Genomic DNA, 57,671 nt, shown 5'->3' with positions numbered 1-57,671 from the left:
TAAGCATGGTGTTACGACTTGTAAATCTTTTTCAGGGTTGTCATCTAACAAATCACAAGTTACGAAAGATACTGTTGTCACTGAGCTTCTCCATTATCGAGTTTGTTGTATCATTAAATTATCAAACAGTTTAAATGCGGCAGTTTGTGTTTGGGCTGCAACCAGCATAGTATGCGCCAATTGCTCTGCGGTTACAGGCTTATATTTAAACGGCTTAGTCCATGCTTGCTCTACAAGCTTAAATGCAGTTTGTGCCATATCTTCCAGAAAACGCACATCACTTCGCTTACCAATCAATAATGATGGTTGAAAGATTGACAATTTATATAAAGATAAACTTCTGAGGTAATTTTCTAATTCACCTTTAACTTTATTATAGAAAATTGGTGAATTTGCACTCGCTCCCAAAGCACTAACGACCAATAAGTGAACATCTTTATCTTGAAGTAAATCAGCAAAATGAGCATTCATTTCATAGTCAATTGCATAGAATGCTTCTTTTGAACCTGCTTGTTTAATTGTGCTACCTAAACAGCTAAAAGCATGCGTATATGCATTCACGTCTTCATCATTTAATAACAAAAAATCTTCTAAGACAAATTGAGTAACTTTATTATAAGTATCTAATGCATCAGACTTTTTACGTACCACAGCAGTTATCGCACTGAATTCCTCAGACTGTTGCAATTGTTCTATTAAAGCTTGTCCAACCAACCCTGTAGCACCTATTACAATCGCTTTTTTATCACCTGTTTTCATTTTTATTTCATCCAAGTTATAACTAGGCTTAATGTAACGTTTTCTTGCAACATAATCACCTGTTAAATGCACTTATAAACATTACAAGGCTTGACTTCGATGCTTAGTTTCATCAAAATATGGCACTTGTTTACGGGCTGGTGAATGTTGCCAATATTTTTGGTTTTAACTTCAGCCCGCCCAGACCAACTTATTTTCAAGGAGTGCACGAGTGGCAAACTCTGCTCAAGCTAAAAAACGTGCTCGTCAAAACGTTAAAGCACGTAAACACAACGCAAGCTTGCGTTCTATGGTTCGTACTTACCTTAAACGTACAGTAAATGCGATCGCTGCTGGTGATTATGCTGCTGCTTCAGAAGCTTACAAAACAGCTGTACCTGTAATCGACCGTATGGCTGATAAAGGCATCATCCACAAAAATAAAGCTGCTCGTCATAAGAGCCGCTTAAATGCTCAAGTTAAAGCGTTAGCTAACTAATTTGAAGCAAATAAAAAAGCCCGATTTTCGGGCTTTTTTATTGTCTACAGTTTTTCGTATTACAAAAATTAGAAAGAGGTAAATTGTTTACCTCCTCCCTTTTGAGTTTTATGAATTAACTGTGAATACTTTAGAAGATAACGCCAAGTTCTTAGTCGCTAAACCTGAAAGTATTAAGCTATTATTCACAGATGGTATCGTCCATTTTTGGTTCGCGCCAGCAGTGCATCTATAACGAATCAAACGCGCTCTATTATTGGTAAGATAACCACCTTCTAAATCAAAACATTGATTCGATTGCTTAATCGCTTGAGCGCTTACATCAGTGACCCAAATTTGATTAACTTGATTATTATCACAAGGCATTAAATTAATTACATTACCGGAGGTTGTTGCCAAGCAATGATCAATGTATTGTTTACTGTGTATTTTCCCTAGAGCATCATAAACCCATTTTTCAGAGTCATCCCCCACACATCCAGTAGCACCGCTAATAAATGCATTCAACTGCCCACTTTCAAGCCTCTCAGCTTTCAAACAATTGGTTCGATTCATCAAACTCACTGCCGAGTCTAAATTAAAATCATTTTTTAATTCGAGTTTATCTAGGAATGTATGGAATGCATCCAAGGCATCAACATTCATATCCATCAGATCAGTTCGATATACATTCATCCAGCGGTTCAAACGATAAAGCTTCGTTTGCTGTTGCGTATAACGATTCATTTCAGTTTGCGCATCAGATGAAAGCTGGTTTTTAAATTTCTGGTAAGAATCAAATAACAACTTAGCATCTGTTGAAAGACTAACAACTGGTTTAGCTTTGTTCGCAACTAGCGCTTGTTCAAGCACTGGAAGCTCAATTTCTTTTAATGCAGAGTAACCAGCTTCCTCACCAATCTCAACAAATGGTGCAATCGGTGTATTATTCGCAGGAATGCTCATTGTAGAGAGTAATACTGCATTTTCATTGGCTTTTCGACAATACAAATTAACTTGTTGAGGTGCTTCACTTTGGGCAATATTGATATGGAACTTATTGGCATTACTATTGCTATTCATACGCTGAGGTGCAAGCGCAATATTTTGTGTAGTTGATGCGAACTGAACATTGAGCCAACAGTTTGCCGTAGTTGCATTAGTATTAACTTGAGGCAAATTAAATACATTCCCCCAATTCCCTTTCGCAGCAGGATAAATTAAACCAATCTGATTCACAGGATCATATCCACCGAGAATCGTATAAACAGGAACACCAAATAATCTTGGTTTTAAATAATTACCATCTGCACTGTTGTACCAAACATTTCCAGAGTTCGGTACTTTTGGCTGAGCAACCTCCATTACTCTTGTGGTCGCGTTCCACTTTTTATAACCAGTTGGCGAGTTTTTATCCCATACATAGCGATCAAAAGCTGGCTGTATTTTTAAATAGGTACTATAACCTGTGTAATGCGTATATTTAGAGATGGTACTTGCTGTTGCGCCACCAGACATTGCATCCCAACCATAAGCATATTTGTTTAAAAAGTTTGGAACACCATTACTGCCATCACCTAAATTTGTTGCCGTCCAGTTTAGATTGCCTCGCATTTTATTTCTAAATGCAATATATCCCCAGCCACTATCTGCATGATGTGCAGCCCAAAACATATTATTGCCCACAGAACCAGGATAGTGCCCTAATCCATAGTGATGACCAATCTCATGGCTAAATTCATTACCTATGGAATCAATCAACGTAAGCATTCCATTTCCACCACTTAACCCATGTGTCGCCTCTCCATTGCTATATTTACCACGAGCATGATGAGCAACAACACTTTGAGTTAGTTGTGGCTGCTCCTGACTTGCCATAGAAGCACTTGTAATCCCCCAATTGGCTAAGTTTATGCCGACGCCAAAAGTTGATTTAGCTGTATTTTCACGCATGTCTCCGCTGTAAACATCGCCAGTGGTTGCACTCACAGTGTCGTAAATGACACCACTTGCAACCATCACTTTTTCTAATTTTAAATCATCATATTTTGTGACAATCATTCGCGCAGCTGGAATCGTCTGAAAATAATCTGTTCCCGCTTTTGCTGGTTCTAACAGCATATAGTGACCATTTGATTTAGGCGGATCTGTCAATAAACCTAATCGAATGTTTTGCAGCACTAATTCGCCTGGAGCAGCAAAATCAATATCATTCTCAGTCAAATCGCCTGTACGATTATTTAATGGATCCAGAACTCGAATATGTAAACCCGCCTTAACCTCATCCCAATTCAAAGGTGCACTCCAAGCACGTTTTGAATAGCTTACAGGAGGTCGACCATCGCTATTTGATTGATCAGATGCAGCCAAACGCGATGGCTCCTCTAACTCAACGGTTCTCAGTAATTGATTACCCTGATAAATCTCAGCCATTAAGGTCTTTACATCCCCCATTTCAGTCAATGGTGTGACTAACAATAAAGCCTCTTTATCCGTTGTTAAACGTGGCATGTAATCTTTTTCATTATTCTTAGGATTAACTACATGACTTTGACCAAATTGAATCATCGCAGCAAAGCTACCATTCAAATCATTTCTTAATGAGCGTGGCTGTCCTAATTTATCGTAATCATAAAAGCCCAGAACATTATCATCGATTACATCCTTTGTTGGCTCTGGATATTTCTCAGCTACAGGCGGAGCAGGATTTTCTGTACTGCCTGTCCCTATCGTATTATCTCCTGAAGATTCCGAACCACCACTATTACCACCTCCACCACAAGCAGTAAGCATAATAGTGAAAATACATACAGATAAATGTTTGAGTTGCAATTGCATCACATTTCCCCAAAAAAATTACAATGAATTATCAGTAATGATAAATTATGATTATTAGTTAAAGTTAATAAAAATCATATATTTATAATAATATCACCTTTAATTTAAAGATGAAAAAATATATTCAGAATATAATAAAATATCTAAAATAAAATGAATGACTAAAATTAATTTAAACCCAATGGTTCTTTTAATTATCTTTAAAATCTTTAATTAATAGTTCTTGTTTTTGCCCACGCCAAATCCATTTCAATTTACTATTAGCAAAATCCTCACCTTCAAACCAAACAAATAATCCCTCCATCATATCTGGCCAATCCGCTTTATCAATTTGGTTTTTGCCAGAAATCACTGCAACTATCGCCGCCAAAATCGTATCGTGACTGACAGCTAAACTTAATCCTTTTTGTTGTGAAGGATGCGTGTGATATAGCAATTCGATCACATCAAAAACACCTGTAATCGGATGCTTCATTCCCGGTAAGGCATTATTCACAAAACTATTAATAAAACCCAATGCACCTTGTTTACGAAAATAAGGCGCAGCTTGTTGAATATCCAATACAAAGCTTCCCGGTTCAACCAACAAACGTTGCTCAACTATTTCAATCGTATGTGTATTTGAAGCTTTGTATGCATCATCAGCCCCTTCAATCATTAAAGCGGCTGTATCGACACAACGCTGAATTGGACTAGAAATACAATGATGGATGGCGCGATCCGTATTTTGTATTAAATACTGCCCCCATGCATAAGCAAGATCTCGACCTTGCTCTGTAAGCTGAAGATCATAACCAGCAAAACCCTGCCCATTCACCAATTCACGCAAAGAGTGGCGTGTAAATAAAGTGACTGGTGTTGAAGCATCAGGCAACAAGTCGACTGCTTCAAACATACTTTTGGGCAAGAGATGTAACGCCATAATATTTATAAATGATGAAAATTTATTTCACTATACCATGCGCGAAATAACTCTCAATCTAAAATACCCGAATGTGTTAAAGCATCATAAGCAAGATCTTTGCAATATTGATCTTTAAATGCGATAAAACCACCATTAAGTACGGTATCTCTTTGATTGTATAGAAATGGTTTACCCTCTAAAGTCAACAAACCACCACCAATACTTTCTAACAATGCTTGCCCTGAACTCGTATCCCACTCAGAAGTTGGATGAAAACGTGGATAAATATCAATTTCGCCTTCTAACATCATACAGAACTTATAAGCACTGCCCGCTTCACGGCGAGTAACATCTCTTGATTTTAAAATCGGATCAATGAAATTTTGATATTTAGGGTTTTTACTATTATGACTTAATCCAATTTGAATCGGTGTATTAACCGAATGCTCTTCAATCTGATATTGAAACCATTGTTGTTGACTAAAACTATATTTATAAGGGCGCTGTGAAGTGTAACCAATATACATCACTTGCTCACACGGCACTGCGATGATTGCAAATGTAGTCAAATGCCCATCAATTAAACTTAAATTAATTGTAAATTCATCACGCTCATGAATAAATTCTTTCGTCCCATCTAACGGATCAAGCATCCAACATTGTGGCCATGCCTTTCGAGCTGAATAATCACTTTCTTCAGAGAGCACGGGTAAGGTTGGTGTCACTTCAGCTAAATGCTTCAATAAAAAGCGATTCACTTTCAAATCTGCTTGCGTTACTGGTGAATCATCACTTTTTTCCTGAATATTAAATTCGCAACCTGCACAATAACTTTGGTATTCTTCCAACAATATTTGACTTGCCTGCGCCATAATCGGAACAAGTTGAGAAATTAACGGATCTTGTGGCGCAAGCGTTTTTAAAAACATAGACCAACCTTATGTCATATTCAGATTTACAGCAGCAGCCGATTGCCATGTTCGACATGGATGGCACATTACTCGATTTAGCCTTTGATGATTTTATTTGGAATCATTGTTTGCCCGAACGACATGCTCAAGTCCATCAATGCAGTCTTGAACAAAGCCAGCAGACACTATTTCAATTCTACCAACAGCATAAGCATACACTATCTTGGTATTCTTCGGCGTACTGGACTGCTAAAGTTGGGGTTGATGTACTGCAACTTCAATATGAACATCGCGAGAAAATTGCTGCACGCGCTGGCTGCCATCAACTGTTAGAACGACTCAAAGCGAAAGGTTATCGCTGCTGGTTATTAACCAATGCAGACCAAGCTGGACTGCAATTGAAACTTGAAAATGTCGAACTCAGCCCTTACTTTGAACTTATGATCAGTAGTGAAGAATTGGGACATGCCAAAGAAGATGTTGGATTTTGGCAAAAGCTTCAACAGCTTCACCCTTTTGATCCAACAAAAGCTGTATTTATTGATGATACCGTTGCTGTCTTAAAAGGTGCTGAAGCTTTTGGTATTTCTAAACTTGTAAGCATTCTACAGCCATCAAGTAGTAAACCAAGTAGAAACGTAAACGAACTCCCATATCCTGCACTCAATCATCTAACTGAATTATTTGACTATCTTGAGTCCAACAATCTCGAGACCAACCTACAGGTAACAGATGCCAAAACAGCATGAACCAGACAGCATGGAAAGCATGCGTATTGATAAGTGGCTTTGGGCGGCTCGTTTCTTTAAAACACGCTCCATTGCCAAAGCTGCGATCGAAGGCGGTAAAGTCCACCATCACAATGATCGAGTTAAAGTCTCTAAAGAAGTTCGTATAGGAATGGAACTGACCATCCAGCAAGGCTTCGAAAAAAAGACCGTAGTGATTAAAGCACTATCTGCCGTTCGTGGTGGCGCTCCTATTGCCCAACAACTCTATGAAGAAACACAAGAAAGTATTGCGCGTAGAGAGTTGCATGCATCACAGCGGAAAATGCATAATCTAGCTCGACCAGATCATCGACCAAGTAAAAAAGATCGTCGTGATATCAATCGTTTTAAACAGGAAAATGTACAATCATGGTCTTATCATGATGAGTGAATTTCCCTACTTTCAGGTGCGTCATTTTGTGTCGCAAAGACACAGATCAGATGTAGAATAAACAACTAGAATCTGCCACTATACCCGAGTCCCAACAAGTTGAGATTCAATACATCCACTTGGGTTAGTCGTTAAGAATATAAAGTTTTGAGGTTTTGAGATGGATGATAATAAAAGCAAAGCGTTACAAGCTGCGTTAAGCCAAATTGAGAAGCAATTTGGTAAAAATACAGTGATGCGCTTGGGTGATAACACTGTACAAGCAGTTGAAGCTGTTTCTACAGGTTCATTAACACTAGATATCGCATTAGGGATTGGCGGATTACCTAAAGGCCGTATCATCGAAATTTACGGTCCTGAATCATCAGGTAAAACGACCATGACATTACAAGCGATTGCTCAATGTCAGAAAAATGGCGGTACATGTGCATTTATTGATGCAGAACATGCATTAGACCCAGAATATGCACGTAAATTAGGTGTAGATATTGATAACCTCTTGGTTTCACAACCTGACCATGGTGAACAAGCGCTCGAAATCGCAGATATGCTGGTGCGTTCTGGCGCAATTGACCTCATCGTTGTCGACTCTGTTGCTGCATTAACCCCTAAAGCCGAAATTGAAGGCGAAATGGGTGATTCACACATGGGCTTACAAGCACGTTTAATGAGTCAGGCATTACGTAAAATTACAGGTAATGCAAAACGCTCTAACTGTATGGTGATCTTCATTAACCAAATCCGTATGAAGATTGGTGTGATGTTTGGTAGCCCAGAAACAACAACTGGTGGTAATGCTCTCAAATTCTATGCATCTGTACGTTTAGATATTCGTCGTATCGGTCAAGTAAAAGAAGGCGATGAAATTACAGGTAACGAAACACGCGTTAAAGTTGTAAAAAACAAAATGGCGCCTCCTTTCAAAGAAGCTGTATTCCAAATCATGTACGGTAGAGGGACTAATCAGTTAGGTGAATTGGTTGACCTCGCAGTTCAACAAGATATCGTCCAAAAAGCTGGCGCATGGTATTCATACCAAGGTAATAAGATTGGACAAGGTAAAAATAATGTAATTCGTCATTTTGAAGAAAACCCTCAAATGGCTCAAGAAATTGAGAAGCTGATTCGAGAACAACTTCTGACTAAAAACAAGCCAGCCGAAAATACAGATATTGAAGAAGAAGAACCAGACTTTTTAGAAAGCTAAGCTGAAACGCCCTTCGGGGCGTTTTTCTTTCATGAGGAAATAAAACGTGTTTAATACTGAAAAATCAGAAAAACCCAAAACGCTTACAGGTACAAGACTACGCTCTTACGCCTTTGCACTTCTGACACGCCGTGATTATTCCCAAGCCGAACTGAGCAATAAACTCAATCAATATGCAATCAATCCTGATGAGGTTGCAGAGTTAGTTGCAGAATTAGCACAGCAAAACTATCAAAGCGATCAAAGAGTCGCAGAACTTACCCTAGCAAGCCAATTGAGAAAAGGTAAAGGGCTACAGCGCATCAAACAGGCTTTAAAAGCGAAAGAATTAGATGAAGAACTGATTACAGAAGAATTAAAAGAAGTCGATTGGTCAGAGCAAGCGTATCAGCTTAAAATTAAAAAATTTGGTATAGATGTCGCAAAAGATCCAAAAATCAAAGCTAAGCAAATTCGCTTCTTGCAATATAGAGGATTTAGTATGGATGCGATAATGAAAGCGATTGCTCGAACGAGCGAAGAAGAATAGCTGGTGGCAGCCCTACCAGCAAGACTTCGGCACATCATAGTTCTACTACCGTTGCTACCTTCCGGTCCTGGCGGGGTTCATAGAGTACAATTGCGAAGCTACCAGCAGGGCTACCATTGCCTGACAAAGTATAGAGATTTTTAGACCACTTGCAAGTCTTGTAACTGTTTTTAATTAAGTTTTCAATTCAACTGTCTAATTCCTCATCAAAATCTAGATTTTTTTATTACAGCCGATTAAATATGAAGAAATTATAAACAACAAAAACTAAATCCCTTCAAAAGTGCTTGAAGATTGTAAATGCTTATTGCATTTAAATGAGTTACTGTTTTAATGACTAAAGTAAAATACATACCAACATGCCACAAGCTCAAAAGCTTGCTTGTATCGCTTATTTTTCAACATTACGGATGAGTTTTCATGCTAAAAAAGCATTCTGTACTTTTCATTGCTCTGCTTAGCAGTGCGCATTTGTATGCCAATGTTCCTATTGAGTCGAGAGCTTTAAGCCAACAAATTGCTGACAATACAAATGCTTCGCCTGTTGCGACGAATTTAAATTGGGATTTAATTCAAAAGAACCAAAAACTTGAAGAAGAAGTCCGAAAGTTGCGTGGTCAGCTTGAAGAGCATGAAAATGCAATTGACCAACTCAAAAAAGAGCTAGCAAATCGTTATACTGATTTAGATCAACGCTTAGAATTGCTATCACAAAAAATCGATCCACCAGAAGAAAATACTGATCCAGAAAATGCTTCTAGTGAACCAACAACAAATACCACAAATCAGGTCGCTCCAGTAGCAAATACACAGCAGACAGCGCCAATCACACCAACACCTGTACAAACACCAGTTGTTCAACCACAAGCAAACAATAGCGTAAATAACCAAATAGAGCTCGAAAAAGCTGCTTATACAGTTGCTTTAGATGCATACAAACAAGGCGGTGCTAAAAATGCGATCCAGCCTATGCAGAACTTCATCAAAAACCATCCAAATGGTATATATGTCGGGAATGCATATTTTTGGCTAGCAGAATTTTATTTAGCTGTAGAGCCTGTTGACTATAAAGCAGCTAAACAAAACTACAATATCGTTGCCACACGCTATCCAAACTCAGCCAAAGCACCACGGGCTGTTTATCAACTTTATAGTATCGCTAAAGAAGTCGATAAAAATGCAGCTTTAGCTGGTCAATATCGCACAAAGTTACTCACTCAATACCCACAATCTGAAGAAGCAAAGTTTATTCAGAAAAAATAAAAATAGATCAAAAAAAGCCAGTTCAAATTGAACTGGCTTTTTTTATACCTAGATTAAACTTATTTAATCTTTGCATGTGATTTTAAGTATTCAGTGTAATCTTCTAATATCTGCTGACCACGGAACTGTTGATATAGTTTTGTCAACTCAGTCAATTGTTCTTGTGGTAGCTCACTAGCAACATTCGCATTCACATTTGATACAGCTACGATAACCAATTCATTGGGTAATTTCGCAGTAGTTGCTGACCACATCCCTTCTTTCGTCGGAGCTGGAATACTGAAAGCCGCTCGTTCAATTGCACGTTTTAAACCTTGAGAACGAACAAATACGCCTGCATTTTCAAAAGTCACATTAGACTTAGCAATAACTTGCGCTGCTGGCTGTGTTTTAAAGTCTGCCAAAATTGTAGACATCTTCGCTTTCGCAGCTTTATACGCTTTATCTTCAATAACTTTAGCTTTAACTTCAGCTGTCGCTTGAGCTAACGGCTTAATACCTGCTGGATGATAATCACGAACTTTGATCCAGATCGTATCACCATTTGCTAACTGAATATTTGATGATGCATTACGATCACCATTCTTCACATCATCACTAAAGATTTTAGCTTTAACATTTAAATCACTTAAATAAGGATTTTGCGTTGTCAAAGTTACACCTTTTGCTGATTCAACACGTGCAGCTTTTACTTCTTGCACTACAGCATCAAGTGAGTCGCCACCGACAACCATTTCATTTAAGTTATTGACAGTATCGCTGAATAAATTAGCTGATTTTGTTTTTTCAACTTCAGCTGTCAAACGCGCTTTTTCAGCTTCAAATGAAGGAATAGTCACTGTCTGTGTATTTGCTTCGATAATGTGATAGCCATACTGAGTTTTCACAGGCTTTGAAACTTGACCATTTTTCAAAGCATTTACAGCATTATCAAAATCAGTAGAGAAAATACCAGGTGCATAAGCATCAACCAAACCGCCCTGATCTTTCGAACTCGGATCTTCAGAGAATTGAGCTGCTGCTTGAGCAAACGTCATGCCTGCTTGAATTTTCGCATAAACATCATTCGCAAGTTTTTGTGCAGCGGCAGCATCACGAGTATCAGTCGTAATTAAAATATGCTTCACTTCACGCTTAGCTTCTTTCTGCTGTTTTTCAACAAAAGCTTGATAAGCTTGTTTTAAATCAGCATCAGTTACAGCTAAGTTTGTTTGTGGCAACAATGAAGGTGTTAAAACAACATAATCAACATCAACAGCAGCAACTTGCTTAAACTCACCTTTATGCTTGTTGTAATAATCTGTGATTTCTTGATTAGACGCAGTTAAGCCCTTCTTATAGTCATCCAGTTTGATGCTTGCTAAGTGCAAAGTACGCTGTTCAGTTTGCAAGTTCGCCAATTGTTGTAAATCAGACTTACTTACTAATGCATAGTCCATCAACGTTGATGAAATCATTTTCAATGCATGGTCTTGACGTAAGCTTGCAAGCAAACTTTGATTGGTCATGCCTACTGAACGTAAATAGTTTCCATAAAGTTGCTCAGAGAACTTCCCATTTTCTTGGAAGCTTGGTTGTTGAGCCAACATTTGTTCAAGTTGAGCATCGCTTAATGAAATACCTAACTTTTCAGCTTGCTGTTGCAATAAAGCACGCGTCACAAGCGCATCTAAAGCTTTGTTTTGAATAACGGGTAGATTTAAAAGTGACTCGTCACCTTTAACCATAGATAAATACTGATCTTTATAATTCTTGGTTGCACTTTCTAATTCTTTATTAGAAATATCTTGACCGTTGACAGATTTCGCAACGTCTGCCTTATTGCTACCACTAAAATATCCCTCAATACCTACAAGCGCTAAAGGAGTCAAAAACAAAACTAAAAGGACTTTGCCAAGCCAACCCTTAATGAGTGTACGAAAAGATTCCATAAGAATTCCAATATTTTATTTCGGAGCAATTTTAACTGAAAAATAAAAGCGAATGAATGCAGATTAAGGATCAAACTCACTTTTTCATTCATTAAATAAAAAACGCACCCGAAATGGTGCGTTTATTGATTTAAAAAGATTACGCAACTGAATCTTTTAAACCCTTACCTGGTTTGAAACTAGGTACTTTGCTTGCTTTAATTTGAAGCTCTTCACCAGTTTTTGGATTACGACCAGTACGTGCAGCACGTTCTTTAACGCTAAAAGTACCAAAACCAACTAAAGTAACCGTATCACCCTTTTTAAGTGCTTCAGTGATTGACGCAATCGTTGCATCGAGTGCCTTACCAGCATCCGATTTAGATACTCCCCCTTTTTCAGCAATCGCATCAATTAATTCTGATTTATTCATGATAAAAAATATCCTCTTAATATCGTTTGTTAAGATCCAAGGCTATAGTTTAAAAGGCCATGACGCCTTTATAGCAATGCTTTAGGGGAGAACGCAATACTAGAAAGGCCTTTTAGCAAAAATAAATACTGAAATACGACATAAACGGACGAGTGCCAACGATTTTTTTTACTTTTTATTCAATTTGGCTTTTAACTGGTTATTTTCTTCAATTAAAGCGTCCACTTTAATGTGAAGTTGCACTAAAAGTTGCTCAATATGTTGAAGATCCTTTGGTGTCACTAAACCAATGCGATTTAAAGAGTGATTTACACCAGTATCTAAAATCTTTTCAACTTTATCTTTGGTATCTGTAACAGACTCTTTGGCTTTCTCAGTGACCTTACCCACTGTGTTATCCGCAAAATCAACTGTTTTTGATTCTAACTCTTCGCCGACCTTGACCAATGAGTCGAATAATTTATTTCCTTCCTCTTCAGCGCGAGAAAAAGCACCTAAACCAGCTAACCAAATTTGTTGTGTATACTTCTTGAAATCAAGCGCAGATTTTTTAGAACTCTTTGATTTTGTCTTAGTTTTTACCTCATTTTCTTCACTCGAATTTTCTATATTTGAGTTATCCATAGAACCATGCTCCTAAGCACTTTACAAACAGTATGTCGTATTTAACCATAAAAATGTTTTTATAATATCAAAGTTAAGACTTGATCGTTTTAAAAAACTGTTCTACAAAGCAACAAAGTCATGTAAATTATTTTTAATAATTGAGTAAGGATGCTCAAGTTTACAGATTTGTGGTTTTATTGTTTGATTGGTAAGGAAAAAGAGACTTATGAGTTATACGCAACAAAGAAACAAGCACCCTCATTTGTTGCTAAACATTGTCATCATTGTTTTAGAGACTTTTTTCTCATTCATCCTAACCCATGATGCCGCTTTACGTTTGCAAGCAAAAAAATTTATTGAGCAAAAAATTACAATTCGCATCAATAGCTATATCCCTTTCTTTGATTTTTATATCCAATTTACTGACAAAGGCTTGTTGTTTGATATGAAAGCTTTGGATAGAAAAATTGATTTAGAGGTGAATAGCACACTGATTGATTTAGTTAAAATATTTGTATTTAACAATCAACGCAGCATCACCAATATGCGTATTTTGGGTGATTCAACCTTATCTGAAGAGTTTTTAGACTTCATTCCTCATCTAACATTAACCAGTATCTTCGCAAATTGGAGACAATGGTTCAATGCTTTTAATGACGAAGCAGAAGCAGTTGCATCTCAACAACGTATCGCCCCGCTCTTGGATAAAATTGACCAACAACGTTCTGAAATCAATACTTTACTCGTTGAAGTAAAACAGTACCAAAATCGTATTCATCGCATGCAGAAACGTCAGCGTTTCATCAATATTTGCTTTGCTTTATTGAGCTTTATTTTTATTGGTTTTTTTGTTTATAATATGTGGATACAATAATTACAGTATATTTCACTTTTCACGTTGATATTCGCAATTAAAAAACTTGACTATTTTAGTCGGAATTCATAAAATTTAGACATCTAGTCTAACCATGTGTATCGAATCATGCGCCTTACAACTCGCGGTCGTTACGCAGTGACTGCTCTACTTGATTTAGCTTTGCAGCCAACTGAACAAACGATCACGCTTGCGGAAATAGCAGCACGCCAATCCATCTCAGTCGCTTATTTAGAACAGTTATTCGCGAAACTTAAGCGTCATGGGTTAGTTTCAAGCGTTCGTGGTGCTAACGGTGGATATCATCTTGCACGCAATGCCACTGAAATCACTGTGCTAGAAATTATTGAAGCTGTAAATGAAACTGTCGATGCGACGCGTTGTGACCATAAAGGCAACTGTCAAAATGGTGCAATGTGCTTGACGCATGACTTATGGCAAGAACTCTCCCACCATATTGCCGATTATCTCGCAAAAATCTCCCTTGCTGATCTGATTGCTCGTGACAACGTTCAAACAGTTGCACTACGCCAAAATTCAGTAAGTTTAGATTCAGCCCTTCTATCGGTTACAGGTATTTGACATGAAACGTCCAATTTATCTTGATTATGCAGCAACTACGCCAGTACTTCCTGAAGTTGCAGAGCGTATGATGGAATGCTTAACTTTCGAAGGTACATTTGGTAATCCAGCATCACGTTCACATGCGTATGGTTGGCAAGCTGAAGAGAAAGTTGAGTATGCTCGTGAACAAGTAGCAAACTTAATCAAAGCTGATCCGCGTGAAATCGTGTGGACTTCTGGCGCTACTGAATCTGACAACTTGGCGTTGAAAGGTATTGCTCAGTTCTATGGTTCAAAAGGCAAACACATCATTACAAGTAAAATCGAACACAAAGCTGTGTTGGATCCTTGCCGTGAACTTGAAGAACAAGGTTTTGAAATTACATATTTAGAGCCAGAACCACGTACTGGTTTAATTACTCCAGAAATGGTTCAAGCTGCTTTGCGTCCAGATACGATTCTTGTATCACTCATGATGGTGAACAATGAAATCGGTACAGTGACTGATGTTGCTGCAATTGGCGAACTCACTCGTGCAAATAAAACATTCTTGCATGTAGATGCTGCACAAGCGGCGGGTAAAGTTGAAATTGATCTTTCAACAATGAAAATTGATTTGATGAGTTTTTCAGGTCATAAAATTTATGGCCCTAAAGGGATTGGTGCACTTTACGTTCGCCGTAGCCCTCGTGTTCGTTTAAAAGCTCAAATGCACGGTGGTGGTCATGAACGTGGTATGCGTTCTGGCACTCTAGCGACACATCAAATCGTTGGCATGGGTGAAGCTTTTGAAATTGCTGGCAAAACTATGCAAGCAGAACAAGAACGTCTTCGCCTCTTACGCGACAAGCTTTGGAATGGTTTCCAAGATCTTGAGCAAGTGTTCTTGAATGGTCACCCTACTCAAAACGTTGCAAACTATCTCAATGTCAGCTTCAACTTCGTTGAAGGTGAATCATTGATGATGGCACTAAAAGACCTTGCCGTTTCAAGCGGTTCAGCATGTACTTCTGCAACTTTAGAACCATCATATGTGTTACGTGCTTTAGGTTTATCTGATGAGCTAGCACACAGCTCGATCCGTTTCAGTTTTGGTAAATATACGACTGAAGCAGATATTGACCATGTGTTAACACTTACCAAAGCTGCTGTTGAGAAACTTCGTGAACTTTCTCCGCTTTGGGATATGTATAAAGAAGGTATTGACCTTTCAACAGTTGAATGGGCTGAACACTAAATTCATTGTAGTTTTAATTAACTCTTCATTGAAAACAGTGTTTTAACCCTCATATTTAATATTAGGCTGACCCCGAGGTTTGGAGAAGCGACATGGCTTATAGCGAAAAGGTAATTGATCATTACGAAAACCCTCGTAATGTAGGTATTTTGGATAAAAATGCAGAAAACGTTGGTACAGGTATGGTCGGTGCACCAGCTTGTGGTGATGTGATGCGTTTACAAATTCAAGTCGATGACAATGGCGTAATTGAAGAAGCTCGCTTCAAAACTTATGGCTGTGGTTCTGCGATTGCATCAAGTTCTCTTGTAACTGAATGGTTAAAAGGTAAGACACTTGATGAAGCTCAAGCAATCAAAAACATTGATATTGCAACTGAGCTTGCGCTTCCTCCAGTAAAAGTACACTGCTCTGTATTGGCTGAAGATGCGATTAAAGCTGCGATCGAAGACTATCGTGGTAAAAAAGCAAAAGCTTAATTGATTACCGAACAAAATTGGAGTTTTCATGATCAATTTAACTGAAAATGCTGCGACTCACATCAGCAATTACCTACAAAACCGAGGTAAGGGTGAAGGCATTCGTGTTGGTGTGAAAACTTCGGGTTGTTCTGGATTGGCTTACGTACTTGAGTTCGTCGATGATGTCGACACACATGATCAAATGTTTGAACAATTCGGTGTTAAAGTTTTCGTTGATCCAAAAAGCCTAGTTTATCTCGATGGTTTAGAGATGGACTATGTTAAAAACGGTCTCAATGAAGGTTTTGAATTTAACAACCCAAATCAAAAAGGTGAATGTGGTTGTGGTGAATCATTTACTGTTTAATCCACTCCCACCCTCTTTCTTTTCGTCAAAACAGTGTGTTCCGCACTGTTTTAACGTATTTATCAATAGCGGAATTCATCTCCCATGAATCATTTTGAGTTGTTCCAATTACCCGAAGCACTCGATATAGATTTAGCAGCTTTAAAAAAACAATTTTTAAGTTTGCAACAGCAATATCACCCTGACAAAGCAACTGACAAAGATCAAGCACTGATTAAGTCAAGCGAAATCAACCAAGCCTTCAAAGTGCTTTCACAAGTTGACAGCCGTGCTGCATATTTACTTGGTTTAAAGAAACAAGACCACCATCTTGACCAATCCATTAGCGATTTTGAGTTCTTACAATCTGCACTTGAAATGCGTGAACAATTGGATGAAGCAACTTCTTCAGCACAATTGCACACATTAAAAGTTGAAGTGCAACAATGGATTGATGGTCTAGTACGTGAGTTTAAAATTGATTTTGCGGACGAAGATTGGGCTGAAGCACGTGATACTGTTCGTAAACTGCGTTTTTTCCAACGTGTTATGAATGATATTGATAAGGCTGAAGATCGCATACTAGATGAAGAAGAAAGCTTCGATCTAGATGATGATTTTTAATCCGCTATTACCAATTATTTTCAAGGGATACCTCACGCATGGCACTTTTGCAAATTGCTGAACCTGGTCAATCGACTGCCCCGCACGAACATCGTATTGCGATTGGCATTGACTTGGGAACAACCCACTCTTTAGTGGCGACAGTGCTATCGGGAAAACCGAAAGTTCTACAAGATGACAAAGATCGCGTTTTATTGCCATCTATTGTTCACTATGCAAAGGATTCAACAACGTTTGGCTATGAGGCCAAACCGTTTATGATGACTGACCCAAAAAATACTGTCGTTTCTGTAAAACGCTTTATGGGGCGTTCACAAGCAGATATTAAATTTCAACATCCGTATACACTTGTTGGCGCAGAAAATGAGATGCCAGCATTTGAAACTGCTGCTGGTCGTAAAACGCCTGTTGAAATTTCAGCTGAGATTTTAAAACAACTTAAAGATCGCGCTGAAGCAAGTTTAAACAATCCTGTAAATGGTGCCGTCATTACAGTTCCCGCTTACTTCGATGAAGCACAACGTCAAGCAACGCGCGATGCAGCTCAACTCGCTGGTTTAAACGTTTTACGCTTATTAAATGAACCTACAGCCGCTGCGGTTGCCTATGGTTTGGATCAAGAAACTAATCTAAGCACTGATCGCAACTATGTGATTTATGATTTAGGTGGCGGTACATTTGATGTATCTATCCTACGTTTTTCACAAGGTGTATTTGAGGTTTTAGCGACAGGTGGACACACTGCGTTAGGTGGCGATGACCTTGACCGTTTAATCGTAAAATGGGCAAAGAAACAGCTCAATATCGAGACATTAAGTGATGAAGAATATGCTGTCTTTGTTGTTGCTGCCCGCCAAGCCAAAGAATATTTAACGGATCATGAATCTGCCGAATTAAAACTATTGGATGACCGTCTTACTTTAGACCGTCCAACTTTTGAATCGATTATTCAGGTTGCTCTTGATAAGACAATAAGTGTTTGCAAACGCGTATTACGTGATGCAAAACTTGAACTTGATGAGATTGAGCATGTTGTTTTAGTCGGCGGTTCAACCCGTTCTTATGCCGTTCAAAAAGCTGTACGTGAGCTATTTGAACGTGAACCATTATGTACAATTAATCCAGATGAAGTTGTCGCGATCGGCGCTTCTATTACAGCAAATCAACTGATTGGAAACAGCCAAGACGGTTCATTATTGCTTGATGTTACTCCACTGTCACTTGGCTTAGAAACCATGGGTGGTTTAGTTGAACGCTTAATCTCACGTAACACAGCAATTCCGGTTGCTCGCCGCCAAGAATTCACCACTTATCAAGATGGTCAAACAGCAATGTTAATCCATGTGGTACAAGGTGAACGTGATTTAGTAGAACATTGTCGCTCATTGGGTCGCTTTGTATTACACGGTATTCCGCCAATGACTGCTGGTCAAGCGCGTATTGAAGTGACATTCCAAGTTGACGCTGATGGTTTATTGACAGTTTCAGCTAAAGAGACCACCTCTGGTGTTCAGGCGCAAATTGATATTAAACCATCTTACGGCCTATCTTCAGCAGATACTGAGCGCTTACTGGTTGAAGGTTTCCAATACGCAGAAGAAGATAAACATCTTCGTCACTTGCAAGAAACCAAAGTTGAAGCACAACGTGAGTTGGAGGCTTTAGAGCAAGCGTTAAAAGCAGATACTGATTTGCTCTCTCAGCAACAGGCTCGTGACTTAATTCTTGCTGCTGAAGCGTTAAAAGCCCGTCTTAAGACAGATGAGCTTGCAGCGATTGAACATGCTGTTCAGCAACTTAAAATTCATAGCGATGCCTTTGCTGCGCTTCGTATGAACCGACATATTGACCATGCCTTAAAAGGTACGAAACTTGAAGATTGGTCAAACTCAAACTAAAGGTATAGGTGATCAATATGCCACGTATTAAAGTTCTTCCTCATGCACAAATTTGCCCTGAAGGTGCAGAATTTGAAGTCGAACATAACGCCAATTTATGCCAAAGTTTATTAAAAAATGGCATTAAAATTGAACATGCTTGTGACATGTCTGCAGCCTGTACCACTTGTCACGTGGTTGTGCGTAAAGGTTTTGACAGCCTTGAAGAGATGAATGATGTAGAAGCTGACTTACTTGACCGCGCATGGGGCTTAGAACCAGATTCTCGCCTGTCTTGCCAAGTAGAGATTGTTGATGAAGATTTAGAAATCGAGATTCCTAAATACACCATCAACCATGCTTCGGAAAATCATTAACGATATCTAAATCGATTAATTTCCAAAGTTCAAATAAAAACTCTTCGTTCACGAGGAGTTTTTATTTATTAAGAAAAATAAATAAACACAGCAAAATCACGGCTAAAAAGAGCAAGAAAAACCGACTAAGTTTAGTTTTTGATGAACTTGTAACAGCAGATTCTCGCGGTATTTGTTCTTCAAAAATTTGAGGTAATTTAGGTTGAAGTAGAATTTCTTCTAAATATACTTTATTCGTAATCTTATTAAGAACCTCTTTCTCCACATCATATAAACCACCACCATTTTCTCGTGCAGCCAGTTCCAGCCACTTATCTTTAAAGAAGTTATTTGGCCAAAAATAAGATGGTAAAGGCATAATATAATTGGGGTTTTGCTCTGACACAATGATTGGAAAAACCTTCATTGCAAGAAGTCCACCTGGTAAATGTCGATACTCAAACCACATGGAAGACATCTTTAAGGGTAAAGTCGCTAAACTTTGTGGAAAAGGATAATTAAATACTCGTGTAAATTCATTGGTCAAATGCGCTGCATAATTCTGTTGATCCAAGACCTTTGGAGTAGTTCCCTTTAGGGAAAACAATTGCTCTGCCGCTTCCACAAGTTGAACAGGCTGCATTTTCCCCGATGGATCAAATACAACCTCTCCAGCACACGATATCCACTCAGGTTCAAATAAATTCCTATTCGCTTGTACCAATGATGCCCAGACAATTTTACCCGTCGTATATAACATACGCATTGCTTTGATTTGACCATAAAGCGGATCTTCATACATCCACATAGAAGGTGCTACCTGTAAATACGGTCTTAATGGTTTTGGCAAATTTAAGATTAAATCCTTAATATCCAAATTATCCAGCATCACCGTATTTAGGTTTTCTATCACTTGCTGCATTCTTTATTTATTCTCTTTATTAGCATTAAGATATCAACAAAACTTCGGTACGATTCTTTCCAAGAAACCATACAACGATTGTTCCACTAGAAATAACAGTTTGAATTAAAAAAATTATACTGAGGATTATCTGACTTCATCATCCAAAGTCAGTTTTGGGATACCCTGAGCATTAGTAATTTTTTGCTGAGTTTTAATACGCTGGATCATTTTCTCCAAAATTTCGACCAATTCTGGATATTCATAGTTCTGTACTTCTTCTAAGTTCAGCACTAAATGGAAGCCTTTATATTCAAAATCAAACCATTTTTGAGTGTCTGACTTCTTACCAGTGAACTTCTCCATAACCTGCCAAGTTTTAACAGGACCTTGAATCCCTTTTAAATAAATTGGCACTTTAGGAACACAAAGAAATTCATTTTTAATGAGCTGATGCGTATCGTCAGCAATCAGAATTTCATCAACTTCTGCTGCCGATTGTAAGCGTGCAGCAAGATTCACATCACGCCCAACAATGGTATAAGCCATACGATGTGAAGCACCATAGTTTCCAACGTGGCAATACCCTGTACTTACACCCATACGGATATGTAACGCAGGATAACCCATCTTCTTCCAACGTTCACGTAAGAGCTTCATTTGCTGACGCATCGCAATCGCCATTTCTACACAAGATTTTGCATCTTGCTCAACACCTTGCGAGTTTGGATCACCAAAAAAGATCAGAATCGCATCACCCATGAACTTATCGACAGTCGCTTCATACTGCTTCGCTATCTCTGTCATATGACTGAGATAATCATTGAGTAAGAAAGCTAAATCGTCTGGGATTAGTGTTTCTGAAAGCTCAGTAAAACCTTGAATATCTGAAAAGAAGATTGTTAATTTTTTACGCTTATATTCAATCTTTGCTTCGGCCTCACCACGCATAATCGACTGCCATAATTGCAGTGGTGCATATCGACTCAACTGATTCGCGAAAGCAATATAACGCGTCATTTGGTTATGATAATGCTGACGTTGCTGACCAAGAATATTGATACGACGATGCTGATAGTAGTTTCCAATCACAATAAACATCATCAAACCCAGTAAACTGACGACGGTCAGCTCTGGATTCGTTGGCTCAAAATATTCTTCTGCGCCAAAAATGAAGAATGTACAGAAATAGAAAGTTAAAACACCGATTAGCCCAATCAAACAAGCAACAGGTAATGTGATTTTATTATTGAGACCAACGTAAAGTAATGCAAATAAGATTGTAAATGTTGGAACTAAACTTAAATGCAACCCAGCTAAAACGATTGCAACAATGACTGCTTCACAAGCAAAGAGAACATTTTTTTCTGTGTTTTTATCAAATTTGTACTGTAACCACTTTTCTAACTTTGGACAAAACAGAAAAAAAACAAATAATAGAGGAAGGATGTAAAGTTGATGGTTAGCACTTGAAGAGGTAAATGTATAAATTACCAATATCAGCGACAGTATCGAATATCCCATCAACCGATGAAAATATGCGAACTGTCTAGGTTCTTTATCAATCAACCTATCTAGTGGCACCCTTAGCTCCTTCCTTATTATAGAAGACTGTTTTTATTCTGTTGTCTAAATCAGTCCATACGCCAATCAAATGGCATATCGCCTTGACCGCGTAGTGCAAGCATCAAAGTCTGGCGCATATGAGCGAGAACATCACTGCTATATGGTACAGCTGGAGTTCCCCAAACTGGCTTCGGCCAAGCAACATCATTTTGGTAACGCACAACATGATGAAAATGAAGTTGAGGTACAACATTACCTAAAGCGGCAACATTCATCTTATCTGCACGGAACACACGTGAAAGTTGGCTAGACAACCAGCTTGATTCACGCAAAAACTGCTCTTGATCTGCTTGGCTAAGTTCATATAACTCAGTGATTCCCGGTACACGCGGCACAAGAATCAACCAAGGAAATTGCATATCATTCATTAAACGACATGTTGAAAGCGGAAAGTCGCCTACAAAAAATGTATCTTGAGCAAGTTGTGGATGCAAACTAAACATATCTTTATAAATGATGCAGAATAATGATGATCAATACTATCACATCAGTTTTGATGTGAATATTATTAGTAACCTGTTTGATTACAAATAACAATGATTTTCCTCATTTATTACATATACATCAGACCAAAGGACTATTCATTGGCTAAAGACCACACACATTGATCATTTAAGCAGCAAAAATATACTTTTCCACTAACTATGCAATTCAGTAAGAAGCTTATTCAGCAAATCAACAATAAATTGGATGCGTTTATCATACTCAGCCAATTGCACCATGACTTTTAAGCGCTGACCACCTTCCATACGATAGTAGGTTGGATTCTTTTGCATGAGTTGAATAATGCTAATCGCTTGCACTGGGGTGTCTGGTGCAAACTCAATGTAGCCACCATTGCTATTGATATCAATTTTAGTGATGCCTAATTGCTCTGCTCGCAAACGAACTTGATGCACACTGAATAATTGCTTCACTGGTTGCGGAGGGATACCAAAGCGATCAATCAATTCCATACGGATATTATCGAGCTTCTCTTGTGTATCGGTATTACTAATGCGCTTATAAAAGAGTAAACGCTGATGTACATCACCCAAATAATCGTCAGGAATCAGTGCTGGCATATGCAGATTGATTTCAGCAGTAAGTGACAATGGCGCATCAAAATTGGGGGTTTTACCTTTTTGAATTGCTTTGGTCGCTTTTTCCAACATTTCCATATACAAGCTATAACCAATCGCCTGCATTGAACCACTTTGCTGTTCACCAAGTAGTTCACCTGCACCACGAATTTCCAAATCTTCGGTTGCCAGCATGAAACCTGCACCCAAAGTCGAAGCACGTTGAATTGCATCTAAACGTTTTTCAGCATCACCTTTGAGATGTTTAATGGATGGAACTAATAAATAGGCATAGGCTTGGTGATGTGAACGTCCAACACGACCACGTAGTTGATGTAACTGTGCCAAACCAAGTTTGTCAGCCCGTTCAATTAAAATGGTATTGGCATTTGGAACATCAATCCCAGTTTCAATAATCGTCGAGCAGACCAAGACATTGTATTCTTTATGGTAGAACTGTTGCATCACTTGCTCGAGTTCACGTTCACGCATCTGACCATGTGCAACAGCAACACGCGCTTCAGGCACAAGGTTGCGAATGTTTTCCGCTGCTCGTTCAATCGTATCGACTTCATTATGTAAGAAATACACCTGACCACCACGTAACAACTCACGCAGAATCGCCTCTTTCACAGAATCATCTGTATGCTCTTGTACAAATGTTTTTACTGCTAAGCGGCGTGCAGGTGGAGTCGCGATAATCGATAAATCTCGCATTCCTGAGAATGCCATATTTAGCGTACGCGGAATCGGTGTAGCAGTAAGTGTGAGCATATCGACATCTGCACGTAGTGCTTTGATGCGTTCTTTATCTCGAACACCAAAACGATGTTCTTCATCAACAATCATCAAACCCAAATTTTTAAACTGAATGCTTTCTTGCAAAATCTTATGTGTTCCAATCACTATATCGACTTTGCCTTCTGCCAAATCTTCGATCGTTTTCAAATGGGTTTTATTGCTACCAAAACGAGAAAGCACTTCAATACGAACAGCAGTATCGGCAAAACGATCTTTGAAAGACTCATAATGCTGCTGAGCTAAAAGTGTGGTTGGAACAAGTACAGCAACTTGTTTGCCATTTTGCACCGCCACAAAGGCAGCGCGCATTGCTACTTCAGTTTTACCAAAGCCAACATCACCACAGACCAAACGATCCATCGGTTTGGCAAGTTGCATGTCATGCAAAGTTGCTTCAATAGCATTGGCTTGATCCAGTGTTTCTTCATAGGCAAAACCACTGGAAAACTGCATATAACCAGTATGATCTAACTCAAATGCAAAACCAGGTTTCGATTGACGGCGAGCTTGAATATGCAACAGCTCCGCAGCAACATCATGAATTTGCTCAAGCGCTTTGCGTTTCGCTTTGCTCCACGTATCCGTGCCAAGTTTATGTAATGGTGCAAGGTCTGGATCACCACCACTATATCGACTGATCAGATGCAAATTGGTCACAGGCACATAAACTTTTGCACCATCGGCATAATCGAGCTGCAAAAACTCGTGATCTTGCTGATCAATTTCTAATGTAATCAGACCCGCATAACGTCCAACACCATGATCAATATGTACGACAGGCGCACCGATACTCAGCTCAGTTAAACTGCGAATTAAAAACTCTTCTGAAACTTCTTGTTGGCGTTTTCGGCGGCGTTGTACCACACGATGCTCATAAAGTTGGTTTTCAGAAATAACAGATAATTGACCTGTGAGCAGCAAACCACGATCTAAAGGTGCACTGGTAATTGCAACGTGTAATTGTTCTTTTTGGAATTGTGCAAAACTCTCTACATTCTGAATCTCCCCCAATACAGAACGTAGTGCATCTTTTAAGGTCTCACGACGACCAGCACTCTCGGCGACGAGTAAAACAGGATGTTTAGCTTGATCGATATAATGTTTGACTGCTTCAAAAGGTTGCTCTTTTTTGGGATCAACTGCTAATTTGGGTGGTTGTTCAGCAGCAATATTCAACACACCTGATTTGGCATCAAATGCATCTGCAGAGGCTAAAATACGAGGAAATTGGTTGAGTGCCTGCAATACGTGATTCGGCATTAAAAATAAATCTTCTGGCGGAAGAATCGGTTGATCAATATTATGACGACGATCTTCATATCGACGCACAACTTCTTTCCAGAAATTAATCAGCTCATCTTCAATTTCATTATTTGTAATGACAACGCAATTCTTTGGTAGGTACGTCATAAGCGTACTTTGTGATTCCATCAATTTCTTATCGAAAAATAATGGTAGATAGAACTCTAAACCAGGGGTTGCAATCCCCTCTAGCACATCCTGATAAATTGGATTTTTCTTTGGATTGGCAGTTGGGAAGCTTTCAGCATAGCGATCTCGAAATGTAGAGCGTCTTTCTTTAAGTGGAAATTCTTTTGCAGGTAAAACAGCGAAGTTTTTTAGAGATTCCGTAGTACGTTGCGTTTCTGGATCAAAGAATTTTAAGCTCTCAATTTCATCATCAAACAAGTCGATACGAATCGGCTGGTCTTGTCCAGATGCGTAGATGTCCATAATACTGCCACGAACTGCAAACTCACCATGATCATAAACCGTATCAACCAAGCGATAACCCGCTTGTACCAGTTGCTTTTTCTGTGTTTCTAAATCAAGCTTTTGACCGACTTTAATATCAAAGTGTTCGCCCACAACCCACGAATATGGTGCTACACGTTGCGCTAAAGTACTTGCAGCAATCAGCAAAATGCCCTTTTGTGGCATATTGGAAAGAAGTGCCAAACGCTCAGACACAATATCCTGATGTGGAGACAAACGGTCATAAGGCAAAATTTCCCAATCAGGAAAAATCGTTGGCTTGATGTCATAGAACTCAAGTTCACTTTCAAGTTGAGCAAGGTGCTGATTATTTCTTGCGACAATCACATATAAATTAGAATTCTGCGTAGCAATTTCTTTAAATAATAGTGCTGCTGATGATCCGAGTAGTGAACCAATCCAGCGTTTTTCGCCCGCTTTGAATTGTTGTAAGTTTAATTGAGAGATTTCTTGTTGAAACATAGAGAAAATCATGCAATCTAAAAAGATAAGTACCCTATTTTAGCATGATGTTTTTTAGTTGAAGTAGAAATTCGCAGTTGAATTAAATGCATTCTAATTTACTTAGGCCATTTTATTTGATATTTTATTCACGTAATTTAAGTTTAATAAAGCTAACTGCCAAAAAAGATAAATTTAATTTTATATTTAAAAACAAATATTTAAAAAAGTGAGAGATTCTAACAAACTTATGTTAACTAACATTCCTACATATCAAATTCGCGCCGTTTATAACCATAAAACGATACGTGTATATCAAGCTTATTCTGAAGTTATTGCTAACTCCGCTCTAAAAAATCAAACCTTTGTTTCGCCGCCATTCAAGATGGAAAGAATGACGTGGATTAAACCCTCATTCCTTTGGATGATGTATCGCTCTGGCTGGGGATTTAAAGATAATGGACAAAGCCGAATCTTAGCTGTTGATATAACGCGTGAAGGTTTCGAATGGGCATTGGCACATAGTTGCCTAAGTCACCGTAATCCATCAATGAATGAGGAACAGTGGCAACAACTCAAAGCGAGCTCTCCAGTCCGAATCCAATGGGATCCTGAACGAGACTTAAAATTAAGTCCTCTTGACCATAGAGCAATACAAATAGGCCTAAGTCATGAAGCGGTTCAGTTATATGTGAATGAATGGATCACATCAATTACAGATGTTACCCCTCTAGCTCATCAGATTCATGCATTAATAGAAGAAAATAAATTGGATGAAGCTACTCAACTATTACCTCTGGAAACAATTTATATCCCATAAATAAACCATGGCATATTTTTAAATCTCATGCCATGGCTAAATTCTTAACGGCTTAAAAATGTATGTTGGTTCTTAAAAGCAATTTCCTAGCAAAAATTTAATCTAAACATCAATTTTAAAACCTAAATTAACATCACAAGCCGCTTGTCCACCACGAACACCAAAATTTTCTGAAGGCAACTCTCGAAGCATAATTTTCACATGATCTTTAGGAATGCCTATCGGTTCAAGATTATGCACAATCAATTTATACAACTGACGCTTGGCATCTAAAGAGCGTCCAAGAAATGCATCAATACTAATCAATGTATAACATTCTGGTTTTGCCTTTTCAGGCGGGCATTGAAAGCGATGTGCTTCATGCACAATTAAACGCACATTCCGATCACTGGCCATGATTTTAAAAGCATCTCTCAGTGCCGTATGCACTGCCTCCATGATCTCCAGCTCAACTGCGACTGGATATTGTTGTCTAACTTCAATAAGCACACTTGGCATGTTTTTATTCTCCAACGACCTAGCGTCATTAAATTTTGGTATTGTTTCTTATATTATTTAAAACTTGCTCTCACGATATTAAATCAACTTGAGCAATCTGACTTTATCAATACTGTAATCAAATCATGCTGAGCTGCCAGCAATAAAAAAGCACTCTTCAGTTAATCCTGAAGAATGCTTTTCATCAAACAATTATGATGATGCAAATTTTGCATTTGGAAAGAAACGTCCTTCAACAATGTCATAGCACCATTGGAAGATAAACGTATACACCAAAATACACATCGTTAAACCAAAATCTAAAATCAAAGCTTCAATGAACGACATATTCATCATATAAGCAATAATTGGAATCGTTGCGAGCATCAAACCGCCCTCAAATCCAATCGCATGAAGAATACGTATACGAATCGTTCTTTGCCATTGATATTTATGTTCTATTTTTTCGAAATAATGGTTAAAGATCATATTCCAGATGACCGAAATGACCGCCATGATTGCACCTAGAATACCTGTGACTTCTAATGGCATACTAAAAATAAAACTTAACGCAATTGCGATGATGACCAATAAAATCACTTCATAGCTAATCGCATGAACGAGTCTTCTTTTGGAAATCAACATTTTTAAACACTCTCTTGTTTGGATATTATGCATTTTATTTTTATAATTTTGATTAATCCAATCAGGTTCTTTCAGTTTTTTTGACAGATGAATATAAATCAAGAACAACTTCTCATGTTTCAAACCGTCATTGAAACAGGTTCATTCTCTGCTGCTGCACGTAAGCTAGGCAAAGTCCCCTCAGCAGTAAGTATGTCCATCGCCAATTTAGAAATTGACCTCGATCTAAACTTATTTGAGCGTGTTGGACGTGAACCAAAACCAACAGATGAAGCATGGGCTTTATATGAGAAAACACAGCAATTACTGATTGAAATGAATCAGTGGAAGCAACATGCTCATGCTTTAAGTACGGGTTTAGAATCTACACTTAATATTGTGGTGGTTTCTGAGTTACTGCATACCAATTGGACAGATTACATCACCCTACTTGAGCAACACTTCCCGAGTCTTGCGATTAATATCGTGTCTGCACCTCAAGAAGATGCTTTACAAATGTTGCTCGATCAGTCCGCACAACTCGCACTGATGTTTGAGAGAGAGCACTTGGACAGCCGCGAACAATTTGTTGAATTAAAACGAGAAGCTCTCGTTCCTGTTGTTTCAAATATTCATCCGCTTGCACAACTTCAAGAAGTTTCTTTTGAACAAATGATCCAAACTCGACAAATCGTAGTCGCGAGTCGTGATAATACAATTAAGCCAGAATTACTTTATTCTAAAGATTATTGGCGCACCGATAATCATCATTCTGCATGCATGATGATTGTCCGAAATTTGGGTTGGGGTGTTTTACCTTTAGAAATGTTTAATGAAAACCCTGAACTGAAAAAGAAATTAAAAATTTTGGAACTTTATGATTTCACGCCTAAGTTTGAATACTACGTCGATCTTGTTTGGAGTCGTGAAAGCGAACTTGGTGCAGCAGCAAGATTTCTGATTAAACATATCAGAACTCAACGTCAACAAACGAATAAATAAAAAGCATTCTATTGCATAAATAAATGCGGCAATGCCATGCTTTGATTTCACACAGTTTATGTTATAAAGAAGTTATCCGTAATTTTGTTTATTAAGAACGCTATATCAATGACTGAAACTGCATTACACCAATTAAAGAATCTAACAACTGTTGTAGCTGATAGTAGCGACCTAGAGGCGATTGAAAAATTTCGTCCACTAGATGCAACAACCAACCCCTCATTGATTACTGCCGCAGCAGAACAGCCAGAAAGCAAACAGCTGATTGAAGATGCTTATACACAAGCAAAACAGGAAGGCTATCAAAGTGATGCGCTGATTGAACGTACCATTGATATTTTAACGGTTAAATTTGGCGTTGAAATTTTAAAACTGATTGATGGTCGAGTTTCAACAGAGGTTGATGCTTCTCTTTCTTATAATACTGAGGCAACAATTGCCAAAGCGCGTGAGCTTTCTAAACTCTATCAAGGCTATGGCATTGCTCAGTCACGTATTTTGATCAAGATCGCTTCGACATGGGAAGGTATTCAAGCAGCGAAAGTACTTGAAGCGGAAGGTATTCCTTGCAACCTCACTTTGTTATTTGGTTTACATCAAGCTCAAGCTTGCGCAGATGCGAAAATCACTCTGATTTCCCCATTTGTTGGTCGTATCTTAGATTGGTATAAAAAAGCTGAAGGTGTTGAGCAATATCCAATTGAAAAAGATCCTGGTGTACTGTCTGTTAAGCAGATCTATAATTATTACAAACAGCAAGGTATTCAAACTCAAGTGATGGGCGCAAGTTTCCGTAGTACGGCGCAAGTTCTAGGTTTAGCAGGTTGTGATTTATTGACAATTGCACCAAGCCTGTTGTCGCAACTAGAACAAGATCAACAGCCTGTTAAAGCTCAGTTGTCAGTTGAAGTGGCGGAACAAGCAGAAAAAATCGAACGTCCAGTTCAAACCAAAGAAAGTTTCAAAGCTGAACTTGAACAAGATTTGATGGCATTCCAATTGCTACAAGGCGGAATCGATGGCTTTATCAAAGCACGTGATCAACTCAGTTTATTGCTACGTCAATCTTTTGGTATTGATGCTGAAATCAAAGCATAATTAGTCGAATTTTCACCTATAAAAACCGATTTTTGCTATATTAGCGAAAATCGGTTTTTTAATGAGTTTAACGTGTTCGGCATAACAGATTTAACCACGTATATCATTGGTACAATCTTGATCGTGTTATTACCTGGACCTAACTCTATATATGTGATGTCAGTGGCATCACGTTACGGTATACGAACTGGTTATGCTGCTGCTTGTGGCGTATTTACAGGCGATTTTATCTTAATTATTTGTACTGTATTAGGCGCAGCTTCACTATTAAAAGCATTTCCGATTTTATTTATCGTTTTAAAATTATCTGGTGCTTGTTACCTCGCGTATTTAGGCTTTAAGTTATTGCAAAGTGCTTTTCAAACATGGAGTCGACCAACGCAACATGCTGAAATGGCTGATTTACCACAATTAGATAAAGTTCATCCTTACCGTACAGCACTTAGTATTAGTCTGCTTAATCCCAAAGCAATTTTATTCTTCCTTTCTTTTTTTGTTCAATTCGTAGAACCCAATTACGCTTACCCTGCATTAAGTTTTTTAATTTTGGCAATTATTCTACAAATCATTAGTTTTAGTTATTTAACCGCTTTAATTTTTTCAGGTGTAAAGCTTGCTAACTTCTTTAAACATAATTACAAACTCGCAGCTAGTGGTATTTGTTTAGTCGGGCTTTTATTTTTTGGATTTGGTTTAAGACTTGCAACTTCAACCATTTCTTAGTTTTAATTTTGCAGAGATGATCAGTTTATTCAATCGCCTAAATACTTCGATTCATTTGTGATTAACGATATACTTTTCAACAAATTTTAATCAAGTTTAGATGCATAGATGCAACGTCTCCTTCAAGATTTCTCGATTCCCGCGGTTTTTGCTGGCTTTATTACTTTTCTTATCGGAATTAGTGTTTCAGCCGTACTGGTGATCCAAGGCGCCCAATCTTTGGGTGCAAATACTGCTCAAATTAATTCTTGGTTTTGGGCGCTTGGGCTTGCAATTGGTCTATCTGGATTAATTTTATCTTGGAAATATAAGTATCCTGTTGCAACCGCATGGTCAACGCCAGGTATTGCCTTGATTATTGCATCTACAGGACATTACGATTTATACGAAGCAATTGGTGCTTTCCTTATTTGTGGGATTGCAATTGCTGTCGTTGGCTTTTCAGGTATTTTCCAAAAATTATTGGCTCATATCCCCCAAAGCCTGACCTGTGCAATGCTAGCGGGTATTTTATTAAAATTTGGAATACAAATTTTCAGCAGTTTAGAAACTCAGCTTGGTTTTATTCTAAGTATGTTAGTAATCTATCTCGTATCTAAACGTTTATTCCCTCGTTACAGTATTGTTCTTACTGTTATTGTAGGGGCTATCATCTGCCCTCTATTCATTGATTTTGAACTTCATGCAACCACATGGTCTTTGACACAACCTGTGTGGATGCAACCTTCATTTTCTTGGTCTGCCATTCTTGGACTTGCCTTACCGTTGTTTGTGATCAATATGACTTCACAAAATTTACCGGGTATTGCAATGATTCAAAGTTATGGTTATCAACCACATGTGAATCAATTGGTTGGTTGGACAGGTATTGCACACACCGTTTTTGCACCTTTTGGCTGCTTCTCCGTTAACTTAGCAGCAATCAGCGCAGCAGTAAGCTTAGATGACCAAGTACATCCTGATCCAAGCAAACGTTATATCGCAGGGATTAGTTGTGGTTTGTTTTATATTTTAATGGGGCTTTTTGCCGCGACTCTAGTCAGTCTACTGATGTCGTTCCCACAAATTTTTATTGTCGCACTTGCAGGAATTGCCTTATTTGCAACAATTAGCCACAACGTAGCAGTCGCATTTTCAAATGTCGAAGAACGTGAAGCAGCTTTACTTACCTTCCTATGCAGCGCATCAGGTGTTCAATTTTGGGGTATTGGCTCAGCATTTTGGGGATTATTGCTTGGAATTTTCGTACTGATCTTATTTAGATTTAAAACAAAAAATAAGCCTTAGAGATTAAGGCTTATTTAGAGAATACGTTCTATTTACCCTCGAAATCCTTCTGAACCTCTTCATCATTTAAAATACGGCCAGCTTGTTTTGGCCGTAATAAAGGTGAAGTTGGACGAGGATGGCGGTGTGAATATTGTAAACCTACCCCTGCATAAACATCATCTGCGGCAATTTCTGTCTCAAAACGCTCTTCATCCCGCTCACGAATTTCATCACTAATCCGTTTGACTTCATCTTCATCAACACCAAGACGATCCAAAATTACACCACCAAATTTGATTGCAGATTCAAAGGTCTCACGAATCATATAATCCACTTTTTGTTTCACTAAGTGCAAAGAATGTTCACGATCATATGAGCGAACTAATAGCTTTGCTAAAGGAAATTCATGTGTAACCAGTTCAACGATACGATTAGTTGTTTCTTTACTATCAACACATATAACGATTGCTTCTGCTGTTGAAGCACCTGACGCATGTAAAATATCTAAACGACATCCGTCACCATAATAGATTTTAAAACCAAACTTTTCTGCGTTTTGGATCATATCAATGTCATTATCGATAATGGTGACATCAACACCTCTGGCCAATAATAACTGACTAGCTACCTGCCCGAAACGACCAAAGCCGATCAACAAAATACGACCACTAAGTCCCTCAGCAACATTGACATTTTCCAACGAAACTTCGTTTTTACTTTGAGTAAATCGTTTAAATACCACACCAAGAATCGGTGTTAGCACCATTGATAAAACCACAATTGCTGTCAAATTTGACTTAACTGTATTATCAATCACCTGAGCACTCACAGCCGCGGCAAAAAGTACAAAAGCGAACTCACCACCCTGCGCCATCAATAAAGCTCGATCTAAAGCTTCTGTATGCGAACTTTTGGTCATACGTGCAACAACATAAATCATCAAGGCTTTGGCAAACATCATGGCCAAAACGCCACTTACGATCAGCTGCCAGTTCTGTTGTACCACAGATAAATCTAAAGACATCCCCACACCAAGGAAAAATAGTCCTAATAAGATGCCTCTGAATGGTTCAATATCTGCTTCAATCTGATGTCTAAAGGTTGACTCTGATAACAATACACCTGCAAGGAAAGCGCCCATCGCCATCGACAAACCACTGACCTGCATTAACAATGCTGCACCTAATACGACTAAAAGTGCCGCGGCTGTCATCACCTCCCGCGCTTTAGCTGCTGCCAAGAGTCTGAATAGTGGATTCAGTAGCCAATAACCCGCAGCGATTAAACCTGCGATGGCAATTAAACCACTCCCAATATTTTCTAAGCGCGCTGATGTAGTTTCGACCACATGATTTGGTGCCATGAATGCAACAATCGCCAATAACGGAACAATCAACAAATCTTCGAATAAAAGTATTGCAACAACTTTTTGTCCGTGTGGTTGTGCAATATCACCGCGATCACCCAATAACTGCATCACAATTGCAGTTGAGGTTAAAACGAAACCAGCCGCCCCAATAAATGCAACTTGCCATTGAAAACCAAAGAGTAAGCCGACACCTGTTAAAGCCAAAGCACAAGCAACAATCTGTAATGTGCCTAAACCAAAGATTTCACGTCTAAGACTCCATAAATGTGACGGTTGCATTTCTAAGCCAATCACAAATAGATACATCACGATACCAAGTTCCGCAATATGTAAAATCGAAGTAGAATCATGAAAAAAAGCAAAACCAAATGGGCCAATGATAAGGCCTGCAATTAAATATCCTAATACGGACCCTAATCCAATACGCTTAAAAATGGGTACGGCGATAACAGCCGCAGCTAATAAAACTACAGGCGCAATTAAACTGATTGAGTGTGCCTCTGAACTCATACTGTTCTCATTTTTATCAATTTGATTTTATTCTATTTGAAACACGAAAAGACTTATATACCATTTATGAGACAATGCTTCTCAATCTATTTTTTAATGATCTAGAAATAAAAAAATCGCCACGGAGGACGATTTTAAATTTGATTAAACAACTTTCTAAAGCTCTTTTACCACAACTGTCTTAGCCATTTTGTCATGCCAACCCTGTTTTTTAGGATCAAAAGCGACCCAGATCAAACCTATAAATAAAACTAAAGTGGCTGGAATATAACCAATATAGCGAATAATTCCTTGCCCAACAGTAACATTATTTCCTGTTTGCTCATCCAATACTTTTAAACGTAATAGACGTTTACCGGGTGTTCCTGCAAATTTGATCCAACAAAAGATATAAAAAATAGCACTGAGAATTTGACCTAGCCAATCAGCCCAAGTCCAACCCGAAAAATTATTACTCACATTAGGTGCAATAATCATCATAATTAGTATTAGAGCAACTGCCACGATAATCGAATCAATAATTGCTGCGCCCACTCGTATCCAGAAACCTGCATACTCATATTTATATGACATTAGCCCCTCTCATTTTATTTCTATAAATGAATAAATATTTATACATAATAACGGCTAAGCATATCATTTATACAGTATTTTGTTTTAACTCTCGATCAAAAAAATCAACTGTACGTTGCCATACGACTTTGGCCTCAGGCATGCCGCGGCTTACACTTCTGAAACCATGCGGCATATTGTAGGTATAGGCTTCAACTCGATCGCCTAATTGCTGAATCAACTTTTCTCTTTTCGATTTTGGACAAAATGGATCGACATTCGCCCAATGTCCTTGCAAAATTCGAATATCATCTAAGGATTCTTTTTTCGGCACACCAACGCCCTCAACCCCTAAAGAATGATGATAAACCACAGGAGCTAACATATCTTCACGTTTGGCCATTTGAATCACATAGCCACCTGTTAAACATTGTCCCAACATGCCTAAACGCCCATTTGAGCGTGGATCGGATTTCAAAGCATCCAATAAAACATGAATCTCTTGATTTACTCCACTATCAGCAGCATTACTTCGCCCCGCTTTACTCACCATCGCACGGATACAATATTTGACTGCACCACCATCAAACAAATTAGGTACATAAACGAGATAGCCGCGATCAGCTAAATCTTGGGCATCCTCACGATAAACATCAAGAATACCGAATAACTCGTGTAGCAATAAAATTGATGGCACTGCCCCCGATGTTTCTTTAGGTGCGTACACTTCTACTTCTATTTGGCGGGTGGGTAATGTGATTTTTTTTATTTCCATTTTAGTCATCCGTAATATTCGAATCGATTTTATACTATTTATGACAATGCTTATTGTCAAATAAAAAAGGATGGTTTGTACCACCCATTCTGCAAGGCATTCATTTAACTCTAATAGTTTATTAGCGCAGGTTTAACATTCAATCGAATTGACAGCTAAACCACCTTTGGAGGTTTCTTTATATTTATCTGACATGTCTTTACCTGTTTCTTTCATAGTTTGTATGACTTTATCCAAAGACACATGATGTTCGCCATCGCCATGTAATGCCATTTGCGCTGCATTAATCGCTTTTACCGCAGCAATTGCATTTCGCTCAATACACGGCACTTGTACCAAACCACCAATAGGATCGCACGTTAAGCCTAAATTATGCTCCAGACCAATTTCAGCAGCATGTTCAACTTGCTCAGGTGTGCCATTTAAAATTTCTGCTAAACCAGCCGAAGCCATTGCACATGCTGAGCCAACCTCGCCCTGACATCCAACTTCTGCACCTGAAATAGAAGCATTCAATTTACATAAAATTCCAACTGCTGCTGCGCTTAAAAAGAATTTTACGATGGTATCTTCAGACTCATCTTTTGAAAAATTTACATAATAGGATAAAACTGCTGGAATAATGCCTGCTGCGCCATTGGTTGGTGCTGTTACCACTCGACCACCTGCGGCATTTTCTTCATTTACTGCAAGAGCAAATAAGTTGACCCACTCCATTGCATTAAAGGTCGTTTCAATCAAATTTTGATTTTCTTTTCTTAATAACCGTTGATGAATATTTTTGGCTCGACGTTTTACATTTAATCCACCCTCTAAAACGCCCTCATGCTCTAATCCGCTTTGGATACAGGTCTGCATTGCCTTCCAAATTTCGATAATTTTAGTGCGTATTTCATCTTCAGTTCGCCAGCTTTTCTCATTTTCCAACATCAAATGACTAATACTGCAATTATACTTTTTACACAGCGCTAGTAACTCTTTGGCCGTTTGAAATGGATAAGGAATTTGCGTGTTGTCTTCAATGAAACTGCCATGATTGACATGACTTTCATCTAAAACAAAACCACCACCAATTGAATAATAGGTATTGGCATAAACCTCTTGTTCATGTTTGTCATACGCGACAATTTTCATCGCATTTGGATGATAAGCTAAGGCCTCATCGATAAAAGTAATATCTCGGTCAGCATCAAAATCAATCAGTTTTGTACCATCAACTTTTAGTTTTTTAGTCACTAAAGCTTGATCTAGGATCAATCGACTTTCTGCAATATCAATCGTTTCAGGCTCATTACCCATGAGACCTAATATTGTTGCCTTATCTGTACCGTGTCCGATTCCTGTGGATGATAAAGAACCGTATAAGAAAATTTTGACTTGCTCAATATTCTGTAGATCACCACGCTCTTTCAGAACTTGAACGAATCGATACGCTGCTCGCATAGGGGCAACAGTATGGGAACTTGAAGGACCAACACCAATTTTAAAAAGATCAAATACACTCAAAGCCATCTGTGATTATTCCTGTAATGTCCCATTTTTATTTTTATGATTTTTTAGTGGGGAAAATTCCGTATTCAATAAAAAAAGAATAGCCACAACCGTAAACGACTGTGGCTAACAAAAAGCTTAAATCAGATTAGATACTCAATAAAGAGTTTAATGTTTCAGATACATTTTTCGACTTCACCTTTGGCTGTAATGCTTTTAGGGCTTGTTGAACTTGAGTACGTTGCGGCTCGATGAGTGTGTACCAACGTGAAAGCACTTGCAGCAAACGTGATCCTAAAATCGGGTTTTTCTCATCTAAATATGCAGCAAGCTGAACGAAATGATCAACGCCATAACTCCATGTATTTACAGGATTCGCCGCTAAACCACCGCTAACTGAACGAATACGGTTCGGTGTACCTAGATCATAATCAACGTGTTTGGTTAGATATTCAATGGTCTCTGCTGTTGCGCATGGATTTGAAGCTTGAATCATAAACCATTGATCTAAAGACAAGGCTTCATCTTTGAAACGATTATAAAAATCATCTAAAGCCGCCTGTGCTTGTGGTGCATCATTCCAAACTAATACACGTAAAGCACCTAAACGTTCAGACATATTGCCTGTCTGTTGATACTGTTCATAAGCCAATTCAAATACAGCATCATCACCTTGACGGGCTAACATATTCAACATGATATTTTTTAGCGCACGAACACCCATTGCCAAAGAAAACTCTTTTTGCTGATCTGGATCTAAAGCAAGATAAGTTTCTTTCCAGAATGATCCTAATTCACGCGCTAAACGATTGAGCACAGACTCGCGTTTTTCACGAACAATTTCTGGCTCATAGTCTTGATCAATACGACTACCCAAATAGTTTTCACTTGGTACATCAAACAGACGTGAAGCGAGTAATGGATCTTTATTCACTAAATCTGGCAATGTATTTTTAATCGCCTGAATATAAGTATCTGCTTTATGATCTTCTAATAGGATACGTTCTAATAACGTTTGAGTTGCTTGCCATTGGTTAAAACCGTTGGTTTCATGCTGAATTAAGAACGCTAAATCATCATTCGAATAATCAAATATCAAATTCACTGGTGCAGAGAAATTACGTAATAATGAGGCAACAGGTTGTTCAGTTATGCCTGTTAACTCAATCGCTGCCTCATCCGTATCAAACAGATAGACACCATCTTTCACATCATTTACAAATAAATCAGTGCTATGCAATGTATATTGCTCACCTGTATTGGCATTGAATAATGCCAAAGCAACAGGAATCGGAACAGCTTTCAAATTTGAGTATTTTGGATGTGCTTTTAAACTTTGTTTAAAGCTCAAACGATAAATTTGCGCAGCAGCATCATATTCACCTTTTGCTTCTAACTTAGGTGTCCCTGGCTGGTTATACCAAGTGAGGAAGTTAGACAAATCCACACCTGAACCAGCGCTGAGTGCAGCAACCCAATCTTCAACGGTTACGGCTTGACCGTCATGACGAAGGAAATATTCATCCGTCCCTTTACGATATTTTTCTTTACCTAATAAAGTCGCCATCATGCGGTTAATTTCCGCACCTTTCTCATACACTGTCGCAGTATAGAAATTATTAATTTCCACAAAATGATCTGGACGCGGAGGGTGTGATAACGGACCAGCATCTTCAGGAAATTGATGTGATTTAAGTACAGCAACATCATCAATACGTTGTACTGCGGCTGACTGCAAATCTTCAGAGAAAGATTGATCACGGAAAACCGTTAAACCTTCTTTGAGGCAGAGCTGGAACCAATCACGACAAGTAATACGATTACCTGTCCAGTTATGAAAATATTCATGCGCAATCACAGACTGCACACGCATAATCGCAGCATCCGTAGTGAATTCTTCATCGGCAAGTACACATGAGGTATTAAAGATATTGAGACCTTTATTTTCCATTGCTCCCATGTTGAACTGGCTCACAGCCACAATCATATAGTTGTCCAAATCATAAGGACGACCATAGTGTTCCTCATCCCAACGCATAGAATGCTTTAAAGCTTCCATCGCAATATGACATTTTGGAATATCTTTTTCGATGGCATAAATTTCTAATGCAACGTCACGCCCTTCTGAAGTCGTATAACGATCTTTCAGTACCGCCAAATCACCAATCACACAGGCAAATAAATAGCTCGGTTTTTTGGTTGGATCTTGCCAAATCGCAAAATGACGGCCATCACCTGCCTCACCTGTTTCGAGCAAATTACCATTGGCCAATAAAACTGGATATTTTTTATCTGCCTCTACACGTGTAGTAAATACTGAAAGTACATCTGGGCGATCAGGATAGAAAGTAATTTTACGAAAACCTTCTGGCTCATTTTGCGTAACAAATAAATCGCCAGCTTTATATAAGCCTTCAAGTTGTGTATTTGATTCTGGATGAATAATGACTTGTGTTTGAAGAATGACCTCATCTGGTGCATCTGTGATCTGCAATTGTTCACTGTCTAGAACGTATTGATCTGCACTAAGCATCTGACCATTGAGTTGAATCGACTTTAGCTCTAAATCACGGCCTAAAAGCGTTAATGCGCCTGCTGCCTGACGCTTCATCACTAGTGTTGAATCAACAATTGTATGATCATCATAAACTTGAATATCTAAATTAATTGATTCAACCAAGAACGATGGCTTTTGATAATCTTTTAAATAAATGGTTTGATCCGTTTGAACAGGAGGTTGAGCCGCGATATTCATCAGTATTCCTTATCTTTCATGATTTCATGTATATGGTCTTGTCGACAAGACTTCTTGAAGCGTCTTTTATTTGCATAAATTATGCCGTTTGGTCTAAAAACCTCGCCTTGGAACAGTTACTACCACGAGTATCTCAGACATCTGCACAAATCATACGCCAACGAATAAAAACTGTCTGTAAGACCCGACATGCGTTTAAAATTTTTATTGGGTTGAGACTGTCTATTTTCAAATAGAATTTGAAGAATCAGCTTATCGTTTAGACAAAATTACAACATAGTTTTCTCTTTATAAATAAAAGTGACAAACCTCTCTGCATTTCATCGCTTAATTTACATTTTTTTCGTTAGCTTTACATTTTGTGCACGGTTATTGCTTAAACATATATGCCAATGTAGGTATTTAAAATAACAAGTGAGGGCTACGACTATGGAATTGAAAGCGCATCTTTATCGCCTAGAAAATATTAAAGCAATCCATGATCTTGCCGCTGCAGGCATCGATCATAACGTTATCTCAGTTTTTTTATCAGCGGAGGGAATTAGTCTAACAACACTAGAAGTCACCAATGTAATCAACACCTACGATGCGCTTGGAAAAGAGAAAGTACCAAGTAAGAAAGTTCAAGCATTAATTGCAGCTAAAAAAATTGGTCAGGAGGACGAAAACTTACCATGCCCTGTTTAACGATTTACTTTATCCAATAAAAAAACCTCGAACCTTGTTTAGATTCGAGGTTTTTTATAAGGCTCATTACGGATTTGCACTATCTGTTCGTAACCAAACCACAGTGCGGCCTAAAGCAGATACGCCCATATAGCCACGCATACGTAATCGTTTACCATCACCAGTCACAACAGCTTTGCCTTTATAAACACGACCGCTGGTAGCTTCTAATACACGCCCATCAATATAAGCATCAGCTTTGTTTGGATCTTCTCTAAATCCAGACAGAATCTCTAAGCCTAGCAATGGTTTATTTGTATTTGGCGCTGCACATTTCGTACAGTTGGTTAACGCGATACCGCGTGTTGGGTAACGATAAACAATCTTTCCATGAAAACGTCCGTCATTTCCTTTACGGATTTCAACAATTGATAATTGTTCACCTGTTCTTTCTTCGATACTTTTCCAATAGCCTTCGATTGAAGCAGCAAATGTCGTCGCACTTGCAAAAGCAATTGAAAGTCCCATGATTCCTTTCATGAGCATATGATTTAGCATATTAACCCCCGTCTTTAAAAAGTAAGCTATTCATCGTTATAAATTTAATGGTCGAAAATTATCACACTTTTTAGGAAGTTACATCGTACAAAACCACTCTTTAGAACAAAAAATAATCACATCGTCATTTTTATTTCATATACATATGTACATAATTTTAAACAAAAAAAAGCCTAAACTCGTTGTTCAGGCGTCTCTGTAAATAGTTCTTATTTAAGGATTCGCACTATCTGTTCTAATCCAAACTTGGGTACGACCTAATGCTGAAATCCCCATATATCCACGCATACGCATACGTTTTCCATCAGCACTCAATTGTGCTTTACCTTTATAAATATTGCCGGTTTTAGGTTCTAACACACGACCATCAATATACTGATTTGGCTTTTTAGGATCTTCTTTTAATCCCCAAGCAATTTGTAGACCTAAGATTGGCTTATTTTTAAATGGTTCGGGACATTTCACACAATTGGTTAACACTGCTCCACCACCTAAAACTGGATAGCGGTAAACAATCGTTCCTGTATATGTATTATCAGGTTTTTTCTTAATTTCTATGATTGAAAGCTGCTCACCAGTACGGTCATCAATACTTTTCCAAAAACCTTCAGGGGTTGCAGCAAAACTGGTAGAAGTGAATAAAATAAATGATACTCCCATGAGTCCATTCATGAGTGAGTTTCTTTGCATAATATGCTCCGTAATGCAAAATTGATCCATCTAATATACATATGTATTACAACAACAATCGGCAGTCAACACGACCAATAGATATTTAATTATTTAAAATCAAAAAGAATTTTAACTAAGTCACAAATTAACAGTTAAATGAATAAGGGTTAGCAAAGTTATATTTTCTCTCTGTAATTAAAGACTGTAAAAATCTAAAAAATTAAATCAAATTTCAAGCTTTTAATTTGCAATCTAAAACTATGCATCATTCTTTTATGCCAACATGTATAATCTTTTATTTAGGCACAATAGGTTTCTTCTCAATGGATTTACAGATTCTACAAAAACAGTTAGATGAAAGTAGCCATTGTCCTCTCTGCCAAGCTTCAATGTACTGGGTCGAAGCTGAACAATACACTCAAGATATCCAATTTCATGAGTGCAGCCATTGCGAACATCGTGTGTTTAAGCCTGATAGCAATATGAACTGTCATTGTACTCAATGCACGGCACAACGAAAGAAACAAACGCAACAAGCACTTTTACAAGAACAACGCAAATACAAAGCAAAAGATGAAATCATCTATAGCCTCAATCAACTTAGTTTTTTACATAAACTGTTCTTGTTGAGTCTATTGGATGGTTATGCACGTGAAGACATTCAGCATGATGAAATCATCCATTGGAAAAACATTAAATACCATGAATTTACACCTAATTTTTTATTCCAGAACCATTTGATTCAAGACCTCGTCAAACTCGGTATTTTAAAACCACAAGATTCTGGGATTGAAACTGAACATTATTATTTGAATGTTCGCTTAGATGGCTATGCTGAACCAAGTCTGTTTAGTATTACCCATCAGCTTCGCCAGTGGTTTTATGAAAATTTAAGTTTAGGTGTTCCCTTTAAAAGTACAGATGAAGTTAAGGATGCACTCTACTTGTTGCTTTACCAAGAGATTGTGCAATTCATGCAGTTCTACTGTCGTACTTGGGGAATTCAAATTGCTGGAAATCGTTCGTTTCAGGCTTTTTGCTACCGTTTGATGGAGGGGTTAGCGATTGGCCAAATTTACTATCTTATTCAAACCGCTTTAGAATATCTTTATAAACAGAAAGCATTACAGCCGAGAAATGATAAGTTTATTAATACCAACTTATTGAAAAAGACACTTGAACAATATCGTGAACGCGCTTTAGCTGAACGCTGGGAAACAAGCACATTGCCAAGACCACATAACATTCCTTTTAGTAAAATGAGTGAGGTTTTGTTATTTAAGTTTTTGGGTTATGACGAAAATATTTTCTTTCAACCTGTTTGGAAATCTTGGCGTAAAATTGAACCTCGTTTAAATTTTTATTCGGTTAAGCGTTGTATGTATTGTGGTTCGAATGATTTAGTTGTGGACTATGATGCTAAAGATTACGTCTCATTGATTTGTCGTCAATGTAAACATCAAGACCATTATTTTACGCGTTAGTTAGCTCAGGATTTATCATGTCACAGAAACAACAACTTATTGATCAAGTTATAGAAGCTTGGCATTCATTACAAAAACAATCGCCACTCGTTCAATGTATAACCAATAGTGTTGCCAGTAATTATGCGGCGAATATTTTACTTGCTGCTGGTGCGTCACCTGCGATGATTGATAATCCTTTTGAAGCGGAAGATTTTACAAAAATCAGTTCTGCACTCAGTATTAATGTCGGTACACCAACAACTGAACAGACACAGGCAATGTTAATATCAGCACAAACTGCTCATCAGCATGAAGTACCATGGATACTTGATCCTGTGGGTTATGGTGCGATTTTGAAGTGGCGTAGTAAAACTGTAGATCAACTTTTAAAATTTAATCCAACAATTATTCGCGGAAATGCCTCTGAAATCAGTGCGCTTGCAGGCAATCAAATTCAATCCAAAGGTGTAGACAGTACGCTAAATAGCCAAGATGTATATGTACAAGCAAAGAGCTTATTAAACCATGCTAAATGTATTGCGATTTCAGGTAAATCGGATTACATCATTTCTAAAGAATTAGATCTTGTTATTCGGGTAAATGGTGGTTGTCACTTGCAACCTAAAATCACAGCAACGGGTTGTGCATTAGGTGCATTAACAGCCGCGTATAGTGCTGTTAGTGCATCTACAATTGCTGCACTTGCATCACATATTCACTTTGCAATCGCAGGTAAACTTGCTTATGAGCATGCACAAACAGTCGGTAGTTTTAATATTGCATTCCTAGATTATGTGCATATGCTTGATGATAATTTAATTCGGCAATATGTGGATGTAGAGTTGGTATCCTGCGATTATGAGAGTTAATATAGTAATTCAAAAGTTAAACAGTACTTTTAAAATAATTTTCTTTAGGCATATCAATCACCTCAACACACAGTTGTATTTTGAAGTTTATTTTTGATTTTAAATAATTTTTCTGTTCAAGGATGTTGAGCAGTAATCCACCTAATGACTTTTTTTGGGCTTCAGATCGACCACTTAATAAATAGAGTTTTAAATGGATATAAGCATCTTGAATTCCATTTACACCAATTAAAAAATTTTGATCTTTAAAAATACGAGACTTGATATCATGCTCACTAAATAGCATTGTATCGAGTAATACAGTATTTACGTCTTTCAAAAGTTGCAACGAATCTAAATCATTTAAATTAGAAGAATAATTCGTAATGATATGAGGCATTTATTGCTCCTATTCAATAAATAATAAAGCTAAACGCACTTGATCATAGGCCATTCTAGGACTTGTTGCTTCTACGATCGGTCTGAGTTTAATTGCGCCATCATCAGTAAAATGTTCAGGGTTTTTACGCTTATGCAAACGTTTATAAATCTTACGTACTTCTTCCACAACTTCATCACCAGGATTCGCCACAGAAATATCTAAACCTTGTTCTTTATGTAGACGAGATAGGTGATTAATGATCGTTGCTGGCGTTAAACCACGCTCATGTGCAATATCTTCTATCTCATAACCTTCTTCAAATAAAGCACGTGTTTCTTCTAAAGTTGCCGCAGCATAATTCTGCTTTGCGCCTTTAGCGAGCTTTTTCTCATTACGACTAATTTCAGTCGCATTAAGTGTTCCGCCACAATGACGAATAAAGGCATTATGTTGTGTGGTTAAATCAATATTTTCAAAGTTCGTTTCAGCTTCAGTAGACAACTCCTGAAAACGGCGATCTGCTTTGATTGCCAAACTGTCTAGCTCTAAAGCCTGCTCATTGAAACCTAATAATTTAAGTCCAGTCAGAGACTTCAATCGAGATAAAGCAACGTAGCCCTGACCTTTCTCAAAAGTATGCGTTAAATTAATTTCTGCGGCTTCTAAGGTCATACCCTGACTCTTATGAATGGTAATCGCCCAAGCCAAACGTAAAGGAATTTGCTGAAAACTCGCAATCACCTTACCTGCTTCATTTTCAATTGACCAAGTTTCTGGCTCAACCAATAAAGTTGTACCATCGGTTAATTTCACTTTAGGCAAAATACCATTTTTATCATCTTCCTCGAATCCAATGACTTCACCCAAGCTGCCATTAATGTAGCCCATATCAAAATTATTTTTTACAAACATAACTTTGGCATGCTTTTTCAAGGTAAGTTCTTCTGGTGCGCGAACTGATGATTTCAAGGTTTCAATCAGCTTTTCATTACCATCTAAAACTGCATTGAATTGGTGGCTTTCATTATCGATTTCATTGAGATGCTGATAGTTAATATTATCAACATCCATATTGTGTGTATAAAGGCGGGTAAATGTCTCACCTATATCGTGCTGACGAGATTGTTGTAAAGCCGAAATATGATTGCCTTGAATATTTTGCGCGCGAATTGCATTTAAAATCTGGTTGAGAATTTCATCATCCTGACGATGTTGCTCCGTTAAGTAACACACACGAAATTTTGCTTCGACCCAAGCATCCGACATAAAACAAAATTTATCTCGATTGGCCTCGCCATTTCGGCCCACAGGAGGTAACTGGAAAAAATCTCCAGCGACAATCACTTGAATTCCACCAAACGCTTCGTCACTTTCTTTAAAGTATTTGAGGACTTGATTAACGAGATTGAGCTGTTTGGCATGCAACATTGAAATTTCATCAATAATTAAAACTTGGGCATTTTCTAAATGCTCTTTTAAATATTTTCGCTCTTTCATCCGCTTGAGATCATCATCACTCAAGCTATCTTTGATTCCAATTCCTGCCCATGTATGAATAGTCATCCCATTCATATGCGTTGCAGCGATACCCGTTGAAGCTGTAATTGCAACAGGTACTTTGCGTGCTTTTAAATAATGAATGTATTGATTTAACGTATAAGTTTTTCCTGCACCGGCTGAGCCCGTTAAAAAAACATTTTCCCCAGCTTTAAGTAACTTGAGTGCAGTCTCTTGTTTCATAATTTCTTCAGTCAAAAACAACAGCACATAGCTTAACGATTTTTTATGGAAAATAAAAATCTATGTCATGGAGAAAACTCATCATGCCTCACTTTTACATTGACATACGAAGGTTTTCATTTAATGTGTTTGTTAATGAATTCAGACTTGATATATAAAAATGAATAGCTCAAATCTCAATACATATCAAACAGATATATTAGGTGAAGATTATCAGCAAATGACCTTAGATTTTGCTGATGATTATGATGGAAAAGTTGTTGCGACTTTGATCCGAAAGAAAGCCGCATTAGCAACGAAAAAAGCCGTTCTCTATATCCATGGTTTTGCCGATTATTTCTTTCAAAAAGAAATGGCTGAGCAATTTAATCAACATGGTTATGATTTCTATGCACTCGATCTAAGAAAATATGGTCGCTCTAAACTCGCTCATCAAAAACTTTACTATGTGCTTGATTTGAGAGAGTACGATGCTGAAATCAGTAAAGCACTCGAAATTATTGGTCAAGAAAATCACAATCAAGTCTTGCTTGCTGGGCATTCAACAGGTGGTCTGATTACAACACTTTATGCAGCACATTACCCTGATCACCGTCTCATTAAAGCAGTTTGGGCAAATAGTCCTTTTTATGATTTTTATAAAAGTGTTATTGAGAAAAAAGTTGGCATTCCTTTACTCAGTGAGGTTGGTAAACGGTTACCGAATGCCAAATTTCCAAGTGGCTTAAATAAATGGTACACACCAAGTTTACATAAAGATTTTTACGGCGAATGGGATTTCAATCTGGATTGGAAGCCTAAAACCATGCCTTTTGTGGATCTCTGTTTTGTTACAGCAATTCACGAGGCACAAAAAGAAATCCATAAAGGTGTTAGTCTAAAAGTCCCTACACTGATTATGCATTCGCACCAGTCTAAATACCCTCGTAAATGGGGTACGGATGCGCAACAAAGCGACGTTATTCTAGATGTTAAAGACATGACCGATAATGCTAAAAAAATGCAAGGTGATGTGCAGACTTTAGCAGTTCATAATGGGCTACATGATCTTGTACTGTCAGCACCCGCTGTTCGAGCGGAAGTATATCAGCAGCTCTTTCAATGGTTAGAGCAAAAGATTAACTAGAATTAATTTTTATGAGGGAACTCCAAAAACTTGTTTTGGAGTTCTTTTTTTAATATTTCGCACCATATTTGAGCACCACAAAGTATATTATTCAAAATTTCCTACTTTTTTTGCATTTATCCTTTGCTCAAATAAATTTGCCTATTGGTAACTGATATAAACTCTCAAATGAAAAGAGAAAAAGCTTTTATTTTTACCATTTGGAATAAAAAAACCTAAAAATAAATCAGCACATCTAAATTTAGGCATTACTTTTGCACTGTTTGATACAAATTCACTCTGAGGAGTAAAGTTGTATGGACCAAGCGAACTCTGTATCTGCCCCTTCTTCGTCAAGCGCAGAAATTTCATCGGCTGAGTATTTTTCTCAACGTCAACTCAAACAAGGTACGGTCGGTTGGCTTCTCCTCATTGGCTTAGGTGTTGCCTATGTCATTTCAGGTGATTTTGCAGGCTGGAATTTTGGGATTGCCCAAGGTGGTTGGGGTGGTATGTTTGGTGCGACCATCCTCGTTGCAATTATGTATCTATGTTTATGTCTATCCATGTCGGAAATGGCGACAATGATGCCAACCGCAGGCGGTGGTTATAGCTTTGCTCGTGCTGCTTTTGGACCGTTCGGAGGTTATTTAACAGGAACAGCCATTTTAATTGAGTATGCAATTGCACCCGCTGCGATTGCTGTTTTTATTGGTGGCTATTGTGAATCCCTGTTTGGTCTCAACGGTTGGATGGTGTATTTAAGCTGCTATTTACTCTTTATGGGTATTCATTTAAAAGGTGCTGGTGAAGCACTAAAAATCATGTTTGCAATTACTTTAGTCGCGGTCATTGCTCTGGTGGTATTTGTTGTGGCAATGGCACCACATTTTAGCTTACAGAATTTATTTGATATTCCGACCACCACCGCATCAGGTGCAAGCGCATTCCTTCCACAAGGCTATTTAGGTATTTGGGCGGCTGTTCCATTTGCCATTTGGTTTTTTCTTGCAGTCGAAGGTGTTCCATTGGCTGCTGAAGAAGCCAAAGACCCTGCAAAATCTTTACCTAGAGGTCTAATTGGTGCGATGTTGATCTTAACAGCCTTCGCAATCTTGATCTTAGTCTTAGGGGCTGGCGCTGCTGGTGCAAGTACATTACAAAACTCAGGCGCACCTTTAGTTGATGCATTGACCAAAGTCTATGGAACAGAAACATGGTTAGCAACCTTTGTTAATTTCGTGGGTTTGGCTGGTTTAATTGCGAGTTTTTTCTCAATTATATATGCTTATTCTCGTCAAATTTTCGCTCTGTCTCGTGCAGGATATTTACCAACCTCGTTATCACTTACCAATAAAAACAAAGCCCCCTATTTAGCCATTATTATCCCCGGAATTATCGGTTTTTTTCTTTCTCTCACTCGTGAAGGCGACTCTCTTATTTTAATTGCTGTATTTGGTGCAACCATTTCTTATGTGCTGATGTTACTTGCGCATATCAAATTACGCTTATCTAAACCTGATATGCCACGTCCTTACAAAACACCTGGGGGCATTTTTACTTCAATCATTGCCTTAGTGCTTGCCATTGCTGCGGTTGTTGCAGGTTTCGTGGTGAATCCTAAAGTTTGGTTTATCGCAGCTGCAATCTACGCTTGCTTTATTGCTTACTTTTTATTCTATAGCCGCTATCATTTAATTAAAGGTACGCCAGAAGAAGAGTTTGCCAATATCAAGGCAGCAGAACAAGAAGCCAAATAATATAAGGAAATCACAATGAGCTATCGAATTATGGTTGCCAATCAACAATATCATTTCACTGACTTAAAGACATTGATGGCAAAAGCAACACCTTTACGCTCTGGTGATGAATTGGCAGGGGTTGCTGCACTTGATGCAACAGAGCGTGTTGCTGCTCAAATGGCTTTAGCGGATGTACCACTAAAAACCTTTCTCAATGAAACTGTGGTTGATTACGACATAGATGAAATCACACGCTTGATTATTGATGAGCACAATCAATATGCTTTTGCTGCAATCTCTCATTTCACTGTGGGGGACTTTAGGAATTGGTTGTTGAGCGAACAAGCGACGACTGAAACATTATCTCAGCTTACTTCAGGGCTTACGCCAGAAATGGTTGCTGCAGTCAGTAAAATCATGCGCAATCAAGATTTAATTTATGTCGCAAGCAAATGTGAAGTCATCACTCAGTTCCGTAATACCATTGGGCTAAAAGGTCATTTATCGACTCGGTTACAGCCTAACCATCCAACTGATGATGCACTCGGTATTTCAGCGAGTATTTTAGATGGTTTAATGTATGGCAATGGCGATGCGGTGATAGGAATTAATCCCGCAACAGACAATTTGCATAATCTTACAGAGTTGTTAAAACTACTTGATCACGTCATTCAAGAGTATCAAATCCCCACGCAGTCATGTGTGCTGACACATATCAGTTCAGGGATCCAACTGGCTGAAAAAAATGTGCCCATTGATCTGATGTTCCAATCTATTGCAGGAACACAACGAGCCAATGAAGGATTTGGGATTTCACTTGATTTATTACAAGAAGGCTATGAGGCAACACTGGCACTAAATCGAGGGACATTAGGGCAAAATGTCATGTATTTTGAAACTGGACAAGGCAGTGCTCTATCCAGTAATGCACATCATGGTGTTGATCAACAAACACTTGAAACACGTGCTTATGCTGTTGCTCGAAAATATAAACCATTGCTGGTAAATACTGTTGTTGGCTTTATCGGCCCCGAATATCTCTACAACGGTAAACAAATTATCCGTGCAGGTTTAGAAGATCATTTTTGTGGGAAATTACTCGGTTTACCGATGGGCTGTGATATTTGTTATACCAACCACGCAGATGCAGATCAGAACGATATGGATGTACTCCTCACCCTTTTTGGTGCGGCTGGACTTAATTTTATTATGGGTATCCCTGGCTCTGATGACGTAATGCTGAATTATCAAACCACATCATTCCATGATGCGTTGTACTTAAGACAACTTTTGGGCTTAAAACCTGCCCCTGAGTTTTCAGCTTGGTTAGAACAACAAGGCATTTTTAAACAGCAACATGCGCAAATTTGTTGGTCTGATCATATGCCAGAAAAATTTTCACGATTACTGATGAATTAGGAGAATGCCGATGAAACTTGATCGTGATATTCAATATCCTACACATCTACATCAAGATCAGTGGGAAAAACTGAAACAATTTACGGATGCTCGAATTGCGCTTGGTCGTGCAGGTTGCAGCATCCCAACTCAAGCGCTACTTGAGTTTCAACTTTCGCATGCGCAAGCTCAAGATGCAGTTTATCAGAACCTGAATACAGCCTATTTAACTGAGCAATTAAAAGATCATTCACTACAAAGCTTCCATGTAAATAGTAATGCCGAAGATAAAGAAACATATCTAAAACGACCAGACTTAGGACGACAACTTTCAGAACATTCAAAACAAATACTTATTGAGCAATCTATTGATTCACAACCCTATGATGTTTGTATTGTTGTCGGTGATGGACTCTCTGCACGTGCGATTGAAGCAAATGCGATCCCCTTTATTTTGTCTCTAAACAAATATATTCAGCAAGAAGGTTGGAGTCTTGCACCTATTATTTTAGCAACAGGTAGCCGAGTTGCATTAGGTGATGATGTTGCTCAGATTTTCAAAGCATCCATGTTGGTTATGCTAATTGGAGAACGCCCAGGTCTAAGCTCACCAGATAGCATGGGAATTTACTATACATGGCATGCCCGCACAGGATGTCTCGATTCAGCACGCAATTGTATTTCAAATGTTCGTCCAGCAGGCTTGAGCATTCTAATCGCTACGCAACGACTGATGAATTTAATGAAAGAATCAAAACGACTTGGCTTATCAGGCGTGGACTTAAAAGATGAGCATCAAGTCCCAGAGTTTCAACATATAGATCAACCTAAGCTCCTTTTCTAATACCATATTTTTAGAAGTAGAATACGATGACACCTTTTCCAATTTTATCTACTGAAAGACTATTACTACGTGAAATTACGATGGATGATGTGCCTCAACTTTTTGAAATTTATTCAAATGCCGAGGCAATGCGTTGGTTTGGTGCAGATCCTATTCGATCCATATCAGAAGCTCAAAAATATGTTCAAATTTTTGCAGACTGGAGAACACACCCAAACCCTGCAACGCGTTGGGGTATACAAACCCAAGAAAGTGATCAATTGATTGGAACCTGTGGCTTATTCAAATGGGAGCCTGATTGGAAGAAATGTAGAATTGGTTATGAACTCTCATCCTCTGCTTGGGGTCATGGATACATGACGGAAGCATTAAAGACCATGATTGCTTGGGGTTTTGCACACATGAAACTCAATCGAATTGAAGCATTTATCCATCCTAAGAATTATCCATCACTTCGCTTAGCTGAAAATTTAGCTTTTAAATATGAAGGTCATCACAGAGAAGCAGGTTATTGGTCAAATCAGTTTCATGATTTGCTACACTATGGCTTACTTCGATCTGATTGGGACAGTCATTCAGATTAATTGTCTTACAAGTAGTCCCCAAATACACCTGACATAAGAAATATTTCTATGAACTTGAATACATCATTTCCTAAAACAATCTATGCAATTCAACATCTAGCATTCGAAGACTTAGGTTCATTAGAAGACGTATTTTATCAGCTCGGTTTCCGTGTTCGTTATTTTGAAGCTGGTGTTGATGATCTCAGTCCAGCGCTTAATTATGAAGGTCTCACGATTATTTTAGGTGGACCAATTGGTGTCTACGAAACAGAAGACTACCCTTTTTTAATTGATGAAATCTCTGGTTTAAGACAACGCTTAAAAGACGATAAGCCAACGATTGGTATTTGTCTTGGTGCTCAATTAATTGCACATGCGCTAGGAGCAAACGTTTATGCAGGTGAACAAAAAGAAATAGGATGGAGTGAATTAGAAATCAAAAATGTAGAACAGAATATTTTATCGCCACTTAAAAATACAAAAGTATTGCATTGGCATGGAGATACTTTTGATTTACCAGAGAATGCGACCTTACTCGCAAGTTCTGCAATGTATCCAAATCAAGCCTTTTCCATTGGAAAAAATATTTTAGCACTACAATTTCATTTAGAAATTCTTGAAGAAAGCTTCGAAAAATGGCTAATTGGGCATACTTGTGAAATACGTAATGCTCAACTATCGATTCAACAGTTGAGGAATGATAATTATTTGTATGCACAAGATTTAGAACAAAAGACACAGAATCTGATGAGGAGTTTTTTAGAGTATCTTATTTAAAATTAATAGATAAATATTCAAGCAATATGTTAAACGTAAACAATATATTGCTTAAGTTCTTTAAAATCCCATAATTTTCAACTCAATATTTTTACAATTTGATAAAATCAATTACATAAATAAACATAAAAAAAGTCAATTTAAAACAATATATATTAGCAACAGTCAATAAAAACAATAAACTATAAACATTATATTTTATTGTATTGTGTCTTGGGTGGGTCAGCAGCAGCATGCTAAAGTTTTTAAAAAGTTTTCATACAATTAATACGTACCTAATTATCTCGATTTTTGTACTTATTTTTATCGTCATTTATTTTTATCATATTAACCCTTAAAAATAAAAAGCCCAATGACAACATTGGGCTTTTTATTTTTAATTAGATATAATTTAAAATAAGTTTATAAAATCATTTTTTTTCGATTTTAAAACTATCTTTTAAATCTAAAATACGATTAAACACAGGTTTCTCTGGATTGTGATCATGTTGATCCGCGACAAAGTAACCTTCACGTTCAAATTGGAAACGATCTTCTGGTTTTGCTTGTGCCAAAGCAGGTTCAATCACAGCTTGAACCACTTTTAATGATTCAGGATTCAGATGCGCCAAGAAATCATCATCTGCATCTGGCGCAGCCTCAGTAAACAAGCGATCATAAATACGTACTTCCGCAGCTACACCTTTACTCGCAGATACCCAATGAATCACCCCTTTTACCTTACGACCCTCAGGGTTTTTACCTAAAGTTTCAGGATCAATTGAACATTTTAGTTCAATGATTTCACCACTAGCATCTTTAATCACCTCATCACACTTGATCACATAAGCATGGCGTAAACGCACCTCACCTTCTGGTATTAAACGTTTAAAACCTTTTGGAGGTACTTCTTCAAAATCTTTACGATCAATATAAATTTCGCGTGTTAATGGAATAACACGCTCGCCCATATCAACATTCGGATGACGTTTATGCGTTAAATCTAATTCTTCTGGCAAATTAGTTAACGTTACTTTCAATGGATCAAGCACCGCCATACCACGAGCTGCTGCATTTTCTAAAGACTGACGAATACAGAACTCAAGCATCGCGACATCAACAATACCATCAGTTTTTGATACGCCAACACGCTTACAGAAATCACGTAAACCTTCAGGTGTGAAACCACGACGTCGCATCCCAACGACAGTTGGCATACGTGGGTCATCCCACCCTTGTACATAATTGCCTTCAACTAGTTTACGCAATTTACGTTTAGAGGTAATCGTATAATCCACATTTAAACGAGAGGATTCATACTGACGCGGTACAGCTTGAGAGTGAACTTTTTCTACAATCCAATCATAGAATGGACGGTGATCTTGGAATTCCAAAGTGCAGAGTGAATGAGTAATACCCTCAATGGCGTCAGATAATGGATGAGCATAGTCATACATTGGATAAATTTTCCATTTATCGCCTGTTTGGTGATGTTCTGAATGAAGCACACGATAAAGAATCGGGTCACGCATGTGTACATTCGGACTCGCCATATCAATCTTGGCACGTAGTACAGCACCGCCTTCTTTGATTTCACCATTACGCATTTGTTCAAAGCGCGCAAGATTCTGTTCAACAGAAGCATCGCGATAAGGTGAGTTTTTACCCGGCTCAACGAAATTACCGCGATTCAGCTTAATTTCTTCTGGAGTTTGCAAATCAACATAAGCATCACCTTGTTCAATCAACTGAACAGCCCATGCATACAGTTGATCAAAATAACCTGAGGCATAGCGAGGCTCGCCATTCCAGTTAAAACCTAACCATTTCACATCGTTGGCGATACCATCAACATATTCTTGTTCTTCAGCATCTGGGTTAGTATCGTCAAAACGTAAGTTACATAACCCATCAAATTCCTCAGCAATACCAAAGTTCAAACAAATTGCTTTTACATGACCAATATGTAAATAACCATTTGGCTCAGGAGGGAAACGTGTAACAACTTTTTGCGTACGTCCATCTTTTAAATCATCAGTAATGACTTGACGTACAAAATCTAAGCCTACCTGTTGTTCTTGCTGCTCAGCATCGACAATGGCTTGGGTGTTCGGTGTCGGGGTCTTTGGCAGTTCTGAAACAACATCATTTGGCTTCATAGGGAGTAAATCACTTCTTACTGTTAAAAATAGGACATAAAAACGCAATCTTTGCTTTTTCTCAAAGATTTTAACGTTTTTTACTTGCCTTGTAGTTTACAGTTTGCTTATGCTTCTCTCAACCAAAAACCCATGGTCACAAGACCATGTTTAGGAGATTAATGTAATGAGTTTTCCTCAAGTCGAATTAAATACCAACAAAGGTCGTATTGTTCTTGAGCTTAACGCTGAAAAAGCACCAAAAACGGTTGCAAATTTCTTAGAATATGTACGTGACGGTTTCTATGACGGCGTAATTTTCCACCGTGTGATTGATGGTTTTATGATCCAAGGCGGTGGCATGGATGAAAACTTTAAAGAAAAAGCAACGCGTGACTCAATCGAAAACGAAGCTGACAATGGCTTAAGCAACGATGAAGGTACAATCGCAATGGCGCGCACACAAGCACCTCACTCTGCTTCTGCTCAGTTCTTTATTAACGTAAAAAACAACTCTTTCTTAAACCACACTGGTAAAACAGCTCAAGGCTGGGGTTATGCAGTATTTGGTAAAGTTGTTGAAGGTATGGACATTGTAGGCGAGATTAAAGGCGTTCGTACTGGTAACCGTGGTTATCACGCTGATGTTCCTTTAGAAAACGTTGTGATTGAATCTGCTAAAATTATCTCTGAATAATAATCCTTCCTAACCTCCCTTTATAAAGGGAGGAAAGTCCCTCTTTAAGAAAGAGGGATTTAGGGAGATTTAAAAAGGATAAAAGTGTGACCTACCTGTTTATTTCAGATTTACACTTGTCACCTGATCACCCTCGACTCGTTCGAGGGTTTTTGGCTTTATTGCAACAATATCAAGATAAAAACACCCAACTTTATATTTTAGGTGATTGGTTTAATGCATGGATTGGTGATGACTACACAGCTCCATGGTTAGATGAAATCATTCAAGCATTACAAAGTTTCACCAATGACGGAAATCAAGTGTACTTCCAAGTTGGTAATCGTGATTTCGCTTTGGGACAAAAATTCTTAAACAAATTTAATGGTATTCTATTACCAGACGTTTATACACTTGACATTCACCATAAAAAATTTCGTCTTGAACATGGTGATGCGCTCTGTACTGATGATGTGGCATATCAGCGTTTCCGTAAAGTGATTCGTAATCCAGTTTTGTTGGGTTTCATAAAGCGCACACCACTTAGTTTTCGACAAAAACTAGCCAATGGTTTTCGCAAAAAAAGTAGCCAAACCAAGCAGCTGAAAAGTTATGACATCATGGATGTGAATGCTCATGCAGTAGAGTGCTTGATCGATCAAGTTGATTATTTAATTCACGGTCATACTCACCGTCCAGAAATCCACCAAGTTGATAATAAGCAACGTATTGTCTTAGGGGATTGGCGTGCTGATTCAGCGTGGATTTTAGAAATCAATCCACTAGAAAATTATCATTTAGATTTTAAACAGTGGCACTATTAAGAAAATTTTATTCTGCAATTTAATACATCACTTTTATTCAAGTCAGCTAAAACTTTGCACATACGACTTAAATCTATATAGAAATCACATTTCACTACTTTCAGTGAAATATAGATCAAGTAAAATAAATTAAATTTTTAAATTGAGTTAATTTCTGATGGATACTTTAGCTACAGCAAAAACACGTTATGCGACAAAAGCTTATGACACAGAGAAAAAAATTCCAAAAGAACAATTTGAAAAGCTACTTGAAATTTTGCGCTTTAGCCCTTCTTCGGTAAATATTCAACCATGGCATTTTTTAGTTGCAGAATCTGATGAAGCCAAACAGCGCATTGCTTCAGGACTCACGGGTAAATATATTTACAATGCAGCCAAAGTCTTGAACTCATCACACACCATCATCTTTTGTACTCGTACAGATATTACACCAGAATATTTAGAACAATTATTACAACAAGATGATGTAAGTGGACGATTTAAAGATGAAACAGCTAAACAAGGTCAACAAGATACTCGTTCTGGCTATGTCGAATTCTATCGCAATGAACTCAAAAATCTTTCAGCATGGATGGAAAACCAAACCTATCTTGCACTTGGTCAATTGCTTTTTGCAGCAGGATTAGAAAGTATTGATGCGACACCAATGGAAGGTTTTGATCGCGATACAATCAATAAAGAATTTGGATTGACAGAAAAAGGTTTAAAAGCCTCAGTGATTGTTGCATTAGGCTATCGCAGTGATAGCGATTTTAATGCCAAACTACCTAAATCACGCTTAGCAGATGACGTAGTGTTTACTCGTTTATAATGAATCAGAACAAGGGAGTTATTCATTTTACTCCCTTATTTTTATTACATCATAGCTTTGGCTAAACATAATACTGCAATCACGCCACAAACTAATCCAATCCATGTATATGCTTTTATTCGCTCTTTGAACAATACAACTCCACTCAATACACCTAAAACAACAACGAGAATATTCATTCCAGCAAAGACAATCGCAGGCGTTTCTTTAAAAATCATATGTGCTTTAACATATAAAGCGATATTGGAAAAATTTAATATTCCTAAAAACAAACCTGTAAAAATGTTTTTAGGCTGCCAGTTCGCTTGTGTAATCGCAATATAAGCAATCGATAAAATGAAGGCAGCAATAAATGTTAAATTCAACGTGACTGCAAACTGCAAACCCAGACTACTACTATATTTAAGTAGTACATCTACTGCCGCATAACCCGCCCATACACTGAATAGAAACAAAGCTGACTTTAAGCTTAATCCTTTATTGGCCTGTTCTGTTGCCTGCCCAACAATAATTGCCAATATTGCAAGCACACCAAGAACAACACCTATTAATTTTAATTGGCTAAATTGTTCACCAAAAATAAAATACGCTGCTAATAAGGAAAGAATAACCGCTAGACGTTGAGCAATTTCTGTTTTAAGAATACCCGCGAATTGTAATGATTTGGCTAAACATAGAAAAATACTTGGCAGCAATATTGCCAAAGTGAATATGAGCCACCACGGTGTATTTTGAATTGAAACATGTGTGAGATCTGTCTTAAACCAGTAAAAACATAAAATACTTGCGCTTAGATAATTCCAAGCAATCATTTGAAAGACATCAAACCCTTTGATCTTTAGATATTTCAATAGAATCGAGACTAGAACGCTACAACATGCTGCCGCAATAATCATTTCCATAGTATTTATTCTTACTTTTTAAACATAAAAAAATGCCAGTCTATAATTAGACTGGCATTTTTAAAGATCATCAATCAATTAACGATTGTTTTCGTCTTCTTGACCATCTTCAAATTTAGTTTCGCCGTCGAAGCCGCCTTGACCACCGAAGCCGCCTTGACCACCGAAGCCGCCTTGACCACCGAAGCC

56 protein-coding genes, 1 other RNA gene and 1 pseudogene (1 of these 58 cut by a window edge) are annotated in these 57,671 nt (G+C 38.0%); 31 read left to right on the top strand and 27 right to left on the bottom strand.

Annotated elements, in window-relative coordinates; genetic code table 11:
• On the bottom strand, window positions 1–81 hold the 5' end (the start) of the coding sequence (gene rraA, locus F959_RS07450) for a ribonuclease E activity regulator RraA (RefSeq protein WP_004878765.1). Its footprint begins 432 nt before the window's first position; 81 of the gene's 513 nt are visible here — the first part of the coding sequence; the start codon lies at window positions 79–81; its stop codon lies beyond the left edge, outside the window.
• Window positions 82–93: 12 nt separating this feature from the next.
• Window positions 94–759, bottom strand: a complete 666-nt coding sequence (locus F959_RS07445) for an NAD(P)H-binding protein (protein ID WP_004878763.1) — start codon at window positions 757–759, stop codon at window positions 94–96.
• Window positions 760–970: 211 nt separating this feature from the next.
• Between F959_RS07445 and rpsT the strand changes: the two genes are divergently transcribed.
• Window positions 971–1,237, top strand: coding sequence for a 30S ribosomal protein S20 (gene rpsT, locus F959_RS07440; RefSeq protein WP_004878761.1), 267 nt, complete (start codon window positions 971–973; stop codon window positions 1,235–1,237).
• Between the two features lie 108 nt (window positions 1,238–1,345).
• Here the strand turns inward: rpsT and F959_RS07435 are convergent, their stop codons facing one another.
• From F959_RS07435 to F959_RS07425, 3 genes are all read right to left on the bottom strand, one after another.
• Window positions 1,346–4,054, bottom strand: coding sequence for a M66 family metalloprotease (locus F959_RS07435; RefSeq protein ID WP_004878759.1), 2,709 nt, complete (start codon window positions 4,052–4,054; stop codon window positions 1,346–1,348).
• A gap of 190 nt (window positions 4,055–4,244) precedes the next feature.
• Window positions 4,245–4,976, bottom strand: coding sequence for a histidine phosphatase family protein (locus F959_RS07430; RefSeq protein WP_004878757.1), 732 nt, complete (start codon window positions 4,974–4,976; stop codon window positions 4,245–4,247).
• A 53-nt stretch (window positions 4,977–5,029) separates the two neighbouring features.
• The gene (locus F959_RS07425) at window positions 5,030–5,887 is read right to left on the bottom strand and encodes a 3'(2'),5'-bisphosphate nucleotidase CysQ family protein (RefSeq protein ID WP_004878754.1); all 858 of its coding nucleotides are present in this window, start codon (window positions 5,885–5,887) and stop codon (window positions 5,030–5,032) included.
• An 11-nt stretch (window positions 5,888–5,898) separates the two neighbouring features.
• Here F959_RS07425 and F959_RS07420 point away from each other — a divergent pair, with 11 nt between their 5' ends.
• The 4 genes from F959_RS07420 to F959_RS07405 all read left to right on the top strand — a co-directional run bounded on the left by F959_RS07420 (window position 5,899) and on the right by F959_RS07405 (window position 8,766).
• Window positions 5,899–6,618: an HAD-IA family hydrolase gene (locus F959_RS07420; protein WP_004878753.1), complete on the top strand. Its 720-nt coding sequence runs from the start codon at window positions 5,899–5,901 to the stop codon at window positions 6,616–6,618.
• Window positions 6,602–7,030, top strand: coding sequence for an RNA-binding S4 domain-containing protein (locus F959_RS07415; RefSeq protein ID WP_004878750.1), 429 nt, complete (start codon window positions 6,602–6,604; stop codon window positions 7,028–7,030). Before F959_RS07420 ends, F959_RS07415 begins: the two co-directional genes overlap by 17 nt.
• A gap of 160 nt (window positions 7,031–7,190) precedes the next feature.
• Window positions 7,191–8,237 (top strand): recombinase RecA, encoded by a 1,047-nt coding sequence (gene recA, locus F959_RS07410; RefSeq protein WP_004878748.1) that lies wholly within the window; start codon window positions 7,191–7,193, stop codon window positions 8,235–8,237.
• Window positions 8,238–8,283: 46 nt separating this feature from the next.
• The gene (locus F959_RS07405) at window positions 8,284–8,766 is read left to right on the top strand and encodes a regulatory protein RecX (protein ID WP_004878746.1); all 483 of its coding nucleotides are present in this window, start codon (window positions 8,284–8,286) and stop codon (window positions 8,764–8,766) included.
• Between the two features lie 10 nt (window positions 8,767–8,776).
• Here the strand turns inward: F959_RS07405 and ffs are convergent.
• Window positions 8,777–8,873: signal recognition particle sRNA small type (gene ffs, locus F959_RS16465), an RNA gene on the bottom strand.
• Window positions 8,874–9,186: 313 nt separating this feature from the next.
• On the opposite strand from ffs, the gene F959_RS07400 reads away from it, so the two are divergent.
• On the top strand, window positions 9,187–10,029 hold the full coding sequence (locus F959_RS07400; protein ID WP_004878744.1) for a YbgF trimerization domain-containing protein: 843 nt from the start codon (window positions 9,187–9,189) through the stop codon (window positions 10,027–10,029).
• Between the two features lie 59 nt (window positions 10,030–10,088).
• Here the strand turns inward: F959_RS07400 and F959_RS07395 are convergent, their stop codons facing one another.
• From F959_RS07395 to F959_RS07385, 3 genes are all read right to left on the bottom strand, one after another.
• Entirely contained in the window at window positions 10,089–11,960 is a 1,872-nt protein-coding gene (locus F959_RS07395) for a SurA N-terminal domain-containing protein (RefSeq protein WP_004878742.1), read from the bottom strand.
• Between the two features lie 139 nt (window positions 11,961–12,099).
• Complete coding sequence (locus tag F959_RS07390) at window positions 12,100–12,372, bottom strand: HU family DNA-binding protein (protein WP_004878739.1); 273 nt, start codon at window positions 12,370–12,372, stop codon at window positions 12,100–12,102.
• A gap of 168 nt (window positions 12,373–12,540) precedes the next feature.
• Entirely contained in the window at window positions 12,541–12,996 is a 456-nt protein-coding gene (locus F959_RS07385; RefSeq protein ID WP_004878738.1) for a phasin family protein, read from the bottom strand.
• 208 nt (window positions 12,997–13,204) lie between these two features.
• On the opposite strand from F959_RS07385, the gene F959_RS07380 reads away from it, so the two are divergent.
• The 8 genes from F959_RS07380 to fdx all read left to right on the top strand — a co-directional run bounded on the left by F959_RS07380 (window position 13,205) and on the right by fdx (window position 19,338).
• Window positions 13,205–13,852 (top strand): hypothetical protein, encoded by a 648-nt coding sequence (locus F959_RS07380; protein ID WP_004878737.1) that lies wholly within the window; start codon window positions 13,205–13,207, stop codon window positions 13,850–13,852.
• Between the two features lie 108 nt (window positions 13,853–13,960).
• Window positions 13,961–14,434 carry an Rrf2 family transcriptional regulator gene (locus F959_RS07375; protein ID WP_004878735.1) on the top strand — a complete coding sequence of 158 codons (474 nt, stop codon included), beginning with the start codon at window positions 13,961–13,963 and terminating at the stop codon, window positions 14,432–14,434.
• A gap of 1 nt (window position 14,435) precedes the next feature.
• A complete protein-coding gene (locus F959_RS07370) occupies window positions 14,436–15,653 on the top strand; it encodes an IscS subfamily cysteine desulfurase (protein ID WP_004878733.1) in 1,218 nt (405 codons plus the stop codon).
• Between the two features lie 92 nt (window positions 15,654–15,745).
• The gene (gene iscU, locus F959_RS07365) at window positions 15,746–16,132 is read left to right on the top strand and encodes a Fe-S cluster assembly scaffold IscU (protein WP_004878732.1); all 387 of its coding nucleotides are present in this window, start codon (window positions 15,746–15,748) and stop codon (window positions 16,130–16,132) included.
• A 28-nt stretch (window positions 16,133–16,160) separates the two neighbouring features.
• On the top strand, window positions 16,161–16,481 hold the full coding sequence (gene iscA, locus F959_RS07360; protein WP_004878730.1) for an iron-sulfur cluster assembly protein IscA: 321 nt from the start codon (window positions 16,161–16,163) through the stop codon (window positions 16,479–16,481).
• Between the two features lie 84 nt (window positions 16,482–16,565).
• The gene (gene hscB / locus F959_RS07355) at window positions 16,566–17,084 is read left to right on the top strand and encodes a Fe-S protein assembly co-chaperone HscB (RefSeq protein WP_004878728.1); all 519 of its coding nucleotides are present in this window, start codon (window positions 16,566–16,568) and stop codon (window positions 17,082–17,084) included.
• A gap of 38 nt (window positions 17,085–17,122) precedes the next feature.
• Window positions 17,123–18,982: a Fe-S protein assembly chaperone HscA gene (gene hscA / locus F959_RS07350; RefSeq protein ID WP_004878726.1), complete on the top strand. Its 1,860-nt coding sequence runs from the start codon at window positions 17,123–17,125 to the stop codon at window positions 18,980–18,982.
• Between the two features lie 17 nt (window positions 18,983–18,999).
• Window positions 19,000–19,338 carry an ISC system 2Fe-2S type ferredoxin gene (gene fdx, locus F959_RS07345; protein ID WP_004652975.1) on the top strand — a complete coding sequence of 113 codons (339 nt, stop codon included), beginning with the start codon at window positions 19,000–19,002 and terminating at the stop codon, window positions 19,336–19,338.
• 61 nt (window positions 19,339–19,399) lie between these two features.
• Here fdx and F959_RS07340 read toward each other — a convergent pair whose 3' ends face one another.
• The 4 genes from F959_RS07340 to mfd all read right to left on the bottom strand — a co-directional run bounded on the left by F959_RS07340 (window position 19,400) and on the right by mfd (window position 25,944).
• On the bottom strand, window positions 19,400–20,239 hold the full coding sequence (locus tag F959_RS07340; RefSeq protein ID WP_004878724.1) for a hypothetical protein: 840 nt from the start codon (window positions 20,237–20,239) through the stop codon (window positions 19,400–19,402).
• A 126-nt stretch (window positions 20,240–20,365) separates the two neighbouring features.
• A complete protein-coding gene (locus F959_RS07335; protein WP_004878722.1) occupies window positions 20,366–21,802 on the bottom strand; it encodes an adenylate/guanylate cyclase domain-containing protein in 1,437 nt (478 codons plus the stop codon).
• A 50-nt stretch (window positions 21,803–21,852) separates the two neighbouring features.
• Window positions 21,853–22,287, bottom strand: coding sequence for an HIT domain-containing protein (locus F959_RS07330; RefSeq protein ID WP_004878720.1), 435 nt, complete (start codon window positions 22,285–22,287; stop codon window positions 21,853–21,855).
• A 195-nt stretch (window positions 22,288–22,482) separates the two neighbouring features.
• The gene (gene mfd / locus F959_RS07325) at window positions 22,483–25,944 is read right to left on the bottom strand and encodes a transcription-repair coupling factor (RefSeq protein ID WP_017196631.1); all 3,462 of its coding nucleotides are present in this window, start codon (window positions 25,942–25,944) and stop codon (window positions 22,483–22,485) included.
• Between the two features lie 229 nt (window positions 25,945–26,173).
• Between mfd and F959_RS07320 the strand changes: the two genes are divergently transcribed.
• Window positions 26,174–26,743 (top strand): DUF4291 domain-containing protein, encoded by a 570-nt coding sequence (locus tag F959_RS07320; protein WP_004878717.1) that lies wholly within the window; start codon window positions 26,174–26,176, stop codon window positions 26,741–26,743.
• Between the two features lie 102 nt (window positions 26,744–26,845).
• Here F959_RS07320 and F959_RS07315 read toward each other — a convergent pair whose 3' ends face one another.
• Window positions 26,846–27,241, bottom strand: a complete 396-nt coding sequence (locus F959_RS07315) for a tautomerase family protein (protein ID WP_004652967.1) — start codon at window positions 27,239–27,241, stop codon at window positions 26,846–26,848.
• Window positions 27,242–27,433: 192 nt separating this feature from the next.
• Window positions 27,434–27,865: a chlorhexidine efflux PACE transporter AceI gene (aceI, locus tag F959_RS07310; RefSeq protein WP_004878716.1), complete on the bottom strand. Its 432-nt coding sequence runs from the start codon at window positions 27,863–27,865 to the stop codon at window positions 27,434–27,436.
• An 87-nt stretch (window positions 27,866–27,952) separates the two neighbouring features.
• Here aceI and aceR point away from each other — a divergent pair, with 87 nt between their 5' ends.
• The 4 genes from aceR (at window position 27,953) to F959_RS07290 (ending at window position 31,954) form a co-directional block, all read left to right on the top strand.
• Entirely contained in the window at window positions 27,953–28,846 is an 894-nt protein-coding gene (gene aceR / locus F959_RS07305; protein ID WP_004878715.1) for an HTH-type transcriptional regulator AceR, read from the top strand.
• A gap of 108 nt (window positions 28,847–28,954) precedes the next feature.
• Window positions 28,955–29,944 (top strand): transaldolase, encoded by a 990-nt coding sequence (gene tal, locus F959_RS07300; protein ID WP_004878714.1) that lies wholly within the window; start codon window positions 28,955–28,957, stop codon window positions 29,942–29,944.
• A gap of 72 nt (window positions 29,945–30,016) precedes the next feature.
• On the top strand, window positions 30,017–30,667 hold the full coding sequence (gene leuE, locus F959_RS07295) for a leucine efflux protein LeuE (protein WP_004878712.1): 651 nt from the start codon (window positions 30,017–30,019) through the stop codon (window positions 30,665–30,667).
• Window positions 30,668–30,775: 108 nt separating this feature from the next.
• Window positions 30,776–31,954 (top strand): benzoate/H(+) symporter BenE family transporter, encoded by a 1,179-nt coding sequence (locus F959_RS07290; protein ID WP_004878709.1) that lies wholly within the window; start codon window positions 30,776–30,778, stop codon window positions 31,952–31,954.
• 28 nt (window positions 31,955–31,982) lie between these two features.
• Here F959_RS07290 and F959_RS07285 read toward each other — a convergent pair whose 3' ends face one another.
• From F959_RS07285 to pepN, 5 genes are all read right to left on the bottom strand, one after another.
• Window positions 31,983–33,815 carry a monovalent cation:proton antiporter-2 (CPA2) family protein gene (locus F959_RS07285; RefSeq protein ID WP_004878708.1) on the bottom strand — a complete coding sequence of 611 codons (1,833 nt, stop codon included), beginning with the start codon at window positions 33,813–33,815 and terminating at the stop codon, window positions 31,983–31,985.
• Between the two features lie 156 nt (window positions 33,816–33,971).
• Window positions 33,972–34,388: an RDD family protein gene (locus tag F959_RS07280; protein ID WP_004878705.1), complete on the bottom strand. Its 417-nt coding sequence runs from the start codon at window positions 34,386–34,388 to the stop codon at window positions 33,972–33,974.
• Between the two features lie 67 nt (window positions 34,389–34,455).
• Window positions 34,456–35,142 carry a dienelactone hydrolase family protein gene (locus tag F959_RS07275; RefSeq protein ID WP_004878703.1) on the bottom strand — a complete coding sequence of 229 codons (687 nt, stop codon included), beginning with the start codon at window positions 35,140–35,142 and terminating at the stop codon, window positions 34,456–34,458.
• Between the two features lie 132 nt (window positions 35,143–35,274).
• On the bottom strand, window positions 35,275–36,654 hold the full coding sequence (locus F959_RS07270) for an L-serine ammonia-lyase (RefSeq protein WP_004878702.1): 1,380 nt from the start codon (window positions 36,652–36,654) through the stop codon (window positions 35,275–35,277).
• Window positions 36,655–36,781: 127 nt separating this feature from the next.
• Window positions 36,782–39,388: an aminopeptidase N gene (gene pepN, locus F959_RS07265; protein ID WP_004878701.1), complete on the bottom strand. Its 2,607-nt coding sequence runs from the start codon at window positions 39,386–39,388 to the stop codon at window positions 36,782–36,784.
• 429 nt (window positions 39,389–39,817) lie between these two features.
• On the opposite strand from pepN, the gene F959_RS07260 reads away from it, so the two are divergent.
• Window positions 39,818–40,075 carry a hypothetical protein gene (locus F959_RS07260; RefSeq protein ID WP_004878699.1) on the top strand — a complete coding sequence of 86 codons (258 nt, stop codon included), beginning with the start codon at window positions 39,818–39,820 and terminating at the stop codon, window positions 40,073–40,075.
• A gap of 66 nt (window positions 40,076–40,141) precedes the next feature.
• Here the strand turns inward: F959_RS07260 and F959_RS07255 are convergent, their stop codons facing one another.
• Both F959_RS07255 and F959_RS07250 read right to left on the bottom strand, forming a co-directional pair.
• Window positions 40,142–40,612: a DUF2147 domain-containing protein gene (locus F959_RS07255; RefSeq protein WP_004878698.1), complete on the bottom strand. Its 471-nt coding sequence runs from the start codon at window positions 40,610–40,612 to the stop codon at window positions 40,142–40,144.
• Between the two features lie 213 nt (window positions 40,613–40,825).
• Window positions 40,826–41,302 (bottom strand): DUF2147 domain-containing protein, encoded by a 477-nt coding sequence (locus F959_RS07250; RefSeq protein ID WP_004878695.1) that lies wholly within the window; start codon window positions 41,300–41,302, stop codon window positions 40,826–40,828.
• Window positions 41,303–41,607: 305 nt separating this feature from the next.
• On the opposite strand from F959_RS07250, the gene F959_RS07245 reads away from it, so the two are divergent.
• Both F959_RS07245 and thiM read left to right on the top strand, forming a co-directional pair.
• Window positions 41,608–42,768 (top strand): hypothetical protein, encoded by a 1,161-nt coding sequence (locus F959_RS07245; protein WP_004878693.1) that lies wholly within the window; start codon window positions 41,608–41,610, stop codon window positions 42,766–42,768.
• A gap of 17 nt (window positions 42,769–42,785) precedes the next feature.
• The gene (gene thiM / locus F959_RS07240) at window positions 42,786–43,619 is read left to right on the top strand and encodes a hydroxyethylthiazole kinase (protein ID WP_004878692.1); all 834 of its coding nucleotides are present in this window, start codon (window positions 42,786–42,788) and stop codon (window positions 43,617–43,619) included.
• A gap of 16 nt (window positions 43,620–43,635) precedes the next feature.
• Here the strand turns inward: thiM and F959_RS07235 are convergent, their stop codons facing one another.
• On the bottom strand, window positions 43,636–43,998 hold the full coding sequence (locus tag F959_RS07235) for a 5-carboxymethyl-2-hydroxymuconate Delta-isomerase (RefSeq protein WP_004878690.1): 363 nt from the start codon (window positions 43,996–43,998) through the stop codon (window positions 43,636–43,638).
• A 9-nt stretch (window positions 43,999–44,007) separates the two neighbouring features.
• Window positions 44,008–45,720 (bottom strand): AAA family ATPase, encoded by a 1,713-nt coding sequence (locus F959_RS07230; RefSeq protein WP_004878688.1) that lies wholly within the window; start codon window positions 45,718–45,720, stop codon window positions 44,008–44,010.
• A 160-nt stretch (window positions 45,721–45,880) separates the two neighbouring features.
• Here F959_RS07230 and F959_RS07225 point away from each other — a divergent pair, with 160 nt between their 5' ends.
• The 6 genes from F959_RS07225 (at window position 45,881) to F959_RS07200 (ending at window position 52,152) form a co-directional block, all read left to right on the top strand.
• The gene (locus tag F959_RS07225) at window positions 45,881–46,846 is read left to right on the top strand and encodes an alpha/beta hydrolase (protein WP_004878686.1); all 966 of its coding nucleotides are present in this window, start codon (window positions 45,881–45,883) and stop codon (window positions 46,844–46,846) included.
• Window positions 46,847–47,142: 296 nt separating this feature from the next.
• On the top strand, window positions 47,143–48,585 hold the full coding sequence (gene eat, locus F959_RS07220) for an ethanolamine permease (RefSeq protein WP_004878684.1): 1,443 nt from the start codon (window positions 47,143–47,145) through the stop codon (window positions 48,583–48,585).
• 15 nt (window positions 48,586–48,600) lie between these two features.
• The gene (locus tag F959_RS07215) at window positions 48,601–49,986 is read left to right on the top strand and encodes an ethanolamine ammonia-lyase subunit EutB (RefSeq protein WP_004878683.1); all 1,386 of its coding nucleotides are present in this window, start codon (window positions 48,601–48,603) and stop codon (window positions 49,984–49,986) included.
• Between the two features lie 10 nt (window positions 49,987–49,996).
• Entirely contained in the window at window positions 49,997–50,809 is an 813-nt protein-coding gene (gene eutC, locus F959_RS07210; protein ID WP_004878681.1) for an ethanolamine ammonia-lyase subunit EutC, read from the top strand.
• A 26-nt stretch (window positions 50,810–50,835) separates the two neighbouring features.
• Window positions 50,836–51,393, top strand: a complete 558-nt coding sequence (locus tag F959_RS07205; RefSeq protein ID WP_004878680.1) for a GNAT family N-acetyltransferase — start codon at window positions 50,836–50,838, stop codon at window positions 51,391–51,393.
• 48 nt (window positions 51,394–51,441) lie between these two features.
• Entirely contained in the window at window positions 51,442–52,152 is a 711-nt protein-coding gene (locus F959_RS07200; protein WP_004878679.1) for a glutamine amidotransferase, read from the top strand.
• 410 nt (window positions 52,153–52,562) lie between these two features.
• On the opposite strand, the gene F959_RS07195 is transcribed toward F959_RS07200, so the two are convergent.
• Entirely contained in the window at window positions 52,563–54,290 is a 1,728-nt protein-coding gene (locus tag F959_RS07195; RefSeq protein WP_004878678.1) for a glutamine--tRNA ligase/YqeY domain fusion protein, read from the bottom strand.
• 166 nt (window positions 54,291–54,456) lie between these two features.
• Here F959_RS07195 and F959_RS07190 point away from each other — a divergent pair, with 166 nt between their 5' ends.
• The 3 genes from F959_RS07190 to nfsB all read left to right on the top strand — a co-directional run bounded on the left by F959_RS07190 (window position 54,457) and on the right by nfsB (window position 56,580).
• The gene (locus F959_RS07190; protein ID WP_004878677.1) at window positions 54,457–54,966 is read left to right on the top strand and encodes a peptidylprolyl isomerase; all 510 of its coding nucleotides are present in this window, start codon (window positions 54,457–54,459) and stop codon (window positions 54,964–54,966) included.
• An 86-nt stretch (window positions 54,967–55,052) separates the two neighbouring features.
• The gene (locus F959_RS07185) at window positions 55,053–55,769 is read left to right on the top strand and encodes a UDP-2,3-diacylglucosamine diphosphatase (RefSeq protein ID WP_004878676.1); all 717 of its coding nucleotides are present in this window, start codon (window positions 55,053–55,055) and stop codon (window positions 55,767–55,769) included.
• A gap of 157 nt (window positions 55,770–55,926) precedes the next feature.
• Window positions 55,927–56,580 carry an oxygen-insensitive NAD(P)H nitroreductase gene (nfsB, locus tag F959_RS07180; RefSeq protein ID WP_004878675.1) on the top strand — a complete coding sequence of 218 codons (654 nt, stop codon included), beginning with the start codon at window positions 55,927–55,929 and terminating at the stop codon, window positions 56,578–56,580.
• A gap of 44 nt (window positions 56,581–56,624) precedes the next feature.
• On the opposite strand, the gene F959_RS07175 is transcribed toward nfsB, so the two are convergent.
• Together F959_RS07175 and F959_RS16860 are read right to left on the bottom strand one after the other, a co-directional pair.
• Entirely contained in the window at window positions 56,625–57,482 is an 858-nt protein-coding gene (locus F959_RS07175; protein WP_004878674.1) for a DMT family transporter, read from the bottom strand.
• Between the two features lie 78 nt (window positions 57,483–57,560).
• Window positions 57,561–57,671, bottom strand: a pseudogene (locus tag F959_RS16860) (RNA chaperone Hfq); the annotation flags it as partial.

It is taken from the genome of Acinetobacter venetianus RAG-1 = CIP 110063, from assembly GCF_000368585.1.
Classification (GTDB): Bacteria; Pseudomonadota; Gammaproteobacteria; order Pseudomonadales; family Moraxellaceae; genus Acinetobacter; species Acinetobacter venetianus.
This window is presented reverse-complemented; position numbering and strand designations above follow the sequence as displayed.

What these genes read in the sequence shown, in the direction of transcription:
- F959_RS07445 (WP_004878763.1), bottom strand. Translation starts at nt 759, where the DNA reads ATGAAAACAGGTGATAAAAAAGCGATTGTAATAGGTGCTACAGGGTTG.
- F959_RS07435 (WP_004878759.1), bottom strand. Translation starts at nt 4,054, where the DNA reads ATGCAATTGCAACTCAAACATTTATCTGTATGTATTTTCACTATTATG.
- F959_RS07430 (WP_004878757.1), bottom strand. Translation starts at nt 4,976, where the DNA reads ATGGCGTTACATCTCTTGCCCAAAAGTATGTTTGAAGCAGTCGACTTG.
- F959_RS07425 (WP_004878754.1), bottom strand. Translation starts at nt 5,887, where the DNA reads ATGTTTTTAAAAACGCTTGCGCCACAAGATCCGTTAATTTCTCAACTT.
- F959_RS07420 (WP_004878753.1), top strand. Translation starts at nt 5,899, where the DNA reads ATGTCATATTCAGATTTACAGCAGCAGCCGATTGCCATGTTCGACATG.
- F959_RS07415 (WP_004878750.1), top strand. Translation starts at nt 6,602, where the DNA reads ATGCCAAAACAGCATGAACCAGACAGCATGGAAAGCATGCGTATTGAT.
- recA (WP_004878748.1), top strand. Translation starts at nt 7,191, where the DNA reads ATGGATGATAATAAAAGCAAAGCGTTACAAGCTGCGTTAAGCCAAATT.
- F959_RS07400 (WP_004878744.1), top strand. Translation starts at nt 9,187, where the DNA reads ATGCTAAAAAAGCATTCTGTACTTTTCATTGCTCTGCTTAGCAGTGCG.
- F959_RS07395 (WP_004878742.1), bottom strand. Translation starts at nt 11,960, where the DNA reads ATGGAATCTTTTCGTACACTCATTAAGGGTTGGCTTGGCAAAGTCCTT.
- F959_RS07390 (WP_004878739.1), bottom strand. Translation starts at nt 12,372, where the DNA reads ATGAATAAATCAGAATTAATTGATGCGATTGCTGAAAAAGGGGGAGTA.
- F959_RS07385 (WP_004878738.1), bottom strand. Translation starts at nt 12,996, where the DNA reads ATGGATAACTCAAATATAGAAAATTCGAGTGAAGAAAATGAGGTAAAA.
- F959_RS07380 (WP_004878737.1), top strand. Translation starts at nt 13,205, where the DNA reads ATGAGTTATACGCAACAAAGAAACAAGCACCCTCATTTGTTGCTAAAC.
- F959_RS07375 (WP_004878735.1), top strand. Translation starts at nt 13,961, where the DNA reads ATGCGCCTTACAACTCGCGGTCGTTACGCAGTGACTGCTCTACTTGAT.
- F959_RS07370 (WP_004878733.1), top strand. Translation starts at nt 14,436, where the DNA reads ATGAAACGTCCAATTTATCTTGATTATGCAGCAACTACGCCAGTACTT.
- iscU (WP_004878732.1), top strand. Translation starts at nt 15,746, where the DNA reads ATGGCTTATAGCGAAAAGGTAATTGATCATTACGAAAACCCTCGTAAT.
- iscA (WP_004878730.1), top strand. Translation starts at nt 16,161, where the DNA reads ATGATCAATTTAACTGAAAATGCTGCGACTCACATCAGCAATTACCTA.
- hscB (WP_004878728.1), top strand. Translation starts at nt 16,566, where the DNA reads ATGAATCATTTTGAGTTGTTCCAATTACCCGAAGCACTCGATATAGAT.
- hscA (WP_004878726.1), top strand. Translation starts at nt 17,123, where the DNA reads ATGGCACTTTTGCAAATTGCTGAACCTGGTCAATCGACTGCCCCGCAC.
- fdx (WP_004652975.1), top strand. Translation starts at nt 19,000, where the DNA reads ATGCCACGTATTAAAGTTCTTCCTCATGCACAAATTTGCCCTGAAGGT.
- F959_RS07340 (WP_004878724.1), bottom strand. Translation starts at nt 20,239, where the DNA reads ATGCAGCAAGTGATAGAAAACCTAAATACGGTGATGCTGGATAATTTG.
- F959_RS07330 (WP_004878720.1), bottom strand. Translation starts at nt 22,287, where the DNA reads ATGTTTAGTTTGCATCCACAACTTGCTCAAGATACATTTTTTGTAGGC.
- mfd (WP_017196631.1), bottom strand. Translation starts at nt 25,944, where the DNA reads ATGTTTCAACAAGAAATCTCTCAATTAAACTTACAACAATTCAAAGCG.
- F959_RS07320 (WP_004878717.1), top strand. Translation starts at nt 26,174, where the DNA reads ATGTTAACTAACATTCCTACATATCAAATTCGCGCCGTTTATAACCAT.
- F959_RS07315 (WP_004652967.1), bottom strand. Translation starts at nt 27,241, where the DNA reads ATGCCAAGTGTGCTTATTGAAGTTAGACAACAATATCCAGTCGCAGTT.
- aceI (WP_004878716.1), bottom strand. Translation starts at nt 27,865, where the DNA reads ATGTTGATTTCCAAAAGAAGACTCGTTCATGCGATTAGCTATGAAGTG.
- aceR (WP_004878715.1), top strand. Translation starts at nt 27,953, where the DNA reads ATGAATATAAATCAAGAACAACTTCTCATGTTTCAAACCGTCATTGAA.
- tal (WP_004878714.1), top strand. Translation starts at nt 28,955, where the DNA reads ATGACTGAAACTGCATTACACCAATTAAAGAATCTAACAACTGTTGTA.
- F959_RS07290 (WP_004878709.1), top strand. Translation starts at nt 30,776, where the DNA reads ATGCAACGTCTCCTTCAAGATTTCTCGATTCCCGCGGTTTTTGCTGGC.
- F959_RS07285 (WP_004878708.1), bottom strand. Translation starts at nt 33,815, where the DNA reads ATGAGTTCAGAGGCACACTCAATCAGTTTAATTGCGCCTGTAGTTTTA.
- F959_RS07280 (WP_004878705.1), bottom strand. Translation starts at nt 34,388, where the DNA reads ATGTCATATAAATATGAGTATGCAGGTTTCTGGATACGAGTGGGCGCA.
- F959_RS07275 (WP_004878703.1), bottom strand. Translation starts at nt 35,142, where the DNA reads ATGGAAATAAAAAAAATCACATTACCCACCCGCCAAATAGAAGTAGAA.
- F959_RS07270 (WP_004878702.1), bottom strand. Translation starts at nt 36,654, where the DNA reads ATGGCTTTGAGTGTATTTGATCTTTTTAAAATTGGTGTTGGTCCTTCA.
- pepN (WP_004878701.1), bottom strand. Translation starts at nt 39,388, where the DNA reads ATGAATATCGCGGCTCAACCTCCTGTTCAAACGGATCAAACCATTTAT.
- F959_RS07260 (WP_004878699.1), top strand. Translation starts at nt 39,818, where the DNA reads ATGGAATTGAAAGCGCATCTTTATCGCCTAGAAAATATTAAAGCAATC.
- F959_RS07255 (WP_004878698.1), bottom strand. Translation starts at nt 40,612, where the DNA reads ATGCTAAATCATATGCTCATGAAAGGAATCATGGGACTTTCAATTGCT.
- F959_RS07250 (WP_004878695.1), bottom strand. Translation starts at nt 41,302, where the DNA reads ATGCAAAGAAACTCACTCATGAATGGACTCATGGGAGTATCATTTATT.
- F959_RS07245 (WP_004878693.1), top strand. Translation starts at nt 41,608, where the DNA reads ATGGATTTACAGATTCTACAAAAACAGTTAGATGAAAGTAGCCATTGT.
- thiM (WP_004878692.1), top strand. Translation starts at nt 42,786, where the DNA reads ATGTCACAGAAACAACAACTTATTGATCAAGTTATAGAAGCTTGGCAT.
- F959_RS07235 (WP_004878690.1), bottom strand. Translation starts at nt 43,998, where the DNA reads ATGCCTCATATCATTACGAATTATTCTTCTAATTTAAATGATTTAGAT.
- F959_RS07230 (WP_004878688.1), bottom strand. Translation starts at nt 45,720, where the DNA reads ATGAAACAAGAGACTGCACTCAAGTTACTTAAAGCTGGGGAAAATGTT.
- F959_RS07225 (WP_004878686.1), top strand. Translation starts at nt 45,881, where the DNA reads ATGAATAGCTCAAATCTCAATACATATCAAACAGATATATTAGGTGAA.
- eat (WP_004878684.1), top strand. Translation starts at nt 47,143, where the DNA reads ATGGACCAAGCGAACTCTGTATCTGCCCCTTCTTCGTCAAGCGCAGAA.
- F959_RS07215 (WP_004878683.1), top strand. Translation starts at nt 48,601, where the DNA reads ATGAGCTATCGAATTATGGTTGCCAATCAACAATATCATTTCACTGAC.
- eutC (WP_004878681.1), top strand. Translation starts at nt 49,997, where the DNA reads ATGAAACTTGATCGTGATATTCAATATCCTACACATCTACATCAAGAT.
- F959_RS07205 (WP_004878680.1), top strand. Translation starts at nt 50,836, where the DNA reads ATGACACCTTTTCCAATTTTATCTACTGAAAGACTATTACTACGTGAA.
- F959_RS07200 (WP_004878679.1), top strand. Translation starts at nt 51,442, where the DNA reads ATGAACTTGAATACATCATTTCCTAAAACAATCTATGCAATTCAACAT.
- F959_RS07195 (WP_004878678.1), bottom strand. Translation starts at nt 54,290, where the DNA reads ATGAAGCCAAATGATGTTGTTTCAGAACTGCCAAAGACCCCGACACCG.
- F959_RS07190 (WP_004878677.1), top strand. Translation starts at nt 54,457, where the DNA reads ATGAGTTTTCCTCAAGTCGAATTAAATACCAACAAAGGTCGTATTGTT.
- nfsB (WP_004878675.1), top strand. Translation starts at nt 55,927, where the DNA reads ATGGATACTTTAGCTACAGCAAAAACACGTTATGCGACAAAAGCTTAT.
- F959_RS07175 (WP_004878674.1), bottom strand. Translation starts at nt 57,482, where the DNA reads ATGGAAATGATTATTGCGGCAGCATGTTGTAGCGTTCTAGTCTCGATT.